Genomic DNA, 57,671 nt, shown 5'->3' with positions numbered 1-57,671 from the left:
TATCAAACCGACCCTATGCACTTCATCGCAAGAGTAGGTAGTACTTATACCTTAAATATACGAACAGCAGGAGGCGAAGAGTATCGTTCAAGCCCCTGCACCCTCTTGCCCAAAACCGATATTGATAAGGTACATTTCAAAGCATCGCGGCAATGGAACGATGATAAAACGGAGGAGTGGCCTGGTTTGGACATTATGGTGGATGGCGATGCCTATCAAGGTGCTTATGTCAGGTGGTTGTATGAAGAAGACTGGAAGTTTGAGGTGCCTTTTCCCACCCGGATAGAGTATAACTATTCAACTCTTAACTGGGAATATGTGACGCCCAAAAATGAGATTTGCTGGAAGAACGAGCGTTCCTCCGGTGTGTTTATTCATTCATTTGCCAATCAGGAGTCTTCCTCCTTGAAAAATAAAAAAGTATGCTTTGTACCCTCGCTGCATACCGATAAGCTAACGGTGCGCTATAGTATATTGGTGAGGCAGTTAAGCATATCGCAAGAGGAGTATGCCTTTTGGAATAAGCTGAAGATTTCCACGGAAAATGTGGGCGATGTATTTGGCACCCAGCCATTCTCTATTCAAGGAAATGTGGAGAATGTAAATGAAAAGAACGAGCCTGTGCTGGGCTATTTTCAAACCGGTAGTGTTACGGCAAAGCGTCTTTATATTAACCGTCGGGAAATGGATGATCTGGGCTTGCCAATTCAACCGTATGACTTTGGTTGTTCGCTCGATTCTTTTATGGTGGATGGATTTTCCTTTACCTCGGCTTTGCAGATTTATGAAGAGATGGTGCTGAATGGAAATTTTCATGCCCACGATGGTATCTATCCTGAAAACGGAGTCAATTTGGTGGGGCTGATGCTTAGCCGCGAGAAATGTGCCGACTGTCGTTATACCGGTGATTTGCAGGCTCCGGATTTTTGGGTGGACTAAAATTTCAAATATCACAACAATGAAGATATTCACACTAAGCCTGTTTGGATTGTTGTTATTTAGTTTTTGCCTGCGGTCGCAAGAGCGGGTAGTGCTTTCCAATGATCGGGATATATACATTGCCGGTGAAGAGCTGTGGTTTAATGTGGTGTTGCTCCATGGCCAAAGTAACCATGTGTCGGACATGAGTAAGGTAGTGTATGTGGAGCTGATGAATGGTGCCGGCGTGCCGGTGGTGCAAAGCAAATTAAGGCTTTTGGAGGGATGTGCAACAAGTAAGTTGAGCCTGCCAGACACACTTACGACCGACAATTACCTGCTGCGGGCTTATACGCGGTGGATGATTAATTATCCGGTAAGTTGCTATGCCCATAACCTTGTTTCAGTGGTGAACCCATTTTTAAAGGGGAGCTTGCCGGCGGTTGATGCCCCAGAACGTCTAAAACCTGATTTGTCACCCGAAACATCGGATTTACGTTTTGCGAGGCGACAGAAAGTAAGCTTGCCTGTGCCTCAGCAAGTAAAAGCTTGGGAGCATGTCAGCGTATCTGTTGTTAAGTCAAGTCTTTATTGTGGCAATAGTGTTCAAGCTTCTGATAAAAAGCTGAATAGTGAACCTGTAGGTGCTTTGTTGCCCCCCGAGCTACGCAGTGAAATATTGAAGGCGATAGTGTTTGATGGCAATACCGGTCTTCCGGTTCAGGGTGAGAAATATATGCTTGGTTTTGTGAGTCAGAATCCCGATTTGATTTTTGCAACCAGCGATAAGGAGGGGGTACTACGTTTCGAGGTAGATCGATACGGCACGGAGGAGATGGTAATACAACCCTATAATACAGATACTACAAAATTGCAATATAATGTAAAGGTTGAAGATCAGTTTTCGCACCAATATGCAGCCTTTGATTTGCCTCCGCTAGCTTTTGACTCTGTTACGATAGAGGGAGTTAATGAGGCAATCATCAATATGCAGATCAACACCCTTTATGCGGCTCATTATCCAAAGCTTGCAGAGGCTGATTCTATTGAGAAGCAAAGTTCTTTTTATGGTACTCCGGAAAATACGGTTTTAATTGATCGATATATCGAACTGCCCAATACCGAGGAGCTTATCCGCGAGATTTTACCCTATGTGTCCCTACGTAAGTCCCAGGGACAGTATGAAATCAAAGTATTTGAGCAAACATCTTTGTATCCCAAAGAAGGGAAGACTATGACCTTTGTTGATGGGGTGGCCATCAATGATGTAGCTCGTATTTTAACCATGGATCCTAGTTATTTCGAGCGTATAGAGGTGATTAATCTCAATTATTATCTGGAGGATGAAAACCTGGGGCGTCTGGTTAATTTCATAACCCGACAGGGTGATATGGGCGATCTTGAATTCGATCAGCGCATCTTTAGGCAGGTTCACCAGGGCTACCTCAATGCCTGGCAATACCTTGGTCCCGATTATACCCTTAAGGAAGTAAAACATTCCAGATTAGCCGATTTTCGTAACCTCTTGTATTTTGGGCAGCTCAAAAGAGAGGGAGGGGATTTGGCTGACGTAACATTTTTTACCGGCGATGAAGCAACGAATTATACTGTTGTATTTCAGGGTGTTAATAGCGAGGGTTTTAAGGAGATTGTTTCCAGGCGATTCTCTGTTGAATAAGGCCTTCACTTCTTTGTGATCTGATGTTCTTTATCTAGTTTCCCGGGTATGCTTTTTTGCCGGGCTTAACGGAGTATTTCAAACAATCCGCTTTCACATTTTAGTGCTGTAAACTTTTCCACCCGGCAGTTAGTTGGCTTTTGAAATATAGAATGCTAAGGTGTTCAGCTATTTTCCTTACTGATTAGATAGAATTATTACCTTAAAGATGTTGATTTCTTTCTACCTTTGCCTTTATACAAAGGTTTTTTCCGCATGAGAAGAGAATTTGATTTTTTAGTGATAGGATCTGGTATTGCCGGATTGAGCTATGCACTAAAAGTGGCACAGCATGGTTCGGTTGCTGTTGTTAGTAAAACTGAACTTAAAGAAACGAATACTGCTTATGCTCAGGGTGGTATATCATCGGTGATGTATAAACCCGATTCGTTTGAAAAGCACATTGAAGATACACTGGTGGCAGGCGATGGCCTCTGTGATTTGGCTGCCGTTAAAAAGGTGGTGGAAGAAGCCCCCCGTCAGATACAGCAATTGTTATCGTGGGGCACCAACTTCGATAAAAAGGCCGACGGGCGTTACGACTTACATCGCGAAGGCGGGCATTCCGAGTTTCGTATTTTGCATCATAAGGATAACACGGGTGCCGAAATTCAACGTGCATTGATTGAGGCCGTACGCAATCATCCTTCCATCAGCATTTATGAGAACCATTTTGCTGTGGATATCATTACGCAGCATCACCTGGGACGCGTTACAGAGCCTTGGATGCGCGACATCAATTGCTACGGTGCTTATATTCTCAATAAAGCCAGCGAGCGAGTGGAAACTTTTCTGGCCAAAAATACGATGCTGGCCACCGGTGGTATTGGTAGTGTTTATCAAACCACTACCAACCCCCTGATAGCAACAGGAGATGGTATTGCCATGGTGTTCAGAGCCAAGGGTATCATCGAAAACATGGAGTTTGTTCAGTTTCATCCAACAGCTCTTTATAATTTGTCGGAGCGACCTTCTTTTCTCATCACAGAAGCCATGCGTGGTTATGGTGGTATATTGCGCCGTCGCAATGGCGAAGAGTTTATGCATAATTATGACGAGAGGGGCTGTCTGGCGCCGCGCGACATTGTGGCACGAGCCATTGATAACGAATTGAAAAATAGGGGAGATGAATATGTGTACCTCGATGTGACGCATAAGCCGGCCGAGGAAACAAAGCGTCATTTTCCAAATATCTACAAGAAGTGTCTGACGCAAGGCATTGATATCACACAAGATATGATACCTGTGGTGCCTGCGGCGCATTATTTGTGTGGGGGCATCAAAGTGGATCTGAAAGGACGTAGCTCAATCGCTAACTTATATGCTGCTGGCGAGTGCGCTTCAACCGGCTTACACGGTGCCAATCGCCTGGCCAGTAACTCTCTGATCGAAGCGCTGGTTTTTTCCAATGCTGCCGCGGTGGATGGTATTACTAAGCTTAAAGATTTGGAAATCAATCAACGGATACCAGATTGGAATGATGAAGGCACCACGCACCCCGAGGAGATGATACTCATAACGCAGTCCAATAAGGAGGTGCAGCAGATTATGAGTAAGTACGTGGGCATTGTTCGTTCCGAGATACGCCTGAACCGTGCCTACGACCGACTGGAGGTGTTGTACCGCGAGACCGAAGCCTTGTATCAGGACTCAAAGGTATCGGAGAAGATTTGTCATCTGCGCAATAAAATTAATGTGGGTTATCTGATCATCAAAATGGCGCGTAAGCGTAAGGAGAGTAGGGGGCTACACTATAATATCGATTACCCCAATAAGCTGGAAGATAGCATTTGAAATGACGATGTAGATTGGAACAGATGAATTTAAGCGTTTGGTAATCAATAAGCCCGGTAAAATATTGAAAATCCTTCAAATAAATAAAACAGATGTGGGCGGCGGAGCCGCTGTAGCGGCAGGTCGCCTTAACAGGGCATTGCGGCAGGCGGGTGTTGAATCCAAGTTGCTGGTGCAGGATCGGAAAGGGCAGGAGTCGGGGGTTTACGCCGCGGGCGGTGGTGTCTTCTATGCCTATAAGGCTTTCGCCCGTTTTGCCTGGGAACGACTTATGTTTCTGCCTCATGAGCGCGATGCCAGTGTTCGCTTTGCCTTTTCACCTGCCAATACGGGCATGGATATTAGCCGTCACCCTTTGGTTCAGGAGGCCGATGTGATTCATATTCACTGGATTAACCAGGGTTTTCTTTCGCTTAATAGCCTGAATAAGCTACTTAACTGTGGCAAGCCTGTTGTGTGGACGCAGCATGATATGTGGACCTTTACGGGTGGTTGTCATTATGCCGGTGAATGCACTGCCTATAAAACAGGATGTGCTTTTTGTCCCTTTCTGAAAAGACCCGGAAAGCATGATTTGTCATCCCGTGTTTTTGCCGGTAAGCAGAAGATTTACAGCGAAAAGCGATTGAGTGTGGTGGCTTGCAGCGCCTGGTTGAGGGATTTAGCAAAGAAGAGTGCTTTGCTGCACGGTAAAGATTACTGCAATATTCCTAACCCCATTGATACTGAATTTTATATGCCGCGTAATGCCAATGAGGCGCGTGATCGTCTGAGCCTGCCAAGAGGGAAGAGGCTTTTGCTGTTTGGAGCTGCCAATGTTAATGATCCTCGCAAAGGAATGCGCTATTTGATGGAGGCGCTGGATCTTTTGGCCAGGCAGTATCCTAACCTGAAGGAAGAGGTGGAGCTTGTAGTGTTTGGTAAAATGCAGGAGGATACCTCGCGTTTGTTGCCCTTTAAGACTCATATGCTTAATTTTATATCTAATCCCGAAACCCTTGTGGATTTGTACAGTGCTGCCGATGTGTATGTGTTGCCCTCCTTGCAGGATAACCTGCCCAATACGGTGATGGAGGCCTTGGCATGCGGAACACCTGTAGTGGCTTTTGGAATTGGAGGAGTGCCGGAGATGGTTAAGCATAAAGAAATGGGTTACCTAGCTGATAAGGGTGATGCCAATAGCCTGGCAGCAGGTATCTACGATACCCTTCTTCAGGCTGACCGGCTAAGTTACAGGGCAAGGGCACGGCAAAAAGTGCTTGATAAGTATGCCGAAGCTCATGTAGCGCAACAATACATTGATCTTTACAAAACCCTATTAAGGTAATACTTTATGAAAAGGCCGCTTATTAGCATTATTACAATTGTTTATAATGGGGTTAATACACTGCAAAAAACCATCGACAGTATCGCCGCGCAGGAATATTCAAATATAGAATATATTATTATCGATGGTGCCTCTAATGATGGAACAATCGATTTAATTAAGGATAATAAAGACGTTGTATCAAAATGGATTAGCGAACCTGATGAAGGGCTGTATGATGCCATGAATAAGGGCTTGAAGCTGGCAAGTGGGCATTATGTGTGGTTCATCAATGCGGGTGATGAAATATATGCGCCCAATACGCTTGCTCAGCTTGTGGAACAATTGGAGGGTTCCTTGCCCGATGTAATTTATGGTGACACCCTGATGATTGATGCTGACGGCAACGAAATTGGCGAGCGACGTTTGCAGCCACCCTCAGCCTTATGCTGGAGAGATTTTCGTCGTGGTATGCTTGTGAGTCATCAGTCTATTCTTGTGGCCCGAGCCATTGCGGCACCTTACAATACCCACTACCGTTTCTCAGCCGATTATGAATGGTGCCTGCAGGCACTTAAAGCTGCCTCCTCGGTATATAACAGTCGGCAAATACTGTCGCGCTTCTTGGATGGAGGTTTAACCAAGCAAAACATCATACCCGGACTACGGGAACGTTTTGATATTATGCGCCGTTATTTTGGCCTTTTATCAACCCTATGGCAACATATACCCATTGGGATGCGTTTTGTGTGCTACGTGGCACGTAATAAGCGTTTCTAGCAGTGTCTTTCGAAAGCTTTAGATTAATTAAGCATTTAAGGAACGGTTCCCTAAATGTTGTTTTTTGAGAACCGTTCCTGTTGCTCAATTAAGTTCTGTTTTTGTGTTTCTGATTCACAAATTGTTTTACCATTTTTCCAAAGGCTTTTTCCTTCTTCCGTTTTTCGTGTACGGTAGCCGAAAAATGAGCTTCCTCTCGTCTGAGCTTCATAAAGTTGGTGTATGTGTCTTTGTTCAGCTCTCCTGTGTCTAATGCTGCAAGTATCGCACAGCCACTTTCATTTTGATGGCTACAATCTTTGAACTTACAATCCTTGGTCAGTTCATAGATCTTTTCAAAGGTGATTTCCAGGCCAGATTGATCATCAGTAAGGCCAACTTCGCGCATTCCGGGGTTATCAATAATTATTCCACCTGTTTGAAGCACGATTAGCTCCCGATGCGAGGTAATATGCTTACCCCTGTCAATGGATTCATTAATGGCTCCGGTTTTCATCCGTTGATTACCTGCTAAAGTGTTAATCAACGTGGATTTACCTACGCCTGAAGAACCGAGCAGGCAATAGGTTTTACCAGCTTTAATCACGGACTTGATTTGCTCAAGTCCTTCGCCTGTTAAATTACTAATGGCAACTACTATTATTCCTTTAACTCGATTATTTACTTCGCTGAGTATATTATTTAATTGTTTTTGTTCAATTAAATCAATCTTATTGAGCACAATGATCGGTTCGATCTTGGCCGTATTACAAAGGGTAATATAGCGCTCCAGTCGGTTGATACTGTAATCTCTGTTTACAGATTGAACAATGAGACCATAGTCAATATTGGTAGCTATTATTTGCTTCTCTCCATTTCGTCCCACTGCCTGTCTTTCTAAGATATTCTCTCTTGGGTAAACGGCATGAATTAATCCTTTACCAGTATCATATTCATTGACTGCCACCCAATCGCCAACTGCCGGTAAGTCGGATCTTTGCTGTGCGGTGAATCGCAGGTTTCCAATGAGTTCGCAGTCTATTTCACCTTGTTCGCATAGAACCGCATAGCGCTCTTTGTGTTCAAGAATGATCCTGCCTATATTGAGCGATTCCAGATCATTGTCTGATCGATATTGTCTTAGGTATTCTCTGAAGCCTAAGTCTTTGATATTATGTGTTTGCTTTGTCATTTTTGTAAGATTTTTAAGAAAAAGTAGGGTAGGCCTGATGTATATAAACTAGTAGTAAGTTTATTAATACCTTTTTAATAAACCACTTATGGTATGGTTCCTTATAAATGTCATGTTCCAAAGAATCGTTCCCAAAAATTTATTGAACGCTCTACCAGTATTTCACGCATCTTTAATTTCACCATAATTCGGTATGATTAATTGCCTCAACGCAATAAGTCTTACCGCTAATAGGGATTATACTTTCTCCTTTTAATGATTGCGCAATCCAGCCTTCAGGATACCTTAGCTTTAAAGGAGATGGGATGATCGCTTCCGTGATGGGTTGATAGCCTACCTTTGAATAGAAGTTAATATCACCATAAGTTATTACTTGCTGCACGCCTTTCTTTTTTAGGAAGTCATGGGCGAAGTTAATCAGGCCTTGCCCAACACCTTTCCCTTGCATCGAGGTAGCCACCGCCGCAGGGGATAGCAGCCAGGTGTTGACCTTACTTTCCTCAAATGTCAACCTGGAAAAAATGACGCTTCCCACCACCTGATTCTTTACGATAGTTAGAAAAACAGATACATCTTTCCTTGGTGTGTTTTGCAAAAATCGTTTTACCAAGTCGGCAATTAGCTTGCCTTCATCCTTTCCTTCTGAGTCGGTAAATGTTTGTTTAAATAGCGCGATGATCTCATTGTCTCGACCACCTTCATATAGCAAGTGTTCCATTACATCAATTTTATGATTTAAAAAATAGAAAATCAGCCCGGGCAGTCACGGCTAAATAACCGTTGCATGGGCAAAGTGAGCAGATTGGACAGTAATGAATTGAAGGCTCAACTCTAATTACTGCCTTTTATACCGACTCCTGAAGGTTGAATATGTGAAGAGAGATTGCGCTCATAAAGGCGTAAAAATAAGGAATATGAATTTTAAAAGCCAATATTGTGACCATAAAAAAGGGTTTTGCGCGATTGCAAAACCCTTCGTGAATTATTTTTTTAAATTGTTGCTATTCAACAACAGTTACCCAGCCATGAGTATCCGGCTCATCGCCATACTGAATGGCGCGCAGTTTATTGTACAGCTTCTCGGATATGGCACCCGGCTTACCATCTTTACTGAATACATAGGAATGATCCGCTTCTACATCATCAATGCGGCCAATGGGGCTGATAACAGCAGCAGTGCCACAAGCACCTGCCTCTTCAAAAGTACCCAGCTCTTCCAGTGGTATGGGGCGGCGTTCTACCGTTAATCCCATGTCCTCGGCCAGCTGGCAAAGGCTCATATTGGTGATAGAGGGTAATATGGATGCTGACTTGGGCGTTACATAGCAGTTGTTTTTGATGCCAAAGAAATTAGCAGGGCCGCACTCGTCAATGTACTTTTTCTCTTTACTGTCAAGGAAAAGCACGGCCGAATAGCCTTTGCTGTGTGCCTCGTGGCCTGCACGAAGACTTGCTGCATAGTTACCGCCTACCTTAATGTTACCGGTACCCAGGGGAGCGGCACGGTCATATTTGCGCGAAATCATCATATTGGTGGGCTTAAAGCCTTCCTTGAAATAAGGACCTACCGGCATTACAAAAACCATAAACAGGTATTCGTCGGTGGGAGCCACACCAATTTTGGCACCTGTGCCAACTAATAATGGGCGAATGTATAAGGAGGCGCCTGATTCATAGGGAGGAACGAAACGTTGGTTTAATTCAACGGCTTTTAGAATGGCATTGACAAAGATGTCTTCCGGTACTTCGGCCATCATAGTGCCAATGGCTGAGTTGCGCATGCGTTTGGCGTTTTCTCTGATACGGAATAGGCGCGTTTTGCCATCTTTACCTTTAAATGCTTTCAGACCTTCAAAAGCCTCCTGGCCATAGTGTAAGCCGGTGGCAGCCATGTGGATGCTGACCTGATCTGATGAGTGTACTTCCAGTTGACCCCATTTGCCATCGCGGTAATAACATCTTACGTTGTAGTCTGTCTTCATATAGCTGAATGACAGGTCGCTCCAATTGATATCGCTCATTACAGTATGATTTAGTTCAGTATTAATTGTTTATCATGAACGTAAAGGTACAATAATCATGTTGATAATTAAATGATAAAATGCATCTCTTGGTGGAGGCTTAACGGGGACTTATCTGATAAACAAAAAGAGGGCAGATATAAGCGTGATGGCATAGATTAAATAGCGATAGGGCTTCTCGGGTATGTGTCCAACAATACGTTTACCTGTGAAGGTGCCTAAGATCACTACGGGAAACATTAACAGATTAAGCTGAAAAGTAGATCCGCTAATGGTTTGCCAGCTAAATACATGGAAGGGCACCTTAAATGTATTGAGTAGGAGATAAAACCAGGCACCCGTGCCAATAAAGGCAGCTTTAGGGAGTCGCATGGACAATAGGTACAGATTAAATATTGGACCGGCGGCGTTGCCTATCATGGTGGCAAAACCGCCCGAAAAGCCCAGTGCATTGCCAAAGGTTTTTGATCCCGACATGTCAATCTTACCCTTAAACTCGTTGTAGAGAAGCAAGCCGACACAAATCAGTATGGTGGCACCCATGGCATATTTAAACTGGGTGTCGTTAATTTTAGTGCCCAAATATACAGCTGCCAGGATGCCTATGATTGCAGGGGGTATTAGCTTCAAGATTAATTTAATGTGGGCATTTTTGTAGAAGAAACGAAGCGCCATAATATCGCCCATCAGGAGGCAGGGGAGCAATATGCCTACCGATGCCTTGCCGCCGTAGAGGTGAGCAAATAAAGGGATAACAAACATGGATAGCCCCTTGAGGCCACCTTTGGATACACCGATAAAAAAGGCCGCCATCATGGTGAGTCCCCACGTGGTCCAGCTACTATTTAATGGATTAATAATTTCAAACATTGACATTGAATACTTGCTTAAAGTTATCTTGAATAATATGCTGTAATTTAACAGATTCAAGATTTAAAATATATGCAGCTTTTTCATAGATGGCCGTAATCTTAAGGGTTGGTTCATCATCCGTCTCCAAAAATAAGCGATGGGTGGGAATATGGTTCAACGATTGGACGGCTTTAGAGGAATGATTTAGGATTGCTTTACCCATCGAAAAATAAAAACCGTGTTTCAGAGCTTGTTCTGTTGTCTGCCTGCCCGCATTATAAGCGTGGAATATCCAGTCTTGTTCAGGCCTAAGATCTTTTCGCATTTTAATGATATCGGAATAGGCTTTTACGCAGTGAATAATAAGCGGAAGCTTGAGTTGTTCGGACAAAGCGATGTGAGCTTCAAATACCTCTTTTTGCGTGTCCAGATCCGCGCCTTTATGTCTGTCCAGGCCACACTCACCAATGGCCAGCAGACCGGGAGCAGGGGCGACCATCTGTATTTTATTTTTCCAGTCGGGTGTAATATGCCAGGGATGTATGCCTTTCGAATGCAAGAGCTTTGCACCTGCTTTATCAGAAGGAAAACTCGCCTCCTTTTGAATGATGGCCATGCTTTCTTCATCGGCTTCAGGGGTGTGGGTATGTAAGTTAATAAACATGGTCTTTCAATTTATGGCGGGAGCAATGAATATACAAAAGGCTGTAAAATAAAGAAAGGGAGATGATTGTTATTGTCACCTCCCTGATTTTATATTCGATGATTTTTAATCACCGTATGGCTATTATTCTCCTTTGGAAGCGCGTTTGCGTTCGTGCTCTAGCAGTAAAATTTTACGCAGGCGGATAGCACTTGGTGTTACTTCCACATATTCATCGCCCTGTATATATTCCAGTGCTTCCTCGAGGCTAAAGACAATTGGGGGTGCCAGTTTTACTTTATCGTCGGCACCGGCCGAACGCATGTTGCTTAGCTTTTTAGTTTTTGTAACATTAACAGTAAGGTCACCCTCGCGGTTGTTCTCACCAATCACCTGTCCCATGTAAACATCTTCCTGGGGCGATACAAAGAATTTACCACGGTCCTGTAGTTTATCCAGTGCATAGGCAATCGCTGTGCCCGATTCAAGTACGATGAGTGATCCGTTGATGCGCTTTTCGATACTTCCTTTCCAGGGCTGGAACTCGATGAAGCGGTGTGCCATGATAGCTTCTCCCTGTGTGGCTGTTAGTAGGTTGCTACGCAGTCCGATAATACCACGCGACGGTATGTTAAACTCCAGATGCACGCGTTCACCTTTTTTCTCCATCGATTTAAGATCGCCCTTGCGCTGCGACACCATTTCAATGGCCTTGCCCGAGTGTTCTTCCGGCAGGTCAATGGTTAAGTCTTCAACCGGCTCCAGTTTCTCGCCCATCTCTTCTTTGATGATAACACGGGGCTGTCCTACCTGCAACTCATAACCCTCGCGGCGCATGGTCTCAATAAGCACCGACAAGTGCAGTACACCTCGTCCGTATACATTCCAGGCATCGGCCGAGTCAGTATCTTCAACGCGCAGTGCAAGGTTTTTTTCCAGCTCTTTAGTTAATCGATCTTTGATATGACGTGAGGTAACATATTTACCCTCTTTACCAAAGAAAGGCGAGTTGTTAATGGTAAATAACATACTCATGGTAGGCTCATCAATGGCAATGGGAGGAAGGGGTTCAGGATTTTCAAAATCAGCGACGGTATCGCCAATATCAAATCCTTCAACACCGATAAGGGCACACAGTTCGCCACAGGCTACTTTATCTACTTTGGTGCGTCCCAGTCCGTCAAAAACGTGTAGCTCTTTAATACGGGTACGGGTAATGCTGCCATCACGTTTTACCAGGCTCACATCCTGGTTCACGCTCAGCTCACCGCGGTGAAGGCGTCCAATGGCAATACGTCCCAGATATTTACTGTGATCCAGCGAGGTAATTTGCAGTTGGGGCGTTCCCTTGTTAATGGCAGGGGCGGGTATGTGTTCAATGATAGCATCAAAAACTGCTTCGATGTTATCGGTTTTCTTTTTCCAATCTGTGCTCATCCAGTTTTCCTTCGCCGATCCATAAACCGATGGAAAGTCAAGCTGGTCTTCGGTGGCATCCAATGAGAACATAAGGTCGAAAACATCCTCGTGTACCTCTTCAGGACGACAGTTGGGTTTATCTACCTTATTAATAACCACGATGGGTTTTAGTCCAAGAGATATTGCCTTTTGCAGCACAAAGCGTGTCTGTGGCATGGGGCCTTCAAAGGCATCTACCAACAGTAACACACCATCGGCCATGTTCAGCACGCGCTCCACTTCACCGCCAAAGTCGGAGTGACCCGGTGTGTCAATGATGTTAATTTTTATCCCTTTCCACATGACCGACACGTTTTTCGACAAAATGGTGATGCCGCGTTCGCGCTCCAGGTCATTGTTATCCATAATGAGTTCACCAACATCCTGGTGATCCTTAAATAGTTTTCCGGCCAGTAACATCTTGTCTACCATGGTGGTTTTACCGTGGTCAACGTGGGCGATGATGGCAACGTTTCTAATCTCTTGCATAGCTAAAATCCAAATGAGGCGCAAAGTTACTGCTTATTTTTGGTTTAGCGTGTTAAGCGGTGTAAAAAAAATAAATGAAGGTTATTATTATTGAGTAAGATACAGGGCTTTTTGGGGTGCTTAGAGGGTGTAAAAAAAACGAAATTCCACATCTTTTTACAGGATCTGTAAAAGGCAGTATGGGCTAGTTTTTTGCTGGGTAGGCTTTTGGTGTCCAAAAGCTGATATTCGTTTTTTTTTGTGTTGAATATTTTGTGCGAACGGCCAATAGTCTTGGTATTCAAATCTTGATATGTTTGTCCTTGTATGGTTTATGGCAAATATTCAAAATCAATTTTCTTCATGGAGTTAAACAGATTAATGCGTGCCTTGGGGTTGATGCTGCTCATCTGCTCCACAATGCTACGTGCCTTCTGACGTATGGTGTGGTCTTCATAGGGACATTCTCTTTTCAACGATTTAAAACCCATAAGTTTTGCATATTTTTTCATTTCATCGTTGGTTAACTGTATTAAAGGACGAATTATTTGAAGTTTTGAATCAAACATATTGAGGCTGGCCGGTATGGAAGAGATATTGGCATGTTGGGCCATGTTCATAACTAGCGTTTCTACAGCATCATCTAGATGATGGCCAAGAGCTAGTTTCTTTATCCCCAGTCTGTGGGCCAGTTGAAATAGTTCTTTTCGGCGGTTGCGCGAACAGGCAAAACAGGGCTTTTTCTTGCCGGCTGTGGACAGATTGGCACGTGTAGTAATCAGATGCAGTTTTACATCAAGGGAATTGCAAAAGTTTTGCAGCCATTGCGTATCTATTTGGTAGGGTACATCCTCGGTGATAATGTGTGCGGCATGCAAGGTATAATTAATGGGGAGGGCCTTTTTTCTTGAAGCCAGTATTTCCAGCAGCGCCAGGCTATCCTTACCACCCGACACGGCAATCAGTATCTCATCGTTTGCACAAATCATCTGATGTTGGTTGATGGCTTTACCGGCTGTTTGTCGTACCTTTTGTATAAATGCCTGTTGCTGCTTACTAAATTTCACTTGCATGCGGCAAAGATAATTATTCAATGCCAGGGGCGATCCAGATGTGCTAATAAGTGCCGCGAATATTTAATTAAGCACGCAACTGCGTAAATTTATTTATCACTTAATCAGGAAGATCGTTGGGTGTGTTCAATATTCTAGCTTGTATTCTGAAACAGTATTGAGCTTGCTGCGTTAAAGGTCAAAAGCATCGTGATTATAATAATGGGGGATGCAATAGGGAAAATAATCGATTTTACATGAGGAATTTGAAGTTTAGGACAAAGCTAGTTCTTATGGTCTTTGTCCCTTTGATTGTGGCAACGGCCATTGCTGTATATGTGTCGTCAGATATGTTAAAAAAACAGGGTATTGAAACCCTGGAGCGGAAAACCAGGGCTATTCTATCGCGCATGGAAGCCGTTCGGTCGTACGTGGCTACACAGTACAATATGGCAGAGGAAGTACGGACTTTGAAAAAGAAAAATCCGGATGGTGTTATTTCATCTTCTGACCGGGAGGATATGCTAAAGAAAGTGCCGATTTTTGCCTCCATGGCCGTGGGTGAAAATAACGCGGATGACGATAGTTATTCTTTCCGTGTGGCATCTACCAGGGCTCGTAATAAGGATTATTTGGCCACCGATCTGGAGGCTGAGTTTATTCGTCGTTTTGAGGCTGATGCTTCACTTGAGGACTTAAGTTATACCAATAAAGAAACCAATGAATTATGGGTGATGCGTCCGGTTCGACTATCCGATGAGCAGGGTTGTCTTCAGTGTCACGGTCAGCCTGATACAAGTCCCTGGGGAAATGGGAAGGATATATTGGGCTATCCTATGGAGAATTATCAGGATGGAGATTTGGTGGGTTTGTTTATCATTAAGTCGAGCCTTGATGCTAATGCCAATGAGGTGCAAGGGCATGTGCAGGCTGCCATCTACAATATCATCTTTATAATGTTGGCCGTTCTGTTGGTGGTTACCTTAATCAGTATGCGCTTTATTCGTAAGACAAACCTGAAGATAAAGGGCATTATCACAGCTAATCAGGCAGTGGCCGGGGGTGACTTGTCTCATAAAGTTGTGGTAAAAGGAAGTGATGAGTTTGCGCAGCTGGGCGATAATCTTAATAGTATGATCGATGCCCTTTCCACTGTGGTTCATTCTGTACGAAAAACCGCTGATTTGCTGACCGATGAGAGCCAGCGAACAAGTGGCTTGTCACGTGAGTTGTCCGATTCGTCCAATACGCAGGCGGCCTCGGTGGAGGAGATATCGGTGTCGATGGAGGAGATGACAGCTACCATAGAGGCCAATGGTAGTAATGCCCATTCAACCGAGGAAGTGGCGCAAAAGGCAGTGGCAGAAATGAAAAGCGGAAATGAAACCTCGCAGCTGGCCATTCAATCGATGAACTCTATCCGCGATGAGCTGATGGCCATTGAGGAAATTGCTCAGCAAACCAATATATTGTCGTTAAATGCTTCGGTGGAGGCTGCTCGTGCGGGCGTTCATGGAGGAGGTTTTGCTGTGGTGGCGGCCGAAGTGCGCAAGTTGGCTGAACGCAGTAAGGTGTTGGCCAATGCTATCGATAAAAGTTTTACCGAGGGTATGCAGGTAGTTTCAAAAACAGCTGATAAGCTTGCTGATGTTGTGCCCGATGTAACCAAAACTGCCGTTTTGCTTGCTGAAATTGTGGCTTCAAGCAAGGAGCAGCAAACGGCAGTGCGTGAAATTAATAACGCCATCATGGGTCTCAATGAGTCCACTCAAACGAATGCGCATATATCGGAGAATATGAATGCTAAAGCCGGCGAGCTGCGTCAATACGCTGAGTCTTTGCAAGAGCGAATCGCTTTTTTCACCCTTGAGGATGATGCGAAGAGGAGTTTTTAGCGTATGCGTGTATTGAGGTGTAGGTTGCTGCCTTTCACTTCATAAGCAGTAATCTGCCCTTTGTCATTATAATACTTTTTCATTTCAAGGGCATCGGGAGAGAGAAAATTCATCACTTTTACCCCGCCTTCCAGCAGGGCAAGGGTGAAGGTTGGTGTTTTATCTTTCTGGTTGATGCGATGGTAAGTGACAGCCAGTTCTTCACGCAGTCGTTGGTTTTGCAGGTATTGTGGCATCATAACGCTTAATGCATGTTCGTATGCATTGACCGTATTGTTGTCAGTTAACTGAAGATTCTTGATGGGAGAGAGGCTTGCTAACTCAGTGGAATTTGAGCGCTTCTTATCAATATAGGGATTGCTTTCCTCTTTGGGCAGATCATCTGCTTTTTTTTGCACCTCGCTAAGATGCAGTTGATTGACCATTGGTTTAGTGTTGATGCCGGCGATAACATTTGCTGCGTTCGAAGATTTTAATGGTTCAAGTGTTTTTACTCCTGCATAGCCAGGTTTATTCCCCGGTGATGTTTGAAGGCTGTTGAGCCACCAATGTGTACCCAATGCCAATATGAGTAGTGCTACAGCGGCAGCTGTCATTTGTTTTATCCGGTAAGTGAATGGAACGAAAATGCCACGCTGCAGCTCTTGTTTTTCCTTGTATGTAATGTTGGTGAAGGCTTTCAGACGAGCCTTATGATATGCCGATTCCTTTTGTTTGCGTTCTTCATTGCGGGGAATCGCCAACATCAGCTCTGCCTCTTCGTCACGAGTGAGGCCTTCTTCACTTTTCTTGATGAGTAGATAATCTTTTGCCGGCAGGCCATAAGCTTCAGCCGCATGTCGCAATAGCAAGTCTTTGTCTTTAAAAGAAACGTGCTCCTGCCTAAGGGTTATGCTGATGTCGGTTTCCAATGCCTTGGCAAGCGCAGGATGCCGGTCAAAAAACGCAAGTAAGGCTTCCTTGTCCTCTTGAGAAAGGGTTCCCTCAAGGTGGTCAAGTGCATAAGCTTCGTAATTGTCTTTGTTTATTTTCATCACACTAGCACTTCAATTTTGCCGATATAGGCCTTTAAAAACACGCGGGCCCGGTAGATGTATACTTTTACCTGGGCTTCTGTTAGGCCTGAAATATCACTAATTTCTTTATAGCTATAGCCTTCATAGTCGCGCAGCATAACTACCATGGCTTGTGCTTCGGGTAGGCGCTTTATAGCTTGGTGTAATACTTCATTAAGGTCGGTATATCCTTCTGTATGGCAGTGTTCTTTATATTCCTTTTCTTCCCACCTAACCTGCTTCTTCTCGCGTCGTGTTAGGTCAATAAGGGTGTGGTAGGCCGTCGTAAAAAGGTAGCTTTTTACCTTGCAGAAGGAAACCTCAGTGTGCTTTTTCCACAGTTTCTCGTAGGTGTCCTGCATAATGTCTTTGGCCTTATCCTCATCTTTAATGTTGCTGAGAACGAAGCGATATACATTATCGGCATGTTCATTAACGGCTTGGTTAAATTCTTTTATAGTCATCTTTTGGTGGCGCAATGTGAATAGGACGGTCAATAAGAGCCGGATGTTACACAAGGAACATAATTTATGTAAAAATGTGAACGAGGCGGCTTTATTCTCAAGTCAATATGGCAGGGGACAAAGTTTCTAAGTTAAGAAATTTAATGTTGAAAATGAAAGTCTATCTTTGTGTAGCTTTTGTTCAGCTTCATGCAATTCCAAGGTAATAATTAAATCAGTTAAGCTTTTTCTGTTTAGCTTAGCGTTATAAAATTTGTACAGATGGAACTTCTTCAAACCAGCTATTTTGCCCTGTTTGTTATTATTTGTTTGGGCTTTATTATTGGTAATATCAAAGTTAAAGGCGTATCACTCGATATATCGGCCATTATTTTTGTGGCCTTGGTTTTTGGTCACTTTGGTGTGGTAATGCCGAGTATACTTGAAAAAATAGGACTTATTTTATTTATCTATACTATTGGCGTGCAGGCTGGTCCCGGATTTTTTGACTCCTTTCGGGAGCAGGGAAGAAGTCTCGCCTTTTTGGCCACGGTGGTCATTCTTTCGGCATCGGTAATGGCCTATGTACTGTATCGTATATTTGGATTGGAGATGCCTATTGTTACGGGTTTACTTACGGGGGCATTAACGTCAACCCCCGGATTGGCAGCCGCCATCGAAACTTCCAATTCACCCTTGGTATCTATTGGCTATGGGGTGGCCTATCCCTTTGGTGTTATTGGTGTTATCCTGTTTGCTAAGTTTTATCCAAAAATTATTCGGGCTGATATTAAAAAAGCAGAAGCTGATTATGAGGCTTCGGCTGAGTCCGGTTTTCCTGAAATAAAGCATATTAATCTGGTGGTTGAAAATGAAAATGTGATCGGAAAAACCATCGGACAACTGCGTGTGCGAAGTATGACCCAGGCTGTTATATCCCGCGTGATGAGTGGCGGCCATGCTACTACGCCCGAGAAGAAAACCGTGCTGCGCAAGGGTGATCTGGTGCGTGCGGTGGGTACACAGGATGCCTTGGAAAAGATTACTATGTTGATGGGTTCTGAGACAGATCAAAAGATTCCCCTGGATGAGGGCTATGAAGTACAGTCTATTTTAGTAACCAATTCTGAGGTGGTAAATAAATCCCTGAGTCTTTTTAACCTGTGGACCAATTATCAGGCAACCGTAACACGTATCCGCCGGAGTGGTATTGATATAACGCCTACACCATCTGTTAAGTTGCAAATGGGCGATAAGGTAATGGTAGCTTGTAGCCGCGAAAATATGAAGCAGGTAATTCGTGTGTTTGGAAATAACGACCGCAAGTTATCCGATACTGATTTCTTTCCTGTGGCAGCGGGTATTGTGTTGGGTATTTTATTTGGTAAGATGTCACTTTCTTTCGGCGGTTCTTTTTCTTTCAGTCTGGGACTTACCGGAGGAGTTCTTGCAGTGTCGATGATATTGGCGCGCATTGGCCGAACAGGGCCTGTTATTTGGAGCATGTCGGGGGCAGCCAATCAGTTGCTCCGTCAGTTGGGATTGATGCTCTTTTTAGCCTCTGTGGGCACCAAAGCGGGTGCCACCATCGTGGATACATACCAAAATTACGGAGCACAGCTTTTTGTGGTGGGCGCTATTTTAACCCTCTTTCCAATGCTCATGGCAGTAGTGGCCGGTTATTTTATGAAATCGCTGAATATATTAACCCTTTTGGGTACTATCACCGGATCGATGACCAGCACGCCCGGTCTGGCTGCTGTGGATAGTATGACCGACAGTAACGCCACTGCAATTGCCTATGCCACGGTATACCCTGTGGCCATGGTGCTACTGGTTATCTGTGTGCAAATACTTGCAGCTATCTAAAGGCACCTTTTTTGTTAGGGTTAAGAAAAGAGTGGGGCATCTTATTGGTTGATTTCAAGGCTAAGCCCGGTATTTTGCTTATTGTGTTTGTTTGATTCGTTTTATATATTTGACTGAAAACAAACATGATAACCTATACAATGAGACAATTTAAACATTTAATGATAGGGTGGCTGTTAGCCCTGTCGTTGACCGCTTGGGCGCAGGGTTCCACCGCTCAATTTGATGCCCATCCACAAAATAAAGCAAAGTCCGGAAGGAGTATTGAGTTGACACCTGTTTATGGCTATGCTTTAAATGGACATGTTAACCTGTACCGTGCAAAATTTAAGATGGAGAATGCGGCGCAATTTGGTGGTATTGTGTCTGTTGAGCTGATGCCTGGCACAATGGCTGAATTTACCTATACCCATTCGGCTACGGATGCCCTGTATGAAGATTTTGTAAACGCTGAAAATCGGATTTATGATTTGAATATTGACTATTTTCAGCTTGGTGTGCTTAAGGAGTTGAGGAAAGCAAAGCTTGTACCCTTTGGCATGGCGGCAATGGGTGTGGCATGGTATAATATGCAAACAGCCGATGTGTCCGATCATGTTTCTTTCGCCGTAAGTTTTGGGGGTGGTATCAAGTATTTTTTTAGCGATCGGGTTGGGATACGTCTGCAAGGCCGCCTTTTGCTGCCCATGTATTTTTCCGGAGGTGGACTGTTCTTAGGCATTGGCTCGGGTGGTCCAAGTTCGGGTGTTAGTGTTAGCACAGGCGTTTTGGCTGTTCAGGGTGATTTCTCAGGTGGACTTATTGTACGTTTTTAAATCTGGAGATTTTGAATATTAATCGGCTATTCCAAAAGATGTTAATGCTTTCTTAGATATTACGAATTGCTATTGTTAACCCAGCACTTCTTCTCTTTGCGCTTGGGAGCAAGGGGGAATCTGCCGCCAAAAGGGGGGTGTGGATTGTCAATAGGATTAATGACAAACGGGTTAACTGAATCTGATTCAGTTAACCCGTTTGAATGATATTTCAATGGTATACGGGCTTTGTACACCTATGGCTTAGCGCTTGTGTAGTCCGCATTCTTTAGTGTCGGGGTTTTCCCACCACCAGCGACCGGCACGCACATCTTCACCTTCCATCACGGCGCGTGTGCAGGGCTGACACCCAATGCTGGGATAGTCTTTGTCATGAAGGGTGTTGTATGGAATGCCCTTTTCGCTGATATAGTCCCACACCGCTTGCTCACTCCAGTCAGCCAGTGGATTTATCTTCAGTAGCTTATTGTTGGCATCCCATTCTACCTTGGCGATGTCAGTTCGTGTTACAGATTGGGCTGCACGTAGTCCACAGATCCATACATCCAATCCCTTAAAGGCGCGCTGCAAGGGTTCTATCTTCCGGTTGAAACAGCATTCTTTACGGTTTTCAACGCTTTCGAAAAACAGATTGATGCCCTTGGCATTCACCATTTTCTGTACTTTTTTACGCTTAGGGAAGTAGACCTCAATATTTTTCTTGTATTTGCGTGATGTTCGGTCGATCAGGTCGTAGGTTTCGGGAAACAGGCGTCCTGTATCCAGTGTAAATATCTTGGTAGCCGGATTGATATTGATGACCATCTCGGTAAGCACCTGGTCTTCGGCTCCCAGGCTGGATGCCAGTCCTATTTTGTCTCCATACCGTTCGATGAAATAGGTCAATATTTCTTGCGCGCTTGAATCAGCAAATTGCTCATTCAGCTGTTTGATTTCTTCTGCTTGCATCGTCAATAATTTTGGACAAATATAATAATATTAAACTACTGTCCTTTAGCTTAAAACTATCAGGGGTGTAAGGGACTAGGAAAAAATGCCGGTAAGGTGTATCTGTCACCCGGCCGGCATTTTCTTCGTTTTTTCTTTCACTTGCTATCCAAAGCAAACCCCCATGTTGCGACCCTGTTGAATCAGGTAATGATCGGGGTTAACAAGGCTTAGCTTACCGCCCACTTCCGATAGGGGTACTGAGGTAATTACATCGTTTTTGATGGATACCATGGTGCCGTATTCGCCCTTATGGATGAGTTCTGCCGCATGGGCCCCGTAACGGGTGGCCAGGATGCGATCCTGTGGACTGGGACTACCGCCACGCTGTATATAACCCAGAATGGTTTCGCGTGTTTCGAGCCCTGTCATCTTCTGTATTTTTTTACTGATGTAACTGGCTGCTGACTTCTTTTTAGGTTTGTCAATGCCTTCAGCCACCACAACAATAGAGCAGGGTTTGCCCACGCGGTTACGCTCCAGCAGACAGTTGCACACATTATCGAGGCTATAATCCAGTTCGGGTAGTAGTATAACATCGCCCCCTCCGGCAATGCCTGAGTGAAGGGCAATCCAACCTGCTGTATGACCCATTAGTTCTATCACCATTACTCGCTTGTGTGAGTTACCGGTGGTATGCAGGCGGTCTATAGCTTCCGTGGCAATAGTAACGGCTGAGTCAAAGCCAAAGGTCACATCAGTGCCCCACACATCGTTGTCAATGGTTTTTGGGATGCCAACAATGTTCAATCCTTCCTTCGACAATAAATTAGCTGTTTTTTGTGTGCCGTTCCCACCAATGCATACCAAGGCATCCAATCCCAGCTTATCGTAGTTTTGCTTGATGATTTGGGGTTTATTTTCAGTTTCTCCATCTTCAACTTTGAAGGGTTTAAAACGGGAGGTACCCAAAATGGTGCCCCCAACAGTAATAATTCCCGACAGGGCTTTTTCTTCCATGGCTGTAGCTTCCATATTCATCAGTCCGCTAAAGCCGTTGGCAATACCAATTACTTCCATTCCATACTCAACAATAGCGGTTTTACCCACGCCTCGTATTGCCGCATTAATGCCCGGGCAGTCGCCGCCGGCAGATAGTATCCCAATTCGTTTTTTACCGGTTCCCATAAATCTAAAATTTTGTTAGCCTGTTGTTTATTTGGGCAGGCTTGTTGTTTCTAATCCTTGTTAGCAAGCTTTTAAATTACTGCTTTCAATCAAAATAATCACTTTTTTATTGGGTCATTTATTTATTCGTGAAAGACCAATAGTGGTATGTCGGTGTGAAACAGTATTTTGCGCGTTATACTGGGGTGTAATAATTTTGATATCATATTGCGCTTATGGCGGGTCATGGCAATCAGGTCAATGCGATTTTCATTGATAAAAGAATCAAGACCCCCAATAAAATCTTCATCGGTGATAAAGCCAAAGTTAATAGTGTAGTTTCGGTAAGTTTGTTGGCAGTATAGGCGCATCTCTTCCAAGCGTTTTTTGTCCCATTTATCCGGGGGCGAGGTTTTGAAGTGAGCGGCAAAAACCTGGGTTTTAAATGGACTTATTAAGCGTATAAGTTTGTGGAGCGAGCGGTAGTCGCAGCTGTCAAAATCGCTTAAGAATAATACATTGCTAATGCTGTTGCTATCGATGGTTGACTGAGCAGGTACGGCCAGTACGGGCACGCGGGCGTTTTTTACCACGTCGCTGGTAACGCTGCCCAAAAGTTCTTTAATGGTATCGCCCTTGCTGCGTGTGCCCATTACGATGGCATCAGGGTCTTCCTTGTGGCTAATGTTTACCAGCGTATCTTCGGGGTAGCCGGCCTCTACGCGCGTTATCAGGGTAATATTTTCTTTTTGTTGCGCATTAAACCCTTCTTCCAGCTCTTTACTGAACTGAATAAGGCGCTCTTCTATGTTTTCTTTTAAGGGCTCGCTGTTATCGTTTATGGGAGGGCGACAGTAGATAAGACTCAATACCGATGGTATTTTCTGCCCCAGGTTAAGGGCATATTGGACGGCATTCAGTGAGTATTCAGTGAAGTTAACCGGGACATAGAGGCGTACCATAGTAAGCGTTTTTTGATGTGCGATAGGTAAGTTACAAAAAATGCAGACTTAAGGAAACAAAAAAAGCCGGTAAAAACCGGCTTTGAATCAATATATGAGTTGATTAGATGATAAGCATAGCATCGCCGTAAGTGCCAAAGCGGTATTTTTCTTTTACGGCAAGCTGATAGGCCTCCATCACAAAGTCGTAGCCCCCAAAGGCTGCTGACATCATCATCAGTGTGGATGAGGGCAGGTGGAAGTTTGAAATCATGGAGTTCGCTACCTGAAATTCGTAAGGAGGGAAGATGAATTTATTCGTCCATCCCTCAAAAGGCTTCACATGACCGTAGGTTGAAACAGAGCTCTCCAGTGTGCGCATTACGGTGGTGCCCACAGCGCAGATGCGTTTCTTGCGGTCTTTGCCCTCATTAATTATTTTAGTGGCTTCTTCGGTGATGAAGATTTGCTCCGAGTCCATCTTGTGCTTGGTTAAATCCTCAACATCTACCTGGCGGAAGTTACCCAAACCAACATGAAGCGTTATTTCCGAGAAGTTTACGCCAATAATTTCAAGACGTTTCATCAGCTCTCGGCTAAAGTGCATGCCGGCCGTTGGGGCAGCCACAGCTCCCTCGTGTTTAGCATAGATGGTTTGATAGCGATCTTTGTCCTCAGGTACTACATCGCGATCGATAATTTTAGGAAGGGGGGTTTCGCCCATTCCATATAAAGTCTTCTTAAATTCCTCGTAAGATCCATCGTAGAGGAATCGCAGTGTTCGACCGCGTGAAGTGGTGTTGTCGATGACTTCAGCCACCAGGTTGTCGTCGTCGCCAAAATACAGCTTGTTACCGATGCGAATTTTACGGGCAGGATCAACCAATACATCCCAAAGGCGTTGCTCGCGATTAAGTTCGCGCAACAGAAATACTTCTATCTCTGCACCCGTTTTTTCTTTGTTACCATACAGCCGGGCCGGAAACACCTTGGTATTGTTAAAAACCATGACATCCTGATCCTCAAAGTAATCAATTATATCCTTAAAGATTTTGTGCTCAATTTCTTTGGTGTTCCTATTCAGAACCATCAGGCGTGACTCATCACGATTTTGTGCAGGATGTAAAGCAATTAGCTCTTCCGGTAGCTTATACTTAAACTTCGATAACTTCATATATTTTTGTTTTACTAATTCGCGATAAGTTACACAAATAACATCACCTTTTTGTTTAAGATGATGTTTATTGAATTGTCCGACAGGCCTACCTTATACGCAGGTATTTTTAATTTGTTGCAAAGATACCTAATTTTTTTTCAAATTCCTCAATGGTAATGGCTTCGCTCAGTTGGTAGGGGCCTATCCGGGTGCGCACCAGTCCGGTAAGGTGTCCGCCCGAACCTAGCTCATAGCCCAAATCGCGCGCCAGGGAACGGATATATGTGCCTTTGCTACAGGAGATGTCCAGCTGCATGTTTTCGTGTTGATCCCAGTGCAACAGGGTCATCTCATGGATTTTTATTTTGCGGGCTTTTAGCTCTACCTCTTTGCCTTTACGTGCCAGTTCATAGGCTTTCTGCCCGTTTATCTTCAGCGCGGAAAACAGTGGAGGTATCTGATCGATTTCTCCCGTATAGCTTGCAATGGCCTTATTTACCATTTCGGGGGTAATATGATCCACTGGAAAGTGCTTGTCGGGTTCTGTTTCCAGATCGAATGAGGGCGTAGTGGCACCCAGACGAACATCGGCAATGTATTGCTTATCCATACCCAGAAACTGGTCGATTTGCTTGGTGGCTTTACCGGTGCATACAATTACCAGGCCTGTGGCCAGGGGGTCGAGAGTGCCGGCGTGGCCCACTTTAATTTTTTTAATTCCCAGGTAGCGCTTCAGGCACAAGCGTATTTTATTTACAACGTCAAACGAAGTCCAGTCCAGTGGTTTGTTAATGAGTAAGACCTGTCCTTCACGAAAGCGTTCTTCACTATACTCTATATTCATTCGTTAAGATGAGTTATTCGATTAAAAAAACAATTGATGCACCATGGCGATGATACCCACAATAGCACAGTAAACGGCGAAATAGCTTAGCTTGCTGTTGCGCACCAGTTTGATCATCCAGGTGCAGGCCAGTAGTCCGGTGATAAAAGCTGCCACAAAGCCTACCGCTAATGGAATAAAGGATACGCCGGCCGTGGTAAAGTCGTCCGATAGTAAATCCTTGGCCATCTTACCCAGTATAAGGGGGACCACCATTAGAAAGGAGAAACGGGTAGCCCGTGTGCGGTCAATGCCTAATAGTACCGAAGTGGAGATGGTGGCGCCCGAGCGTGAAATACCCGGCAGAATTGCAATGGCTTGTGCAATGCCAATGATCAGTGCATGAAAAAAGGAGACGCCTTTTTCTGTTGTTTTCGCTTTATCGGCCAGGAAAAGCAGGCCGGCAGTAATAATCAGCATCATACCCACCAGCAGAATCTGGTTGTTAAACAGTGCCTCAATCTGGTCGCTGAAAGCCACGCCTACAAATGCGGCGGGCAACATAGATAAAATAATTTTCAGCGAGAAGGCGCTTTGCTCATTCCATTTAAACTGAAAGAGGCCGGCTATAATCTCCATAATTTCTTTGCGAAAAACAACGAGCGTACTGATGGCGGTAGCGCCGTGCAGCATCACTGTCATAAACATGCTTTCCTTCGCCATTGCGTTGGCGCCAAATAAGGCCTTTGTAATTTCAAGATGGCCGCTGCTACTCACCGGCAAAAACTCCGTTAGCCCTTGGATAATTCCCAGGACTAAAGCTTCTAATATTCCCATAAAATTGTATCTTCTTTATTTGTCGGTTTTTGGCTTTTTCATAATGGCGTAGATTTCAAAAATAAAGCCAAATAAAACCACGATGGGGGCTAGGGTGATGCGGCGAAAGCTGAATATTTCTTCATTAAAAACAGTGGGGTCATCGCTACGGCCACCAATCATTAGAACAAAGCCTAGGATGATAATGGCAAAGCCAATGGCCAGCAGTATGTAATTTTCTTTTGCCAGGGCAAACTGAAACTTCTTATCCTGATCTTTTTGTGTCATGTTAAAGTGTTTATAAACAAATATTTTTGGTGTATTACCTTTTTTAAAAGTATAAATCGTCGGTACGCAGGTTTAGGTACTTATTAACGGCAAAAAAGGTTGATAGCAAGGTAATGAAAACCCCCAGTAATATCACCATGGCAAACAAAATGAGTATCAAATCCATGTTGTTAAAGCCGATAACGCCGGCCAGCTCTTTGCTGCTCAGGTAAATCATTATGGTTAAAAGGGCAATTGCCAGTACAGCGCCCACAAATCCATGCAGCACGCTGCCCCACAGTATGGGCCGTCGGATAAACGATTTGGTGGCACCTACCAGTTGCATGGTGCGTATAATAAAGCGCTTTGAATAAACCGACATGCGGATGGTGTTATTAATCAGTGTAATGGCGATTAGTAGAAGCATAAGAGAAAACAGACCCAGATAAAAGGCGATGGGCTTTACGTTTTGGTGCACCAGGTGAATCAGGTTTTTCTGATAGATTACTTCTTTTACTTGTGGAAACTCCATGATGACGGCTTCTACTTTTACCAGACTGTCCGGGTTAGCATAGGGGGCAAATAGTTTCACATCGATGGATGACAGCAAAGGATTATATCCCAGGAATTCCACAAAGTCTTCGCCCAGTTCTTCTTTGAGTTCCTCGGCAGCACGATCCTTGTCAACGTATTCAGTTTGCTTGATAAAAGGCGATGTGCTAAGAAGTTTCTCCAGTCGTTTGACCTCGGCCTCGCGCGCATTGTCTTTGATCAGAATGGTAAAGCCAATGTTCTCCTTCACGTAGTTGGACAAGCGCTGAGCATTCAGTAGTAATAGGCCGATGATGCCCAACAGAAAGAGTACCAGGGCGATACTGATCGTTGTGGTGATGTATGAACTTCGCAGTTTGCGTCCGCTTGTTATTTGATTCTTATTTGCCATTCTTCCAAATTACTGCAAAAATATAAAATGCCTTAATATGAGTGAGAAAAGATGGTAATTAATCTTTGAATTAACAAAAATTAACCGAACCATGAGTAATACAGTCATGCTGATTTAGGTTTTAAAAACGCTGTATTTTCGTTAGTTTTGGAGGCGCATTGTTGCCATCAATCTATAACCGTACACAATGATAAAGCTTATTAACGTCGTGGGGGCACGCCCTCAGATCATCAAGGCAGCCGCTATTAGTCGGGCCATAAAAGCAGACTATGCTCATGCAATTACCGATGTGGTGGTGCATACCGGGCAGCATTACGATGCCAATATGTCGGGTGGTTTTTTTGATCAGCTCAGCATACCAGCGCCATCCTATAACCTGGCCTGCGGCTCGCTGAGTCATGCGAAGCAAACAGCTTTAATCATGGAGCGTTTTGAAGAAGTGCTGGAAAAGGAGCAGCCGCATGCAGTCCTTGTGTATGGCGATACCAACTCTACCCTGGCGGCTTCCTTAACGGCGGTAAAGATGGGCATCGACGTGTTGCATGTGGAGGCCGGATTGCGTTCCTTCAATAAAAGTATGCCCGAAGAGGTGAATCGTATTATGTGCGATCATGTATCGAGTATGCTGTTCTGTCCTACTCAAACAGCCATTGATAACCTCAGTTGTGAGGGAATTAAGCATCATAGTGTTCCTGGTGATCCTGACCGGCCTGTGGTTTATCACTGTGGTGACGTGATGTACGATAATTCACTGCATTTTGCTGCCGTGGCTAAGGGTAATAGCAAGGTAATGAGTCGTTTGGGGCTTGCATCCGATCAATTTGTGTTATTCACCATGCATCGTGATCTGAATACGGATAATGCCCAACGTTTGAATGCCATTGTTTCAGCTGTTATCAATTTTGTGAAGAAGAGCGGACAGAAAGTGGTTTTTCCTATGCATCCGCGCACGTCTAAAATGATTAAACAATTACTTGAGGAGCATAGTTATAAAGCTTTGTATGATAATGATAAAATTATTCTGACTGAGCCTCTGGGTTTCTTCGATATTATTGAGCTGGAAAAGCACTGCCATTTAGTGGTGACCGATTCCGGGGGTGTACAAAAGGAGGCTTATTTCTTTGAAAAACCCTGTGTTGTAATGCGTCCTGAAACGGAATGGGTTGAGCTGGTTGAAGGTGGTAATGCTGTGCTTGCAGATGCCGATGCGGCACTTATTGAAGCTTCCATGCTTCAGTTTCCGGGGCATAAGCAACTTCAGTTTCCACCCATCTACGGCGATGGTCAGGCTGCTCATTTTATCTGTCAGAAGGTTGTGGAACAATATCAGCAAGCCTAGGCGATGAAAAAGTTACGTGTAGTACATGTGGAGGATCGCTTTCATCCCGATATGGGTTATCAGCTTAATTTTACGGCCAAGTTTCATTGTGCTGATGTGGACATGCACATTGTATGCTCCAATTCATTAAAGCTTTTCAATCATGAGGGGCTAACATCCGAGCTTATTCGGGCTAAAGATGAAGCTTTTGAGAAGGAATATGGTGTTACCATTCATCGCCTTCCCGTTCGTTACGAAAAGAAAAACGGATATAACTTGTTGATGAAAGGTGTGCGTAAAAAGATCCTTTCGTTGCAGCCCGATGTGCTGTTTGTTCATGCCCTGGAATCCTACACTGCCTTTTCATTACTGATGAATAATGGTTTGTACAAAAAGTGCCTGGTGTGTGCCGATACACATACGCTTGATAATCAATTTAAAGGAGGTGTTGTTGAGCGGCTTTACTTTAAGTTGTTGAAGCGCCTGGTAGTGCGTCCATTAAGACGCTATAAAGCTCCGGTTTTTTATACGGCAGCTGAGAATAAAAATATATTACTATCCCGTTATTGCTTGGCTGACGATCAGGTGTACCCTTATCTTATCGGCACTGACCCCAAGGTGTTTTATCCCGATGAGGATGCGGGCAACAAGCTGCGCGAAACACTGGGTATTGCCGAGCGGCACATCATTTTGTATGCCGGTAAGTTCAATCAGCCCAAGTCGCCCCATCTGGTTATTGAAGCCTTGAATAAGCTGGACATCGATTTGTCCGATGTTTGTCTGTTGATGCTGGGTGGTAAGACAGCGCCTTATTACAGTGAAACTTTCCTTCTGTGTAAAGAAAATTCTAAAGTGAAAGTCATTGTTAAAGATGCTGTTCGTGTGGCTGACTTAAATGCTTACTATAATATGGCGACCCTCGCTGTTTTTCCGCGCGAAAACACCTTAAGTGCCCTGGATGCACAGTTGTGTAAACTGCCACTGGTGATGGAGGCCGACTTAACTAATAACGAGCGACTATCAAAGGGTGGGCTTACCTACGAAAAGGGTAATATAAGCGCCATGGCAGCAGCCATACAGCAGTTGCTTGGCGATGATGAGCGTCGCCGGATAATGGGTGAAAACGGTTATGCCTTTGTGAAGGCAAACTACAGCTATCAATCGATTATTGCATCCATGGAGGCGGTTTTGTTTGATCGCCTAAAGCAGCTCAAGTAACTGTTTTCCCGTAACACTCTTTAAGTCGTAGTCTGCTATCTGTTTTAGTGTTGACGTGTAGAATTGGGTGATGCCCGGAAATTCATATTCATCAAAAAAGGAGTTGTGCCATAGGAGGCTGAAGAGGCCGCCAAATTGCTTTACTTCTTTCAGTAGGGTATCCATGGCGTCCGATGCCTGCTCATAGTTGTACTTGCGGTAGTAAAACAGGGTACCATCCATTACTGTAAGGGGAAACTCCCAGATGTCAATCATACGGTCATTTTCAAAATCGTAGGGTTTAAAGGGGTGGCAGTATCCGTTTCTAAACCCTTCGTGCTCGGCAAAGCCCACCGAAGTATCGTATTGCAGTCCGGCACCTGCTTGTATTTGATAACTTTCCGGCACTTTAAACTTTAAAAAATGTTGCCGTATGCCGTAAATCGTTGCCGGAAAGGCGGCCTTCAGGTCTGTCATGGCTTTGTGCATGGCTATTTCGCTTTCAGCAGTTTTCAAGGAGCCGTGGAGGCCTATCTCGCAGCCATCGTGATGCAGATGCAGCATCATATCGCGGATGGCCTTATCCTTGAAAAAATAGCGGGCATCATGTGCCGAGCCATCGCGGTTAAGGAAGTACCAGGCGGAGACCATACCGCGGGCTTTCTCCATTTTACGCATGGCTTTAAACGACCAGAAAGGATCTGTTTTATAGCCCGGAAACAGGGTGGGCAGCAAACTATCCAGAGCCGCCTTTTTTAGTCGCTTCTTGTCGTAAGTGGCTTTACGCAGTCCTAGTACCTGCATCCAGCGGTAGGCGGTTTCGCGCCAATGATAGTAGTGGGTGCGGTCAATATCGTGCGAAAGGAGAAAATATCCTCTGTGGGGCAGGTTTCGTTCGCTAACCTTTATGTCGTTGGCAATGCCCCAGGACTTTAGCCCCTCAATAATTATCTTAAAATAGTAGTTAACAAGGGGCAGGTGATTAATATTCAGTTTGTTCTGGATGGATTCCTTGTGTGGGAAACGGCCTGCAAAGTCCCTTTCGTCACATTGTGTCTCCTGATAGCCGCTTAAAAGGTAGAAGCATGCCTTGAGTAGGTCGTGATGAAAAATCACTTTCTTGTCTTCAATGCTGAAAAACGATGAATTATCTGAGCAAGGGAATAGCACAGGAAGCCTCTTGTCCGCATAAGGGATGTGTCTTGCAAGATCAATCTTGTTTTCCGATGCCGGCATTTGTATCCAACTTGTATCGGCGGCGTTTCCATACTTAAAGTAAGGCTTTAGCTCGTCGATATTAACATGCCTGTTAAGATGGAATAATACATATTCGAGCTGAGGGGTGTTAAGAGCTGATTGCATAGCAAAGGCGAACTAACGGGTTAAGACAAAGAAATGCTGACTGTATTTTCTGTAATCATCCACAATGCGATAGCCGCACTGTGTCATGTCATTCTTTATTTGTTGCAGGGAGTGCTGACGGTAGCGTATCTCCCAATGGTGATGATTGGTGGTCAGGCGATTTCGTCGTGTGGCTATTTGAAAACATATACGTCCGAACACGTGAACCCTCACATCAATATCAAACCATACTTTTTCGTTATAAGGAAAGCTTAGTAGGATTGTTTTAATATTGCTGTTCAACAATTTTTTAAGGGTGGCTAAAAACTCATTGTAGGGGATGTGTTCAAATACCTCGAAGGCCAGCATTGTATCCACTTGAGGTGGTGGATTTTCCGTAACAATGTTGCCAACGATATCGGGTTCTTTTGCGGCATCAATATCCATGGTGGTCACCATAAAGCCTTTGCTTTTCAGGTAGTTGCTGGTAAAGGATGAGCCGATGCCCAGCTCCAGAATATTGGCTTTGAGCGTAAGGTGTTTATTGATCAGCTTCTGTTGGCTATGGTAGTATTGCCAATGTCGCTCATCTTCGAGTTGATGAATCCAGTCACTGGAGTAGTGATATTTACTTGATGTGTGCGGCATTCTTTTTATTGTATGTACGATTTTATTTTTAATAGTAAGGAAAGCGGGAAGCGGGTTTTGCTTGCTTCGTAATAGGCCTGAAGATTGAAGCTGTAGCCCGCCTTAAAGCGACTGATGCTTGCCGTGTTGGCGCCCACGAAATCAAAAGATTCTATACCTCGCATCTTTAAATCGTTAAGCACTTCCAGTATAAGTGCTGAGGTGCCGCCGTATCTGGAGTAGCTTGTGTCCGAGGCCGAAAGCCAATAATGTGCCTGTTTATTCATCGTGCTGATGGCCATGGCGGCCACCGGCTCATCTTTGATATACATCACATAAAGCCGGGCTTTGTGCTGTTCAACAAGGCGCGTAAGTAAATGCTGATAGTCTTTCTGGCTGAAGATCAGCGGCAGGCCTTGTCGTTTGTAGGTTTTTCGTATCAGTGCATAAAAGGCTGCTATGTTATCATCGCTCATATCCTTGTTTACGGTAAAGCCCTCTTTGTGTGCTTTTTTAATCTGACGCTTCGTGGCCGGATCGATGGGATGATGGCTTGCGTCAAATTCATTGAGGTTTTGTATGTATGTGTATTTGAGGTCGATGGAAAACTTATCCTCAGAGAAACTTCGTAGGTCGTTGCAGCGCCAGTCAAAGCGAAAGCTAATCGCATGGTAATGACTTTGCAGAAAGTTGTTTAAGCACTTTGTTATTTCCTGTCTGTGGCTTTCCTTTTTGGTGCTAAATTTTGTGTCACGTTCATTAAATAATGGCTGAAAAACCGGGCAGTCGTAGGGGAGGGGAATCATCTTAAACCCCAGCTTGCTTACTTCGCCAAAGGCAAATCCACCCACTATTTCGTCGCCTTTCTTTAGGGCAATCACCCGAAAGGTGCGGCCTGTATTTTCCGATACCTGTTTCAGGAAAGTGCTCAGTTGAAAGGGTGTGCCCAAAGGATGGGACGCAACATATTGATCCCATTCGCCATAGGCGGCTTCTTCCAGGTAGTTTACTGTATATTTATCGGACATTGTGTACTATATTTTTGTGGAATAACTCTTCCAGTCCAGCTGTTCAATTTCTTGTTTCAGCGCATCAAACTGTGCATCGTCTATTTGTTGGCGATTACTCACTTTAAGTTGAATCACCTCTTGGTTGGGTCGTAGCTTACAGCCGGTGAAGGCTTGTACCTCATGAATTAAAGCATCGACGTTCAAGTGTTCATAATTAATTATCATACACTGTTCTTTATCAAACAGTTTAAGGTCTTGTTCAATCTGTTTTTCGATGTAATAGACCTGCCGAACGGCTTGTTGTATATTGTTGCTACATTTCTTTAGTTGTTCTACTTCCCGGGGTTTAACACTCCACACCTCCTGTAGAGCAAGGCCATCTTTCTCCTTACTGCGGATAATGGATTGCGCTACATACAGAGGTTCGCGCTTGATATAAATGATGCGTGCCTTGGGATACAGCTCCTTGATTAAACGCAGCCTTACCGAAAAGGTTAGGTTCTTGAAAACTATCGGCGTCTTGTAGCGGTTCATCAGGGCATTAATGAGCTGTCGTAGCTGATTTATCGCCGTAGGCTTTATTTCCCCAAAATCGATAAAGTCATGGCCTTTAGGCAGCCATTTATACCAAAATAAACCCTCGTTGGGAGCGTGCAGCCCCTGGGTACGTCCGTGCTCCGATGATGAAGAATTGTGCCCCTTGTTACAAAATAACCGGCGACTGAGCCAAAAGCCAAACCAGGTTGCACCGCGCGACATATTCACCAGGTTATCTACATACAGTACATCCAGTTTCTGTGTGAGGGTTTGATACAGTATGGTGGAGCCGGTGCGTGGCGGACCAATGATAAAAACCGGCTGATGAGCACATGCTTGTGATCCATACTTCTTGATAGATGGCTGCTCTAGCTGATGAAGTAATGGAGCAGAATACTTCAGTAAACGCCTTATTAACCAGTATTTTATTTCCTTAATTATCATTTCTTTGAGAGTAGTTTTTTGCCCATGCGGATTACTTCGTTCAGCTCATCGGCCTGTATGATTCTAAAGGCGATAATGCTTATCACAAACACCGCCATGAGCAGTGCCTTAAGGCAGATGGCCAGCCAGAAATTGTCGGGCACATAAAAACCGGCGGTCATAATAATTAGCCAGATGCTCAATAGCTTGATGGTTTGCTTAAAATTAAAGTGAATGGCCTCTTTTTTATTGGCCTCATAGTAAAACCACATCATAGAAATAAACTGAACGGCCAGTGTTGACCAGGCGGCACCGGCTTTTCCGATGGTGGGTACCAGCACCAGGTTTAGGGTGAGGTTAATAAGGCCGGCCGCTATTAGTATGCGCGATATTATTTTTGTGGACTTATGCTTATGAAGGGGCAGGGTAAAAAACTGTCGCAATCCACCAAAGATAAGTCCCATTATGAGTATGGGAATCAGAAATATGCCCTCCTGATAATACGCATCGCCGGCCGATACCAACCAGATGATTTCGCCGGAAAACAGCACAATGCCCATGCCTGCCGTCGCGATAATCAGTACAAAATACCGTTGCAGACGCAGGAAGTCTTTGTTGCTATCAGGGTTCTTGAACGACTGATAGTAAAAATAGGTGAAGGAGGTGATAAATGACGACACAAACACCATCTCCAGTAGGTTGGCCACCTTAAAGGCCAGGCCGTAGTTACCCGATTCGGCCGGGTTGAAAAACTGATTGATGATGTGGCGGTCGCTCAGGTTTAATACGATGGTAAGAAGGTTCGACAGCGCCAGGGGCAAGCCGTAGTGGATGATGTCTTTGAGTTCACCAGCTTTAAAATCCGGGGAAGTATTACGTTTGATTATGGGCAGTAAGCCTATGAAAGTGAGTAGATTGGCTGCTAGTTGTGCCATAAAAACACCTTCGAACCCCAGCCTCCTGATCTCCAGAAAATAAATGGTGAAGAGAATGAGCAGTATAACGTTTACACTGCTGTGCACGGTTTGCTTGGCCACCTTTTGCTGAAGCCTTAGAATGTAAAAGGGCATGTCGTGAAACAGGCGAAAGAGGCCTGCCGCCATAAACAGTAAAATAAGCTTAGCCGATACCTCGTATTTCAGTATGGCAGCAGAGTAACGGTAGAGTAGAACCCCTATAATGGCCGAGATGAGGACTGACACCAGGTAGTTAAATGCCGTGGCCGAGGTGAATAGAGAGCGTTTGTCGGCCGGGCTTTTCATATCGTTGTACCAGCGTACAAAACCACTTTTGACCCCCCAGCCCGACAGTACCAGGGTAAACATAAAGATGGTTTCCAGTAGCATCCACACACCAAACTCATCCTCGCTGGTATAAACCTTCACGAGGGGCAGTATAATAACACCGCTAAACTTACGGATGATATTACCAAGGCCGTAAATACTGGATTGCTTGAATACCGTTGTTGTGGAGTCTTTCATCTTATTTATAACACGTACCGTTTACAAAAGTAGCAAAGTAACTTACAATACACCGTCGCTTTGCAGCCAGGCTTGTACATATTTAATTTCGGCAAAGGAATATTGATTATCCAAATAGTTGCGTACTTCACTCAGTGAGTTATTCTCGCAGTTTTCAAACCCCTTGCGGATGGCGTTACGCGTATCGCAATCAACAAAATCATTTAAGGAGAGAAGATCCTCTTTTATGCACTTGGCAATGTGCGACTCAATGGTAGTCCTGGCTAACCCACGTTCCTTGCTAATGCCGGCAATGTCCTTGCCTTGTTTGTAATAGGCGCAGGAAATTAGGTGAGTGGCTACCTTGGGTTTTTTAGTGCTTTCTTTCTTACTGTCTTTGTTCTGTTTGCCGGAGACCGTGCTTCCCTTTTCCAGCATGGGCTTGTCAATGTCTTCTTTGTTAACGTCACGACCGTTGAGTGAGGCCGTTAGCAGTGTTTTGGCTTTTAGCATCCTTTGCAACACAGCGTAGTATTGTGCCGCCAGCTCTGTTAACTCCGTATGGTATTTTTTTACTCCCTTTAGCTTGGCTACTATATTCAATTGTTTAATCACGGTGCCATGACATTCCTTCACCGGGGGCTCAAAATAAGCAATGGCTTTTGTAACGCGTTCATCAAGCATGGCAATGTAGTTGGCATCGCCCGAGTGAGCAATGCGTTGCACCTGGGTACGAAAGCTGTTGGCCACTGACTGCAGGGGCTCTGTCTGTTTGATTAGATCTGCTGCCCAGTCTTTGTACTGCTGTTTCTTAGATCGTTTTTCGTCTTTCGAATAGGATTGATGATGCAAGTGCAATGCTACCACCAGGTCGTTAAGGTCGAAAGCCTTCAGCAGGTAGCTCTTGATATATTGATGTGCTTCCTGCTCCAATAGGGGGGTAAGCTCGTTGGTATCCATTCGTTGACTCACAAAGGAGCGGAGTGAGGCGTCGGCATCGATGCCCTGCTGGGGAATCGGACTAAGCAGTATCAAACCTTCCAGGGAGCGTAAACGCGATAGGGCTACATAAATCTGTCCGGCGGCAAAGGCTTTACCCACATCTATAACGGCTTTATCGAAGGTAAGTCCCTGACTTTTATGTACGGTAATGGCCCAGGCCAGCTTGATGGGATATTGCTTAAACTCACCGGCTACCTTTTCTTCCACCTCATTGGTTTCTTTGTTAAGGGTGTATTTCTTATTTTCCCAGGTGTAGGGCTCCACATCCACACTGTCGCTGCCATCGTTAAAACTCACCTCTATCTCGTCGTGGTTAATGCGTGTAATAGTGCCTATCTTACCGTTGAAGAAGCGCTGCTGACCCGAGAAATCGTTCTTGATAAACATTACCTGGGCACCATGTTTAAAGTGCATGGTTTCCTGCAAAGGATATTGATGCTCTTTGAAATCACCCTGCACCCGGCTCTTAAACGAAAAAGTTTTACCCGGCAGGGCGTTGAGGCACTCCCGGTTTTTGGCATCGGCCATGGCGTTATGAGTGGTCAGCTGTATGTAGCCGTCGTTGTTCTGCTGGTTAAAATTGGGTTGATAGTAGCGGTTGAGCAAATCAATATCGGCCTGTGTTACTTTATTATCGCGAAGATGATTGAGCAGATCCACAAAATCCTGATCGGTCTGTCGATATACCTTTTGCAGTTCTATGTGTACCGGATGGTACTGTTGCAGCACCTGAGCATCAAAAAAATAGGGGCTTTTGTAATAGCGTTGTAAGTGCTGCCACTCATCATTTTTTACCACGGGAGGTAGTTGCAGCATATCGCCGATAAATAGCACCTGCAAGCCCCCAAAAGGACTGTTTTGCATGCGGCGCACGTGTCGGCATATCAGGTCAATGGCATCCAGCAGGTCAGCGCGCAGCATACTCACCTCGTCAATCACCAGTAGCTCCATCTCGCGTATGAGCTTACGCTTGGTCTGGTGCATCTTAATGTTTTTGATGAGGGTGCGGGGTGTGTTAAAATGCGCCAGGGTGTGCATGCGTTCCGGATCGATGCCGCTGTTGTTGTCAGGAATAAAAGCGCCAAAAGGCAGCTGAAACAAGGAGTGAAGGGTAACGCCCCCGGCGTTGATAGCTGCAATGCCCGTAGGCGCGGCAACCACCATGCTTTTGTGTGTATGCTCCCGGATGCGGTGCAGCAAAGTGGTTTTGCCGGTACCGGCCTTACCGGTTAAGAAAACACTTCGGTTGGTGGTGTTAACATATTTAGAGACAATGGACTGAAGCGATTCTGACTGTGTGCTCATCATTCAAAGGTTATTAACTGTGCAAGATACAGCAAAAGTGCTGCGATAAGAAATACAGCCCCAAGATTATTGTTGCTTTTCGTATTTTTGCAAAAAAGGATAGTAAGCATGGTAACATTGAATGATTATAAGGTACTGAGAGATGAGATTGACGCGGCGGCAGACAGGCTGTGGAAAGAGCATAGTGCGAATATGAGCTGCAAGAAGGGTTGTGATAAATGCTGCCTTAACTTCGATGTGTTTCCCATCGAGTTTGATGCCATTAAAGAAGAGGTGGCAGCCAAGTATCCCAATGTGCTGCAACAGGCTAAGCCCGATGAGTTGGGGGAGAAGTGCTTCTTTTTGAAAGATCACCAGTGTGCCTTGTACGAGGCACGACCCATTATTTGTCGCACCCATGGTTATCCTTTGCTCTACATGAATGAAGGGGGTGATCAGTGGGAACTATCGCATTGTGAGCTTAACTTTACGTCTGTGGATGAGGATTATTTTCACGAAGAAAATTGCTACCCCCAGGATACTTATAACAGCCGCCTGTTTATGATGAACAAGGAGTATGTTAAAACAGCACACCCCGATAAGGGTGAGTTTGATTTGGTGCCGCTGGTGGAGCTTTTGCGCTAATGGCCGCAAGGAAAGTAACTTAGTGGTCAAGCTGTTCCTTCTGATACGTTCCTGGTTTTGTACTGTGCTGTTTCTTCACGGTTTGTGGGCTCGCATCTTCATGTGCAAAGCGCTTATTAAGCTGCGATCCCATTTTTTCTGTTTGAACTCAACCCACTCTGTTCTCGTTGCACCACTTCCAATGGTGTTCATTAACCGGATAGTTACGGCAGATGTCGGCGCGTGCTTCGTACACACCGCAGCTGAAGAAGCCTTTATCAACGCGCAGGAATATGCAGTCGCCATTGGCTTGTGTCTTAAGAAAATGACCGTGCGAGTAATCCGGCCCCATGGGGTCGGTAAACTCCGTGCGTGTTAGTTTTGTGTATTTTTCAAGAGCCAGCATTTCCCGCTCGTTTAGCTCTACAAAGGGGAAGTTACGGCAGCAGATACCACAGTTCTGACAGGTGAGCGATGAGATTTTGTTTTCCATAAGGCAAGTGATTTTGAGTGATGCATTAAAGTTATTGCGAATGGAAAAGGCATTCTGATATTTATTAATATCCCATCCATGCCAAAGGTACGGTGGATTCACCTAGCTACCTAGTGAAAACATCTTTATTTGTGTCAGCCCATTCAACTTCAGTAAACTTTTAGCGGTGCGTGTAGCTATTCAGTTTCCCTCGCAATCATTTTTCTACCATTAATCTCCGTTGTTAGCATGTTTATCCTTTCGAGGCCAATATTCTGTAGAGTATAACGGATAATTCTTATTTTTAGCTTGAGTTTTTTAGAAGTAGAAGAAGTTCCGGATCTTCTTTGGTTAATAACCATTGTGTTAACGACTAAGCTCTAATTGGCAGTAAAAAAATAAAATTACCATAATAACAAACAATGAGAAACATTTTAGTTTTAATTCTATTAATGGCTATTATTAGTTGTAATAATCATAAGTCACGGAACATAGAAAATAAAACGACTAGCAATTCTACAATATCAAAACCGGACACTATCAACATAATAAATAAAACCAAGGCAACGAAGGCACCAATAGGATACTCTGTGTCTGCCAATAATTGCTGTGGAAAATATTCTGACTCAATCATATATTGGTTTGAATATTTAGATAGTTTACATGCCACCAATCAGGAAGGTAGATATAGTACTCATAATTTTCTTAGTAAAATTAATAGACGAACAGCACCGCTGTTTAAGACATATATCTCTGTTGCACAAAACGCGCTTCTAAAAGATACTCCAAAATTAGATGGAAAATTTCACCAGGATACATTGCAAATACTTGACAGCCTAATAGTGCCTTTTTTTAATAAAAGGCCATTTAAGGTCTATATCCAACATGAAATGGAAGTGGAAACCCAAACATTATGTTGTTATAAAGGTAAGCTTAGGTATTTTAAGGATAAACAATTTATCGATAACTCTAAAATCAAAACGATTAGAGGTGGTGAGTATACCCTTTATAAGGGCGAAAACTTGATAATCAGAAAAAATGCAAGTGATTCAATTCATATTTTACCGGCAGATTACTATCCCCTTAACTCTTTTCTAAGTTGGTCAAACGATAGTTCCTTTATTATCTATACCGATGGTTACACCATATCTATGTTTGATATTGAGAAATGGAATAATTCTTTTTTAGCAAAAGGGAAAAATCCCAAACTTTCGAGTACAAATGACTCGTTTATTTATTATTATACTGATTCTATTTACTCAAATAAAACCCTTAAAATAATGTCTTATGACCTGGCATCAAAAACACAATTTACGGTTTTAAATTTGCCAGATTCTTTAGATGCAGGTTGCTGGGGTCCAGATAAGTATCATGCATCTAACATTGAAGATGATACATTTAATAGAGAATCGTGTTGGAGTGTTAAACTGTACACTGGAGATGGTGATGCTCCCGATACAAAAATTTATAAATACTATTTCAATCATCAAGGTGACTCTTTAGCGTTCCTTAATGTTAATAATTAATGTTTGCTAATATCCTACATATACCGTTAAAACTTATACCAAACCCATATTAACCCAATTAAAATGTTAAAAAAGAAGTTTCTTGAACTATCCCATGATTCTGACGATGCTAAAGTGCGCATGAAGAGGCTTGCCCGGCTGGCCAAGCTTCAAGATATTGCCTTGTTTATTCTCGTAGCCATGGTGTTGACTTGGCTGGTAATTGTTATTTTGTAAAGGCGGTCCAAGATTTAGGCAATGCTTTTTGATCGCATAGGTTGCGAAAAGCTTGCCGAGACTTAGGGTTCAATGCAATAAATATGCTAGTTTTGTAGGCTTGCAGAAAAGGTATATGTATGTTGCAGAAAATCATTATTGCCATTCTCGATTGGTTTTATCGCCCTTTTAAAGGTTATTTGCCGCGTCAAACATTTAACTACGCAGCCTGTGGTGGGGGCAACACTGTTTTCGATATACTTTTGTATTTCATCACCTATAATTTCGTGCTTAACAAGCATATTGTGCACACCGGCATCATCGCCATCAGTCCGCACATTGCAGCGTTTATCTTTGTGTTTCCCATTACTTTTCTAACGGGTTTCCTATTATCGAAATACATTACTTTTACTGAGTCGAACCTGCGGGGAAGGGTGCAGCTTTTTCGCTATGGCTTAACAGTTCTTGGCAGTATTGTACTTAATTATATTCTCCTAAAAGTATTTGTTGAACTATTGGCTGTTAAGCCCATATTGGCCAAAGTTTTAACTACAGTTATAGTTGTGGGATACAGTTATGTGTGTCAGAAGTACTTCACTTTTAAGATTAAGATTCAGGATAAGGCTTCATAATCAGGCTTTGAAGTAAGTTTTTAACTCAGTGCATAATAAGGTCATTATAGTGGGTTGGCACTGTTGTTAAGTTTGATTCACTCTATTTTTTCGTTTTTGGGTGCCGTAATACAGGCGCTGATTTCTTAACTGCTCGTTAGAATAGGAACAGGGAAGCGCCAATGTATTTTTGGGATGTTACTAGCCGAGTTTAGCGCTGCAATAACCTGCTTTTAGCTCCGAATTATCCGACAACGTAATATAAACTATATACTTATCCATTGGATACTTATCAGGAGTTGTAAGAGCTTCAAAACGTAATTTCTGTATGTTCGTTCTGAAGTAGCTTTCGATGGTGGTAAGCAGGTGGTGCTGCGAAGTTATTTTAACAGCGCTCAGCTCGGTACCATGAGGAAAGCGAAACAGAGCAGTAGGTGCGGGTTCAGCACTTTGCCGTCTGCCTTGTTGCAAGTTGTTAATGGTGTTGCGCAGTTCGCTCAGTTGTGAAAAGCGGTCGTTAAGACTGTCTTCTTTAGCTTCGGCAGGCTCATCCGCTTTCTTCGGTGGGTTTTTCTCCACCTTGGTGGGCTCATCAATTTCGTATTGTACAAAATTAAGTTGCTTAAACAGTTCAATGATGAAATCTGCTTTCTCGTCCGGAATTTGCACTATTAGTTTGGCCATATCAATGCGTAATTAGGATCCGATAATATAAACAAAAATAAATAAAAAATGTAATTGTGCTAGCATTGATTTTGTTATAGCCGAAGGGTTTGTGTCTGATTTATCCAGTAAATCAAATAGTTGAATCAGTGGATTTTTGCTGGAGCTAAGAGATCCTTGGGATCCGCAGCCGTGAGTTATTAGCGCCTAAAGTCCGAGAAATTAGTGGAAATGCTGAAATGGTTAGAGGCGCCCCCCAGATGATAACGGGCCGAGCCATAAGCGAAATGAAACTTATAAACGCGAAAACCAAAGCCCCAGGAGAAGCCGCTGGTTGACATTTTTTCACTTACGCCCAGTTCTTTGCGACGCCTGTGGTTGTAGCCCACACCCACATAAAAATTATCGGAGGGGAGCAATTCCACACCCACGTTAATGTGGCGCATTAATTGATCGAAGGAGTTGCCATTATTACCTTTTCCTTCAATCGTTTCGTTGTTACCATCGCTCACTTTGTATTTCATATCCCAGTCAAATAAATCCTGAGCTGTTATTGACAGGCGAAAGGGAGCGTGGGCCAGCTTTTTGCTGAACCCAATCTGCAAATCGGTGGGCAGTGGCTCGTGGGTATCGTTGTAGCTGCTTATTTGTGCCCCCGCATTTTTAAGGGTGATACCGGCCGAGAACAGTTTGTTATCTGAGTTGTACAAAAGACCAATATCGGTGGCCAGGCCAAAAGAATTGTATTGCTCCAAGTTGGATATGATGGGTTTTATGGCAATGCCGGCCCGCCATTTGGGCGAAAGTGTTTTTGTGTAGTTAATGCTAATGGCATATTCGGTTGCCGAAAAGGTGCCATTCAGGTTTCCATTTTCATCGGCTCGATCAAACGAGCCATAATTAACGGCATGCACACTAATGCCAAAAGTGCCTACCGATTGGATATGATGGCCATAGGCGGCGTAGGTCATTTTAATATCGCTGATGTAAGGTACGTAGTTAAAACAAAGGCTATTGTGCAATTCTTGCGATAGGTTAGCGGGGTTGTGAAACATCAGGCTGAGATCGCCGTGATTCATGCCCACCTGATTGCCACCCAGGGCTGCCACGCGTGCCGAATTAGTCAGGTTCAGAAAATCATAGGTGTGCTCACCGGCCTGCTGTGCCCTGGTAATAACGTTTGTAAATATTGCAAAAGCAATTAAAAGTATGCTTATCCGTCCCTTCATCGTAAGTACATAAACGGTAAAAATATTAAAATAGTGTTTGAAACAAAATCATTTGTCAAATATCGGTTTTAGCCCTTCCACCACATCAAAAGCGGCAGGGCAGATGAAGGTATTTTTGTAGGTTAGGGTGGTGATCTGATAGAGGCGCTTGCGGTCAGTATGCGGATATTCGCGGCAGGCCCGCGGACGAGCGCTATATACCATGCAGTAATTATCGGGCATTAGAAAAGGGCAGGGGGTCTCTCTGAATATGTAGTCGTTGTCGTCATCCAGCACCAGGTATTGCTCAATAACTTCACGCGGGCGCAGGCGCAAGTGGTTGGCAAGGCGGTCAACATCGCGATTGGTAACGATTGGGCTTATGGATTTACAGCAGTTGGCACACCCTAGGCAGTCGGTGTAGCTAAATACTTCGTGGTGCAGTTGCTGAGCTTCTTCATCCAGCGACTTGGGGCGTTTCTTTTTCAGCTTCGCTAAAAAGGCCTTATTTTCTTTTGCTTTATTTTGCGCCTTCTGCTTCAGTTCTTCTCTGTCGAATGCCACGTTGATTAATTTTTATTTGTGAAATAAACAGGCCGCCAATTACAAAGGCAATGCCAATCATGATTTGTAAGGTTAACGCATCGCCCAATACATACCAGGCAATAATAGCGGTAAATACCGGAATTAGATTTACAAAAACATTGGCTTTCGTTATGCCGATCTTCCGTATGCCGTAGGTGAAAAATATAAAGGCCAGTGACGAGCCAAAAATAGCCAACAGTAACACAGCCACCAGTGCTTCGTCGTGAATTTGCAGGGTGCTCAGATCCGGTGCATCAAAATATAAAAATAAGGGCAGGAAGTAAAAAATGCCAATGGTATTTTGGTAGGTTATAATACTTACCGCATTATAACCGGCGGGTATTTTTTTAAGCACTATGGAGTAGCCCATGGTTGAAAAAACAGCCACAAACATCAGTAAAACACCTTTGAGAGGGGCCGCAAGGCTAAGGTCTTCTTTAATAATGATGAGGAGTACACCCGTAAAGGAAACCAGGATGCCCAGTAGGTTGGGCCAGCCAATGCGACTTTTAAAGAAAAGCCGGTCTGTGATGGGGGCAAACAGTGGAATGGTTGACACGATTACGGCTCCCACAGTGGATGGTACTAATTCCAGACCAAAGCTTTCGCCCAGAAAATAGAGAAAGGGTTCAAAAAATGCCAGTAGAACAAACCATTTAAAGTCTTGCTTTTGTATGGGCTTGAGTTGCTTTAAAAATTTTAGGATACTGGCCAGCAGTGCTGCGCTGATAATCAGGCGTAGCACCAGAATCGTAAGCGGCGTAAAAGAAAGGAATGCCTGCTTAATCCAAACGAAAGAAAAAGCCCAGCATATCATCGCCAACAGTAAACTTATCAATACCCTAAAGCGTTCCGACATAGTGCTCGATTAAAGTGAGCGCAAAGGTAGGAAAAAGTCGTTTGGTATTAAGCGACCAAAATTAGCTTTTTACCTGTTGATGATGATCTGATACTTTTGTAGTAAGCCAGCTAGCTGATCGGCCGAAAACCGTGCTTTTTTTAGCTTGTTACGCTCCGGATCGATGCTGAAATGATAGGCTGATGATAAATCGGCGCCCTCCAGGTTGGTGCCATCAAACAGCGCCTGGGTCAAATCGCAGTTGTCCAGTCGGGCTTTGCGCAGGTCGGCTTCTGCAAAATCCACTTCTTCAAGCTGACAATTAATAAAGGAGGTTTTTTTTAATGCACATCTGTAAAATGAAGCCAGCCTCAGTTGGCAGCTTTCAAAGCGAGGTGAGAAGAAGAGGGTGTTGCAATCGCTAAACTGTATGCCCAGCAGTTTGCAGCCTTTAAAATACACATCGCGCAATAGGGCATGTGTCAATATGGCATTGCTTAAATCGCAATTTTCAAAGCGGCACTCTGTAAATTGATTGTGGCTTAGATCGGTGCTCATGAACGAACAATTCTTAAAAAGGCAATTATCGTATTCGCCTTTTGGCAATCGCTCTTGAGTAAAGTCGCGTCCAATAAATTCTAAATCTTCAAATAAGGGTGTCAGCATGGGTAGGATACTAAAAAAGGCAGAACCTGCTAACAGGTACTGCCTTCTGTTATTCGTTAATAGCTTTTACTTTAAAAACATATCGGAGAACTCTTGCTCAAAGAAGAATTCATCGTTGCCAAAGGCCGGCTTCAGATCGTCCATCCACAAGGCATTTTCATCGTATTGTGCAAAGAAGGGACGTGCTACCCAGTTGGTGTCGCGACCCTGAATAAATTCAAGGGCAAAGGCCTTTTCGCCTTTAATTTCGGTAACACCTACTATGCGCACTTTACCGGGTGTACACGACATGCTTGGGCCACGTACCGTACGGCAGATACCACTTACCTTGCGGTAGGCCTTGCGGAAAATTTCCCACGCATCTACCAGCGATACGCCAAAATATTTTTGGGCTCCTGTATCGCGGGCAATAAACATATAGTAAGGAATAAGTCCCAGACTCACCTGTTTTTGCCACATGGTGGACCAAATTTCGGGCTTCGCATTTATATTATTCAATAACGGTGACTGAGTACGTATCTGTGCTCCCGTTGCTTTAATTTTTTTGATAGCCTGCTGCACCGCTTCCGTCTCTAGCTCACGGTAGTGGTTAAAGTGAGCCATAAAGGCCAGTGTGATACCGGCATCAGTTACCTTCTTAAAGGCTCCCAGTACTTCTTCGGCATCGGCATCGGTCAGATAACGATAGGGCCAGAAGCCTAAGGTTTTTGAGCCAATACGAATATTTTTCAAATGGGGTATATCGGCTGCTATCAACGCACTCAGATAGGTGTCGAGCATTTTCCCCTTCATAATCATGGGGTCGCCACCGGTGATAAGCAGGTCGGTAATTTCAGGATGGGCACGCAGGTATTCAATGACATAATCAATCTCCTTCATGGCAAACTTCATTTCGTCCATGTTGGTAAATTGTGGCCAGCGAAAACAGAAAGTGCAATAGGCATGGCAGGTTTGTCCCTGGGCGGGGAAGAACAGCATGGTTTCGTCGTACTTATGCTGCACGCCCGTTAGCTTAACGCCATTGAGCTCAGGCACATTGTATTCCATCTGTCCGGCGGGGTGAGGGTTTAGTTTCTCCCGTATCTTATTAGCTTCTTTCTTTATGACTGCTTTATCGGCACCGCTTCTGATGATTTTGGCCATCTGGTTGAAATCTTCTTCTTCCAGCATGCCTTTCTGAGGAAAGTTGAGGATAAAGATGGGGTCTTCTTTGTAGTTTTCCCAGTCTATTAACTCATCAACAACGTAGCTGTTTGTTTTAAAAGGTAAAACGTTTCCTACTACTTCGATGTTAAAGATGTCCTCGTCAGTAAGTGATTGAATTTGTGGAATTTCCCGATAGTTGTGCAGTGCATAAATTTTATACTTCATAAGCAATCTCCATTTTTATTTCCGATTAGGCATTGGGCTTGCAAAACCGAGTGATTAATAGTCCAAAATAGGTCATTGTAGAGTGTTGCTAACTCCCATTCCCACAGCAACATGACCGAGAATTTTGGGTGAATCAACTTTCATAAATTGATGGGCGGCAAAAGTATTGAAAAAAAATGACAAATCAAAACTTCTCAGCGTCCAGGTTGTAGCCCTTGAAGGACAAGATAATCAAGGAGGTAAGGCCTGTTGGGCATTGTGGCATGCAAAAATGCTGCCAGTATTAATGATTTTTTTATCGTATTAGTTCTGCCCGGTTCATATCCAGCTTTAAAAAGATAAACAAGAGCAGTGTAAAACCCCAGAGTGATGAGCCACCATAGCTGAAGAAGGGAAGTGGGATACCAATTACGGGTGCCAGCCCTATGGTCATGCCAATGTTAATGGCAAAGTGAAAGAAGAAAATGGCGGCCACTCCATAGCCATACACGCGGCTGAAGGTAGAGTGTTGCTTCTCGGCGAGGTATAGCAAGCGAAGCAGCAGGAAGACAAACAGGAGTACTACGGACGTAGATCCTATAAAGCCCCATTCTTCACCCACTGTACAGTAGATAAAGTCGGTGCTTTGCTCGGGAACAAAGTTAAATTTTGTTTGTGTACCCTGCAGGTAACCCTTACCATACAAGCCGCCCGACCCAATGGCAATTTTTGACTGATTAACGTTGTATCCGGCACCCAGTGGATCTTGCTCAATGCCCAGCAGTACATTGATACGCGTGCGCTGGTAATCCGATAAAACATCTTCGAAGAAGTAGTCAGCTGATACGGTGAGGAGAATGGCGCTCCACAGGATGAGTAGGTAAGTGGGTACAAACTTATTAAAACGCTTGGAAAGGGTTGTATATAAAAGGTGAATACTAAGGCCTGCTATGGCAGGGATAAGCACATATTCGGCTTTGATATTGAGCGGCACAAAGCGATACAGGGCATAGCTAGGGGCGAGCACAAGGCCTCCAATGATTACGGCTTTTAGCAGAGCAGCGCGGGCACCCTTAAAATAGAGGATGAGTAATATGGCCAATACGATGATGCCAATGATGGTGGCGTTGGGTACTATCAGGGTTAAAACAGCCACAACAGCCGCAATAAAACCAAAGGTGAGGACATATCCGGTAAGCCCTTCGCGGTAAAAAACAATTATAAAAACGCTGTATACAAGGGCGGAACCTGTATCGTTTTGCAAAAGGATAAGCAGCATCGGCAGGAGTACAATAAAAGCCGCTTTCAATAGGTTTGATGTCTTGCTAAAGGTGAATCCATAGCGACTCAGTGCGCGTGCAATGGCCAGGTTGGTGGCCATTTTGGACAGCTCGGCCGGCTGAAAACGTATGGGGCCAATTTCGAACCACGATTTAGCTCCATTGATTTCCTTGCCAAAGAGAAGTACAATAACCAGCAGTAATATGGTAATGCCATAAAATATGTAGGAGAACTCAACGTAGAATTTACTGTCTGTAATCACAATCATACCTACAAAAAGCAGGGAGAATCCGATCCATACAAGCTGTTTAAAATATTCGTGGCTCGTATCGAAAAAAATCGGATTTTCGGGGTTGAAATTAGCCGCGTAGATATTTAGCCAGCCAAATAAAACCAGTAAGCTGTACAGTCCAACAGTTAACCAGTCAATGCTTCTATTGTATTTTCTGTTTGGCATTTATTAAGTCTCCTTCTAACATGCGTTTCTCAATCCATTTGCGACCCGGATGAATGGTGTCGTTTAAATATTTCTCCACCATCAAACTGGCGATGGGAGCGCCCCAGGTAGCACCAAAGCCTCCGTTTTCAACATACACCGCAATGGCAATTTGTGGATCATCCTTGGGTGCAAAAGCGATAAAAATGGAGTGGTCATCACCGTGCGGGTTTTGTGCCGTTCCGGTTTTACCACAGATGCTGATGCCGGGTATCTGTGCAATGCGTGCGGTACTACCGGCACCTCCCCACACAGCCAGTTCCATACCATTAACGATGGGAGCAAAGTGTTGCACATCAATTCCTGTATCGTGTATTTTCCGGAATGTATCGTCAAGCGATTTGTCCTCAATATTTTTGATGATGTGTGGCGTGAAATACTGCCCCCGGTTGGCTAGCATGGCCGCCATATTGGCCATTTGGAGGGGAGTTGTTAATATCTCGCCCTGACCTATGGAGAGTGAGATAACAGTTAGTGAGTTCCAGCTTTTTCTATAGACACGGTCAAACCAGTCGGCATTGGGTATAAACCCCCTACTTTCATTATGAAAATCGGCTCCCAGCTTATAGCCAAAACCAAATTTAACTGCGTAATCCTTCCAGGCATTGAAGCTTTCCTGAATGCTACCATATTTGGGGTTGTCCAGTATGTTTCTGAATTCGTAGCAGTAGTAGGCATTGCACGAGTGCTGGATCGACTGGGTGAGGTTGAGGGGGGAGTCATGCGGGTGACAACCCACCGAAAGGCCACGGGCAAAATAGCCCATAAAGCACTCGTGGGTAGTGTAGGGTTTTAAAACGCCCTCCTGCAGCCCAATTAATGCATTGATGGTTTTAAAGGTAGAGCCAGGCGGGTAGGAAGACTGTACGGCCCGGTTAAGTAGTGGCTTCAGTGAATCGGTAAGCAGTACCGGGAAGTTTTTGGAACGATCGCGGCCTATGAGCAGGGAGGGATCGTAGTTAGGTGCCGATATGAGTGAGAGAATTTCGCCACTGGCAGGTTCTATTGCTACAATACTGCCAACTTTATTTTGCATCAGCTGTTCACCATATTGCTGTAGTTCAATATCGAGCGAAAGGGTTATGTTTTTACCCGCAATGGCAGCTGTGTCATGCCGCCCCTCTTTAAAAGCTCCTTTTTCGCGGCCATGCACATCAACTAACATGTATTTCACGCCTTTCTTGCCGCGCAGCTCGTGTTCATAGGTTTGCTCAATACCGCTTATGCCCAGGTAGTCACCTGGTGTGTAATACGCATCGTCCTTTAGTTGTTGTTCGTTGATTTCTCCCACATAGCCCAGTACATGAGCAGCTGTGGGGTATTCGTATTTGCGCAGTGTACGTCCCTGAACAAAGAAACCCTTGAATTTGTAGAGTTTTTCCTGAAAGTTACCGTATTGCTCGGCCGATAGCTGTTTGAAGAATACAGAGGGCTTATAGGTCGATATTTTGCGTGAGCGAATGTCTTTGCGCATCTGAACAAAACGCTCACGCAGCTGCTCAATGCTAATGTTTAGTGATTGACAGAAGTCAATGGAGTCGAAAGGCACAATATCGCGGGGTACTACCATCACATCGTACACCGCCTGATTCGAAACCAGTAACTTACCGTTGCGGTCGTATACCAGGCCACGCGATGGGTACTGGGTTACCTCACGGCGTGTGTTACTAACGGCCGAAAACTTATACGAGGTGTCATAAACCTGCAGAATAAATAGCTTGGCTATAAATATTAAGGCCAGGCTCATGATGATGCCGGCAATAAGTATCGTACGGTTGTTGATGCCTCCCACGTGTTACCTCCCTTGTTTTTTACCTTGACTAAATAATTGCGCAATCACAATCAGTAATATGGTAAGCAGCATGCTGGTAAATACTCGCACCAGCGTGGAAAAGAAGTGTGTTACTGAGAATACTTCTATGAAGAAGAGGAACAGGTGATGGGCAAACACAAGAATGGCAGAGTAACGCAGAAACCAGCCAATGCCATAGTAGCCCATGGTAGGAAGCGTGCCCGGTTGATATTCATCGCGCGGCGCAAAAAGGCGGAGTACATAAGGCCGTACGAAGCTCATAAATACGGTGGCTGAAGCATGCATGCCCGGTGTATTACTGAAAATATCAATGATCATGCCCGAGGAGAATCCAAAGAGCAGAAGTAGCCAACCCGGTATTTCAAAGGGCAGTGTGATAATGAAAATGATATAGAGATAGGGGTTAACAAAGCCGCTTAACTGAATATTGTTAAGTACCAGTACCTGAACCAGTGTAAAAAACACAAAGTTAAAGAGATATCTTGGCAGGTAATTAATCATCTTCGGTCTCCTTTTCTAGTTTAATTTGTTCATCGCGCGAAGTGTGGCCAATGACTTCCACAAAGGCCAGATTTTTAAAATCTACCGATAGCTTTACTTTGATGCGATAGAAGCTGGCGCCTTTATCCAGTTTTACGCTTTCAACACTACCCAGCTGTATGTCTTCGGGAAAGATGGAGGAGTAGCCACTGGTAACCACCAGATCGCCAACATTGACTTTGGCATGGCGCGGTATGTCCAGTAAGCTAACATGCTGATAAGAGGTGCCGTCCCACTCCAATGAGCCAAAAAAGTCAGACTCCTTTAGTTTAGCCGATATTTTTAGGCGCGTGTTGATGATAGAAATAACAGTGGCGTAATGATTCGATACGTTTTTAACAATGCCCACAGCTCCCTTGTTGGAGATAACTCCCATTTCGGGTTCAATACCGTTGAGACGCCCTTTGTTGAGGGTTACATAATTAAAGCGTCGATTGGTAGAGTTGTTAATTACACGAGCCGAACGGTATACATACTCCTGCATATTTAAACTGTCGTGCACCATGTTAAAATAATCTTTTGAGGCACGGTATGATTCGGGCAGTCGACTGCGCAGATAGGCGTTTTCACGGGCCAGGTCTTCGTTAATTTCACGAAGCATTAAATATTCCGATCCTGTATTGTAGCGTTTTAGTATGCCGCCTGTGACGGCGTTTGCCGATGACAGGAAGGTGGAGCGCTGATAAGCATTGTAGTTAACAACTAACAAAAGAGACACAACTTCGATAATGAGGAAAAGAATCGCAAAGTGGTATTTAATAATAAAGCGTATAAAGTCTCTCATGCAACTATCGTTATTAGTAAAAAAGTCAGTAGTCAGTGGTATTGTAACCACTGACTACTGTCTAGTTTCTACTGACTATTTTATCTGATCAAATAAGGCAGTATGCGATGACGATTTTTCAGCGCAATGCCAGTACCGCGTGCCACGGCATGAAGAGGATCTTCTGCGATATGGAACGGGATATTGATTTTATCCGACAGGCGTTTATCCAATCCGCGCAGCAGGGCACCACCACCGGCCAGGAAGATGCCATTTTTCACAATGTCGCTATACAGCTCCGGAGGTGTCTGCTCCAGGGCTGATAGAACGGCGGTTTCAATCTTAGAGATTGATTTTTCCAGACAATGTGATATTTCCTGGTATGAAACTGGCACCTCGATGGGCAATGCCGTCATCTGGTTGGGTCCCTGTACAATGTAATCGCTGGGTGCCTCCTCCAGCTCTGGAAGGGCTGACCCCACATGAATCTTAATTTGTTCTGCCGTGCGTTCGCCCACCTTGATGTTGTGCTGTCGGCGCATATATTCAGTTATGTCAGCCGTAAGGTCGTCACCGGCAATGCGAATGGACTTATTAGTTACGATACCGCCGAGCGAAATAACCGCTATCTCAGTTGTACCTCCCCCTATGTCTACAATCATATTACCTTCGGGGGCTTCTACGTCGAGGCCTATACCCAGTGCGGCTGCCATGGGTTCGTAAATCATGTGAACTTCGCGTCCTCCTGCGTGCTCGGCCGAGTCGCGCACCGCTCTTACTTCCACCTCGGTGCTGCCCGAAGGGATACATACCACCATTGATAGCGAAGGAGCAAATAGTCGTGGCTTCTGATTAATCATCTTAATCATGCCTCTTATCATTTGTTCGGCAGCGTTAAAGTCGGCAATTACGCCATCGCGTAAAGGGCGTATGGTATAGATGTTATCGTGTGTTTTACCATGCATCTGGCGTGCCTTTTCTCCAATGGCCTCCAGCTTATCGGTTTTGCGATTCAGCGCTACGATAGATGGCTCATCAACAACAATTTTATCCCCGTGAATAATAATGGTGTTGGCTGTACCAAGGTCGATGGCTATTTCTTGCGATAAGAACGAAAATAGTCCCATTCAACTGTGTATTTTTAATGTTTAAAATGACGTTTTCCTGTGAATAACATAGCCATGCCAAACTCGTTGCAGGCCTCAATAACTTCTTCATCTCGAATACTGCCACCCGGTTCTACAATGTATTTAACACCGTATTCATTGGCGGCTTCTATGCTGTCGCGGAAGGGGAAGAAGGCATCTGAAATAACCACCGACTGTGCCATGTCAACACCCTCTTTCATATCGAAGCGAGGCATTGTTAGCTGGCGCATGCTGTCCAGGCGGTTGGGCTGTCCCATTCCGGCACCCGTCAGCCAAAAGCTACCATCGTTTTGTTCCGTAACTACGGCAATGGCATTGCTCTTAAGGTGCTTACAGGCAGTAATACCAAACTTAGCCAACTCCATCTTGGTGGCATCAAACTGTTTTTCAGTAACATTTTTAAAATCAGAATCAACTCCCTCGTCTTCATCCTGAACCAAGATGGCACCACTTACCGAGCGGATTAGTTTTTCACCCGTCAACTCATTCTTGATGGGTGTCTCCAGCAGTCTAAGGTTCTTTTTCTTGCCGAAGATTTCCAATGCTTCCGGTGTGTAGGCCGGTGCAATAATTATTTCGACAAAACGCTTGGCAAACCACTCGGCAATATCGCCGGTAACAGTATCGGTAAAGCAGATGATACCACCGAAGGCAGATATGGGATCACCGGCCCACGCCAACTCCAGAGATTTCATAATATTGTTGGTAACCGCCAGTCCGCATGGGTTGAGGTGTTTTACCACCGATACGGCCTGCTTGCCATCGATATGATTAACTGAATGGTAGGCATCGCTCGCAGCTTTCCATGCGGCATCTGCATCTAGCATATTATTGTAAGACAATGCTTTGCCTTGCAGTACTTTAGCATCAGCCAGGGCGGCACCTTCTTTCACATTATTGTACTTGAAAATGGTGGCTTTCTGGTGGGGGTTTTCACCGTAGCGCAGCACATCTCCGTTGTTAAGGCTGATGCGCTCCATGTCTTCTTTGTCTTTGTTGAAGAAGTTGGAAATGGCCGAGTCGTAGTGCGATGATACGCCAAAGGCTGCAGCCGCAAATTGCATCCGATCTTCAAGGCTTGACTGGCCATTCTTTTCTTTTAGAATGTTCAGTAGGTCGGCATATTGCTCTTTCGATGGAACAATAATAACGTCATTGTAGTTTTTAGCGGCACCACGGATTAGGGAGATCCCACCGATATCAATTTTTTCTATGATGTCTTGCAGTGGAGCGCCCGAGGCCACGGTGGCTTCAAACGGATATAAATCCACAATAATCAGGTCTATTTCAGGTATATCGTACTGTGCCAATTGTTCTAAATCCCCTTCGTTATCGCGACGGGCAAGAATGCCACCAAAAATTTTCGGGTGCAAGGTTTTCACACGACCACCTAAAATGGAGGGGTAGCTTGTTAGATCTTCAACACGCTCACATGGTACATTCAGGCTTTCGATAAATGCCTGGGTGCCGCCGGTGGAATAAATTGTAACGCCCTGTTCGTGCAGTGTTTTTATGATTTCATCCAAACCGTCCTTGTGGAAGACGGAAATCAAAGCCGATTTTACCTTTTTTAACCTATTCATTTATATCCTTTTAGTTCTTTCCGCAAAAATAAGAAAATAAGCATTGCCAACAAGGTGCTTAAGATAATAAATGTGTTGCAGCAACTATCTTTCTTGTGCTGATGCCTGCTGGTATTACTAGAAAATTGCTTCAGCGCGGATTAGTAGCCGGAATTTCATAACTATTTTGCATTGTCATGCATCCTTAAAATCTCAGGTGTTTGATTGCCAGAAAACGGGGAAAGGGAGTCCTAAGGTAATGGAAGTATTATGATAATAATATACAATCTATTAATCAAGCAGTCTTAAATCATTAAATTATCCTGACACTAGCATTCATAGCGTTACCTCAATTCGTCTTGATCCTGAATTTTTCTCAATTTTTTTAAAATGTTTACTAATTGGATAGTAAAAAGGATTTTTACAAGCCTGCTAGTGTGCGATGCGTTATTTATTGGCATGTTTTGGTATTGTTTTCTGCCTACTCTTTTCCGAATAGTTAACAGCGGTCAAAAGTTTTTATTGCCTTTGTGCATTACGTTAGTTGAAGGGAGTTATTTCGATATTCCTTTTTATCTAGTTTGCAAATTGTGTTCATAGGAACCTGCGGATGCGATTTTTATTTACAATCTATTCATCAAGATTGCATCCGTAAGAGCACTATGTACTTCAGACTTTTTATCCTATCTTGCTTACTCAAATTGGAGTACTTATGATTCTCATCTATAAGTTTTTTAAGGAAAGTTTTTTGTTTGCGCTCAATGCGCTGCGAACAAATCTAATGCGGACCATACTGACGCTCTCGGGCGTGACTATTGGTATTTTTTCTATTATCACCGTTTTTACCCTGATTGACTTTTTGGAGAAACAGGTGCGCGATAGCATTGCTTCATTGGGGAATAATGTGGTATATATACAAAAGTGGCCGTGGACTCCTCCTGAAGGGGAGTCGGAATATCCCTGGTGGCGATATATGAATCGTCAGGTGCCATCTCTAAATGATTACCAGGAGGTAAAGCGACTTTCAAATATTGCAGAAGATGTGTCGTTTGTAATGACGACCCAAAAAATGCTTCAATATGAAGATAATGCCTATGACAATGTGGCTGTAATGGGTGTGTCGGATGGTTTTGATAATATTTGGACCTTTGAGATTGCCGAAGGACGTTATTTTTCACCTTATGAAAATAATAGCGGAATGAGTGTGGCTATAATTGGTGCTGATATAGCTGATGAGCTTTTTCAAGATGCCGACCCCATTGGGAAACGTGTCAAGATGATGGGGCGTAAGTTCACGGTGATTGGTGTTATGCTGCGCACCGGATCTGATATTTTTGGGAATAGTCTTGATAAAAACATGATCATTCCGGTTAATTATGCCCGAACGCTTTTTAATTTGCGCAGTGAGTCGGTTAATCCAATGATTCTGGTGAAGGGAAAGGCGGGTTATAGTACCGATGATATGTTGGATGAGTTAACCGGTGTGATGCGGTCTATTCGTCGGATTAAACCCAGGGCTGATAATGATTTTGCTCTGAATCAAATAAGTCTGATCCAAAAAAACTTTGACAGCCTCTTTGACTTTATTGATTTGGCCGGATGGTTTATTGGTGGTTTTTCTATTTTGGTGGGAGGCTTTGGTATTGCCAATATCATGTTCGTATCTGTTAAGGAGCGTACCCGTATTATCGGTATTCAAAAAGCATTAGGGGCCAAGCGCAGATTTGTGTTGCTTCAATTTTTGATCGAAAGCACGGCTCTTTCTCTCCTGGGCGGTATTGGCGGGTTGTTGTTGGTCTTTGGTATTGCTGTATCGGTCAGTGTTATTAGTGGTGGACCAATGGCCTTGTCTTTTGTCAATGTGCTCAAAGGACTTGGAATATCAACTGTAATAGGAGTTTTATCAGGTTATATACCAGCCTGGAAAGCCTCGCGCATGGATCCGGTTGAAGCCATTAATGCCTTATAATATAAAGTTAAAACATCCATTTTTTTAAATCTAAAAGTCTAAATTCTAATAGTCTTAAATTATGAATCTATTATTAATCTCTAATTCAACCATGGCCGGTGAGGCCTATCTTGATTATCCCAAACATGATATTGTTCGTTTTTTGGGGAAAGAAAAAGTAAAGTGTTTATTTATACCCTATGCAGGTGTAACGGTGTCGTTTGATGATTACGAGACAAAAGTAAAAACCCGTTTTCAAGAGGTGGGGCATGATGTGGTGTCCATTCACCATTTTAGCGACCCGGTTAAAGCGGTTGAAGATGCAGAGGCAATCGTTGTAGGAGGAGGGAGTACCTGGCAGCTTTTACGTATGATTCATGATAACAAACTTACAGAACCTATTCGGAAGAAAGTATTGGGTGGAACAAAGTATATAGGATGGAGTGCCGGATCAAACCTTGCCTGTCCAAGCATTAAAACAACTAATGATATGCCCATTATTGATCCAATGGGTTTTGATGCGCTTAATCTGGTACCTTTTCAGATTAACCCTCACTACCTCGATGCCAATCCTGAGGGGCATGGCGGTGAAACGCGGGAGCAGCGGATTCTTGAGTTTCTGGAGATTAACAAGAAAACTACGGTCGTTGGATTGCGTGAAGGTTGCATGTTTACTATTTATGAAGGAAAGATTGGCTTTAAGGGACAGCTTCCCTTACGTGTTTTTCAATATGGGAAGGAGCCATATGAGATACAGCCCGATGGAGATTTTGATTTTCTGATGGAGTTGTAACTTCTTCGGGATATCATAAAGTATAGTACCAATGTGCTTCCATAAGCCTTTTTCTGTGGGGGTGGGTTGGTGCTGTTTTTATTATATGTATATAATGAGCAAAAGTAGCGAACACATAGGTTTGATATTTCGTCAGCTTAAATCGGTTGATGAGGATGATTTTGAAGTTTCATGGATGCTTTATTGCAATGCTTTCCCTGTGGATGAGCGGCGGCAGCTCGATGTGCAGAGTGTTATTATGCAGCAATCACGCTATCGCTATGAGGTGGTTTATTCAGGAAGTATCTTCGTTGGCATACTGTTGTGGTGGCAGTTCGATAATAGCGTGTACCTCGAGCACCTGGCTACAACTGAGGGCATGAGGGGAAAGGGTGTTGGGAGGGCTATGATTAAACAGTTTTTGCAAGGTCTTGCTCAAAAAGTTATATTGGAAGTTGAGTTACCTAATTCACCTCTTAATCGGCGGCGTATTGCTTTTTATGAGCGCCTGGGCTTTGTGCTTAATGAATACGAATATCAGCAGATGCCGATGCGTAGGGGTGGGGCGGAGGTTGATCTTATGCTTATGACTTATCCAGGGACAATCAAAGAAGTGGATGTTGTGGATTTTAAAAAGGAATACGAACGGAATTGTTTTAGTCCTGTCGCTAATTATATATAGTATGTATTGGTAGTTTCGACTGGATTTTATTCCATTGGGCTAATTTTTCTTTCTACGATAATTTTTTTTCAGCCACTAACATTCACAGCCACAATTCCTAAGCTTTACTTTGGTAAATATCTTCAAAAATAAAGCTCATTTAAATTTGGATATGCGAAATAAACGTCGTTATTTTGCACCCGCTTTTGAGGACAATGGTTCTGCTGAAAGGCACGGTTGATAAGGGTTTAGGCGCTTATCGATACATTTTGAAAGATGAAATTGCAAAGGGCTATTGACAAGGAAAAAGAGAGTTTATAACTTGTTTGTTCTGTCAAAAATAAGCGCCAAAATAATTGAAAAATAATTTTGGAATTTTGGAATAAAAAACCTTACCTTTGCAGCCGCTTCACAAACGAGGGGAGTAGCAAAAACGGGCTTCGGACAACGAAC

At 44.0% G+C, this 57,671-nt stretch carries 53 protein-coding genes (1 of these 53 running past the window's edge); 17 read left to right on the top strand and 36 right to left on the bottom strand.

The genetic code is table 11. The features are described from left to right. From ACRD7A_RS12400 to ACRD7A_RS12380, 5 genes are all read left to right on the top strand, one after another. Positions 1–939, top strand: partial view of a DUF4249 domain-containing protein gene (locus ACRD7A_RS12400; protein ID WP_430811398.1) — the 3' portion only. 264 nt of this gene lie to the left of the window's left edge; 939 of the gene's 1,203 nt are visible here — the last part of the coding sequence; the start codon falls outside the window, past its left edge; its stop codon occupies positions 937–939. Positions 940–958: 19 nt separating this feature from the next. After that, positions 959–2,596: a hypothetical protein gene (locus tag ACRD7A_RS12395; protein WP_430811397.1), complete on the top strand. Its 1,638-nt coding sequence runs from the start codon at positions 959–961 to the stop codon at positions 2,594–2,596. A gap of 255 nt (positions 2,597–2,851) precedes the next feature. Then, on the top strand, positions 2,852–4,429 hold the full coding sequence (gene nadB, locus ACRD7A_RS12390) for an L-aspartate oxidase (RefSeq protein WP_430811396.1): 1,578 nt from the start codon (positions 2,852–2,854) through the stop codon (positions 4,427–4,429). Between the two features lie 64 nt (positions 4,430–4,493). Further along, the gene (locus ACRD7A_RS12385; RefSeq protein ID WP_430811395.1) at positions 4,494–5,756 is read left to right on the top strand and encodes a glycosyltransferase family 4 protein; all 1,263 of its coding nucleotides are present in this window, start codon (positions 4,494–4,496) and stop codon (positions 5,754–5,756) included. A 6-nt stretch (positions 5,757–5,762) separates the two neighbouring features. Further along, the gene (locus tag ACRD7A_RS12380; RefSeq protein ID WP_430811394.1) at positions 5,763–6,515 is read left to right on the top strand and encodes a glycosyltransferase family 2 protein; all 753 of its coding nucleotides are present in this window, start codon (positions 5,763–5,765) and stop codon (positions 6,513–6,515) included. A gap of 88 nt (positions 6,516–6,603) precedes the next feature. Here the strand turns inward: ACRD7A_RS12380 and rsgA are convergent, their stop codons facing one another. From rsgA to tilS, 7 genes are all read right to left on the bottom strand, one after another. Continuing rightward, positions 6,604–7,686, bottom strand: coding sequence for a ribosome small subunit-dependent GTPase A (rsgA, locus tag ACRD7A_RS12375; protein WP_430811393.1), 1,083 nt, complete (start codon positions 7,684–7,686; stop codon positions 6,604–6,606). 178 nt (positions 7,687–7,864) lie between these two features. Continuing rightward, positions 7,865–8,404, bottom strand: a complete 540-nt coding sequence (locus tag ACRD7A_RS12370) for a GNAT family N-acetyltransferase (RefSeq protein WP_430811392.1) — start codon at positions 8,402–8,404, stop codon at positions 7,865–7,867. Between the two features lie 283 nt (positions 8,405–8,687). Then, the gene (locus ACRD7A_RS12365; RefSeq protein ID WP_430811456.1) at positions 8,688–9,734 is read right to left on the bottom strand and encodes a branched-chain amino acid aminotransferase; all 1,047 of its coding nucleotides are present in this window, start codon (positions 9,732–9,734) and stop codon (positions 8,688–8,690) included. An 84-nt stretch (positions 9,735–9,818) separates the two neighbouring features. Next, positions 9,819–10,583 (bottom strand): sulfite exporter TauE/SafE family protein, encoded by a 765-nt coding sequence (locus ACRD7A_RS12360; RefSeq protein WP_430811391.1) that lies wholly within the window; start codon positions 10,581–10,583, stop codon positions 9,819–9,821. After that, positions 10,570–11,223 carry a TatD family hydrolase gene (locus ACRD7A_RS12355; RefSeq protein WP_430811390.1) on the bottom strand — a complete coding sequence of 218 codons (654 nt, stop codon included), beginning with the start codon at positions 11,221–11,223 and terminating at the stop codon, positions 10,570–10,572. The genes ACRD7A_RS12360 and ACRD7A_RS12355 overlap by 14 nt, the downstream gene beginning before the upstream one ends. A gap of 123 nt (positions 11,224–11,346) precedes the next feature. Beyond that, positions 11,347–13,149: a translational GTPase TypA gene (typA, locus tag ACRD7A_RS12350; protein WP_430811389.1), complete on the bottom strand. Its 1,803-nt coding sequence runs from the start codon at positions 13,147–13,149 to the stop codon at positions 11,347–11,349. A 311-nt stretch (positions 13,150–13,460) separates the two neighbouring features. After that, complete coding sequence (gene tilS / locus ACRD7A_RS12345) at positions 13,461–14,201, bottom strand: tRNA lysidine(34) synthetase TilS (protein WP_430811388.1); 741 nt, start codon at positions 14,199–14,201, stop codon at positions 13,461–13,463. Between the two features lie 272 nt (positions 14,202–14,473). Between tilS and ACRD7A_RS12340 the strand changes: the two genes are divergently transcribed. Then, a complete protein-coding gene (locus tag ACRD7A_RS12340; RefSeq protein WP_430811387.1) occupies positions 14,474–16,075 on the top strand; it encodes a methyl-accepting chemotaxis protein in 1,602 nt (533 codons plus the stop codon). Here ACRD7A_RS12340 and ACRD7A_RS12335 read toward each other — a convergent pair. Continuing rightward, on the bottom strand, positions 16,072–17,109 hold the full coding sequence (locus tag ACRD7A_RS12335; protein WP_430811386.1) for a hypothetical protein: 1,038 nt from the start codon (positions 17,107–17,109) through the stop codon (positions 16,072–16,074). The genes ACRD7A_RS12340 and ACRD7A_RS12335 overlap by 4 nt on opposite strands. Continuing rightward, positions 17,109–17,594 (bottom strand): RNA polymerase sigma factor, encoded by a 486-nt coding sequence (locus ACRD7A_RS12330; protein ID WP_430811385.1) that lies wholly within the window; start codon positions 17,592–17,594, stop codon positions 17,109–17,111. The genes ACRD7A_RS12335 and ACRD7A_RS12330 overlap by 1 nt, the downstream gene beginning before the upstream one ends. A 261-nt stretch (positions 17,595–17,855) precedes the next feature. On the opposite strand from ACRD7A_RS12330, the gene ACRD7A_RS12325 reads away from it, so the two are divergent. After that, a complete protein-coding gene (locus ACRD7A_RS12325; RefSeq protein WP_430811384.1) occupies positions 17,856–19,442 on the top strand; it encodes an aspartate:alanine exchanger family transporter in 1,587 nt (528 codons plus the stop codon). A gap of 140 nt (positions 19,443–19,582) precedes the next feature. Further along, positions 19,583–20,257, top strand: coding sequence for a hypothetical protein (locus ACRD7A_RS12320; protein ID WP_430811383.1), 675 nt, complete (start codon positions 19,583–19,585; stop codon positions 20,255–20,257). 243 nt (positions 20,258–20,500) lie between these two features. Here ACRD7A_RS12320 and ACRD7A_RS12315 read toward each other — a convergent pair whose 3' ends face one another. From ACRD7A_RS12315 to ACRD7A_RS12280, 8 genes are all read right to left on the bottom strand, one after another. Further along, positions 20,501–21,205, bottom strand: a complete 705-nt coding sequence (locus ACRD7A_RS12315; protein ID WP_430811382.1) for a phosphoadenylyl-sulfate reductase — start codon at positions 21,203–21,205, stop codon at positions 20,501–20,503. Between the two features lie 144 nt (positions 21,206–21,349). Further along, positions 21,350–22,372: an ATP-dependent 6-phosphofructokinase gene (locus tag ACRD7A_RS12310; protein WP_430811381.1), complete on the bottom strand. Its 1,023-nt coding sequence runs from the start codon at positions 22,370–22,372 to the stop codon at positions 21,350–21,352. 122 nt (positions 22,373–22,494) lie between these two features. Continuing rightward, a complete protein-coding gene (locus ACRD7A_RS12305; protein WP_430811380.1) occupies positions 22,495–23,313 on the bottom strand; it encodes a universal stress protein in 819 nt (272 codons plus the stop codon). 103 nt (positions 23,314–23,416) lie between these two features. After that, positions 23,417–24,466 (bottom strand): tRNA preQ1(34) S-adenosylmethionine ribosyltransferase-isomerase QueA, encoded by a 1,050-nt coding sequence (gene queA / locus ACRD7A_RS12300; protein WP_430811379.1) that lies wholly within the window; start codon positions 24,464–24,466, stop codon positions 23,417–23,419. 109 nt (positions 24,467–24,575) lie between these two features. Next, positions 24,576–25,292 carry a tRNA pseudouridine(55) synthase TruB gene (gene truB, locus ACRD7A_RS12295; RefSeq protein WP_430811378.1) on the bottom strand — a complete coding sequence of 239 codons (717 nt, stop codon included), beginning with the start codon at positions 25,290–25,292 and terminating at the stop codon, positions 24,576–24,578. A 21-nt stretch (positions 25,293–25,313) separates the two neighbouring features. Beyond that, a complete protein-coding gene (locus ACRD7A_RS12290; protein ID WP_430811377.1) occupies positions 25,314–26,108 on the bottom strand; it encodes an undecaprenyl-diphosphate phosphatase in 795 nt (264 codons plus the stop codon). A 15-nt stretch (positions 26,109–26,123) separates the two neighbouring features. Continuing rightward, positions 26,124–26,375 carry a DUF3098 domain-containing protein gene (locus ACRD7A_RS12285; protein WP_430811376.1) on the bottom strand — a complete coding sequence of 84 codons (252 nt, stop codon included), beginning with the start codon at positions 26,373–26,375 and terminating at the stop codon, positions 26,124–26,126. A gap of 43 nt (positions 26,376–26,418) precedes the next feature. After that, positions 26,419–27,297 (bottom strand): cell division protein FtsX, encoded by an 879-nt coding sequence (locus ACRD7A_RS12280; RefSeq protein WP_430811375.1) that lies wholly within the window; start codon positions 27,295–27,297, stop codon positions 26,419–26,421. Positions 27,298–27,484: 187 nt separating this feature from the next. Here ACRD7A_RS12280 and wecB point away from each other — a divergent pair, with 187 nt between their 5' ends. Beyond that, positions 27,485–28,636 carry a non-hydrolyzing UDP-N-acetylglucosamine 2-epimerase gene (gene wecB, locus ACRD7A_RS12275; protein ID WP_430811374.1) on the top strand — a complete coding sequence of 384 codons (1,152 nt, stop codon included), beginning with the start codon at positions 27,485–27,487 and terminating at the stop codon, positions 28,634–28,636. Between the two features lie 3 nt (positions 28,637–28,639). Beyond that, complete coding sequence (locus tag ACRD7A_RS12270) at positions 28,640–29,833, top strand: glycosyltransferase family 4 protein (RefSeq protein WP_430811373.1); 1,194 nt, start codon at positions 28,640–28,642, stop codon at positions 29,831–29,833. On the opposite strand, the gene ACRD7A_RS12265 is transcribed toward ACRD7A_RS12270, so the two are convergent. From ACRD7A_RS12265 to ACRD7A_RS12240, 6 genes are read right to left on the bottom strand one after another with little or no spacing between them, the layout of a single operon-like run. Next, a complete protein-coding gene (locus ACRD7A_RS12265) occupies positions 29,816–31,174 on the bottom strand; it encodes a polysaccharide deacetylase family protein (protein WP_430811372.1) in 1,359 nt (452 codons plus the stop codon). The genes ACRD7A_RS12270 and ACRD7A_RS12265 overlap by 18 nt on opposite strands. Positions 31,175–31,186: 12 nt before the next feature. Then, positions 31,187–31,801 (bottom strand): class I SAM-dependent methyltransferase, encoded by a 615-nt coding sequence (locus ACRD7A_RS12260; protein WP_430811371.1) that lies wholly within the window; start codon positions 31,799–31,801, stop codon positions 31,187–31,189. 5 nt (positions 31,802–31,806) lie between these two features. Further along, positions 31,807–32,808, bottom strand: coding sequence for a lipid II:glycine glycyltransferase FemX (locus ACRD7A_RS12255; RefSeq protein WP_430811370.1), 1,002 nt, complete (start codon positions 32,806–32,808; stop codon positions 31,807–31,809). A 6-nt stretch (positions 32,809–32,814) separates the two neighbouring features. Beyond that, positions 32,815–33,771, bottom strand: coding sequence for a sulfotransferase (locus tag ACRD7A_RS12250; protein WP_430811369.1), 957 nt, complete (start codon positions 33,769–33,771; stop codon positions 32,815–32,817). Further along, positions 33,768–35,231 carry an oligosaccharide flippase family protein gene (locus ACRD7A_RS12245; RefSeq protein WP_430811368.1) on the bottom strand — a complete coding sequence of 488 codons (1,464 nt, stop codon included), beginning with the start codon at positions 35,229–35,231 and terminating at the stop codon, positions 33,768–33,770. Before ACRD7A_RS12245 ends, ACRD7A_RS12250 begins: the two co-directional genes overlap by 4 nt. Before the next feature lie 42 nt (positions 35,232–35,273). Then, complete coding sequence (locus ACRD7A_RS12240; RefSeq protein WP_430811367.1) at positions 35,274–37,520, bottom strand: helix-turn-helix domain-containing protein; 2,247 nt, start codon at positions 37,518–37,520, stop codon at positions 35,274–35,276. 105 nt (positions 37,521–37,625) lie between these two features. On the opposite strand from ACRD7A_RS12240, the gene ACRD7A_RS12235 reads away from it, so the two are divergent. Next, entirely contained in the window at positions 37,626–38,141 is a 516-nt protein-coding gene (locus ACRD7A_RS12235) for a YkgJ family cysteine cluster protein (RefSeq protein ID WP_430811366.1), read from the top strand. 148 nt (positions 38,142–38,289) lie between these two features. Here the strand turns inward: ACRD7A_RS12235 and ACRD7A_RS12230 are convergent, their stop codons facing one another. Further along, complete coding sequence (locus ACRD7A_RS12230; RefSeq protein ID WP_430811365.1) at positions 38,290–38,613, bottom strand: YkgJ family cysteine cluster protein; 324 nt, start codon at positions 38,611–38,613, stop codon at positions 38,290–38,292. 401 nt (positions 38,614–39,014) lie between these two features. On the opposite strand from ACRD7A_RS12230, the gene ACRD7A_RS12225 reads away from it, so the two are divergent. From ACRD7A_RS12225 to ACRD7A_RS12215, 3 genes are all read left to right on the top strand, one after another. Next, complete coding sequence (locus ACRD7A_RS12225; protein WP_430811364.1) at positions 39,015–40,118, top strand: hypothetical protein; 1,104 nt, start codon at positions 39,015–39,017, stop codon at positions 40,116–40,118. Between the two features lie 63 nt (positions 40,119–40,181). Beyond that, complete coding sequence (locus ACRD7A_RS12220; RefSeq protein WP_430811363.1) at positions 40,182–40,334, top strand: hypothetical protein; 153 nt, start codon at positions 40,182–40,184, stop codon at positions 40,332–40,334. A 119-nt stretch (positions 40,335–40,453) separates the two neighbouring features. Further along, positions 40,454–40,945, top strand: coding sequence for a GtrA family protein (locus ACRD7A_RS12215; protein ID WP_430811362.1), 492 nt, complete (start codon positions 40,454–40,456; stop codon positions 40,943–40,945). A 180-nt stretch (positions 40,946–41,125) separates the two neighbouring features. On the opposite strand, the gene ACRD7A_RS12210 is transcribed toward ACRD7A_RS12215, so the two are convergent. The 12 genes from ACRD7A_RS12210 to purH all read right to left on the bottom strand — a co-directional run bounded on the left by ACRD7A_RS12210 (position 41,126) and on the right by purH (position 53,858). Beyond that, positions 41,126–41,608 carry a hypothetical protein gene (locus ACRD7A_RS12210; protein ID WP_430811361.1) on the bottom strand — a complete coding sequence of 161 codons (483 nt, stop codon included), beginning with the start codon at positions 41,606–41,608 and terminating at the stop codon, positions 41,126–41,128. 179 nt (positions 41,609–41,787) lie between these two features. Next, positions 41,788–42,816, bottom strand: coding sequence for a type IX secretion system protein PorQ (gene porQ, locus ACRD7A_RS12205; protein ID WP_430811360.1), 1,029 nt, complete (start codon positions 42,814–42,816; stop codon positions 41,788–41,790). 48 nt (positions 42,817–42,864) lie between these two features. After that, positions 42,865–43,359 (bottom strand): YkgJ family cysteine cluster protein, encoded by a 495-nt coding sequence (locus ACRD7A_RS12200; protein ID WP_430811359.1) that lies wholly within the window; start codon positions 43,357–43,359, stop codon positions 42,865–42,867. Beyond that, positions 43,316–44,239, bottom strand: a complete 924-nt coding sequence (locus tag ACRD7A_RS12195) for a DMT family transporter (protein WP_430811358.1) — start codon at positions 44,237–44,239, stop codon at positions 43,316–43,318. Before ACRD7A_RS12195 ends, ACRD7A_RS12200 begins: the two co-directional genes overlap by 44 nt. Positions 44,240–44,308: 69 nt before the next feature. After that, positions 44,309–44,884, bottom strand: a complete 576-nt coding sequence (locus ACRD7A_RS12190) for a pentapeptide repeat-containing protein (protein ID WP_430811357.1) — start codon at positions 44,882–44,884, stop codon at positions 44,309–44,311. A 66-nt stretch (positions 44,885–44,950) separates the two neighbouring features. Beyond that, positions 44,951–46,255, bottom strand: coding sequence for a KamA family radical SAM protein (locus ACRD7A_RS12185; protein WP_430811356.1), 1,305 nt, complete (start codon positions 46,253–46,255; stop codon positions 44,951–44,953). A 295-nt stretch (positions 46,256–46,550) separates the two neighbouring features. Next, a complete protein-coding gene (gene rodA, locus ACRD7A_RS12180; RefSeq protein WP_430811355.1) occupies positions 46,551–47,972 on the bottom strand; it encodes a rod shape-determining protein RodA in 1,422 nt (473 codons plus the stop codon). Further along, complete coding sequence (gene mrdA, locus ACRD7A_RS12175) at positions 47,950–49,803, bottom strand: penicillin-binding protein 2 (RefSeq protein WP_430811354.1); 1,854 nt, start codon at positions 49,801–49,803, stop codon at positions 47,950–47,952. The genes rodA and mrdA overlap by 23 nt, the downstream gene beginning before the upstream one ends. A 3-nt stretch (positions 49,804–49,806) precedes the next feature. Continuing rightward, entirely contained in the window at positions 49,807–50,325 is a 519-nt protein-coding gene (mreD, locus tag ACRD7A_RS12170; protein ID WP_430811353.1) for a rod shape-determining protein MreD, read from the bottom strand. Then, a complete protein-coding gene (mreC, locus tag ACRD7A_RS12165; protein WP_430811352.1) occupies positions 50,318–51,148 on the bottom strand; it encodes a rod shape-determining protein MreC in 831 nt (276 codons plus the stop codon). Before mreC ends, mreD begins: the two co-directional genes overlap by 8 nt. Before the next feature lie 80 nt (positions 51,149–51,228). After that, positions 51,229–52,254 (bottom strand): rod shape-determining protein, encoded by a 1,026-nt coding sequence (locus ACRD7A_RS12160; protein WP_430811351.1) that lies wholly within the window; start codon positions 52,252–52,254, stop codon positions 51,229–51,231. A 14-nt stretch (positions 52,255–52,268) separates the two neighbouring features. Continuing rightward, entirely contained in the window at positions 52,269–53,858 is a 1,590-nt protein-coding gene (gene purH, locus ACRD7A_RS12155) for a bifunctional phosphoribosylaminoimidazolecarboxamide formyltransferase/IMP cyclohydrolase (RefSeq protein ID WP_430811350.1), read from the bottom strand. Between the two features lie 691 nt (positions 53,859–54,549). Here purH and ACRD7A_RS12150 point away from each other — a divergent pair. From ACRD7A_RS12150 to ACRD7A_RS12140, 3 genes are all read left to right on the top strand, one after another. Beyond that, on the top strand, positions 54,550–55,806 hold the full coding sequence (locus ACRD7A_RS12150) for an ABC transporter permease (protein ID WP_430811349.1): 1,257 nt from the start codon (positions 54,550–54,552) through the stop codon (positions 55,804–55,806). Positions 55,807–55,867: 61 nt separating this feature from the next. After that, on the top strand, positions 55,868–56,578 hold the full coding sequence (pepE, locus tag ACRD7A_RS12145) for a dipeptidase PepE (protein WP_430811348.1): 711 nt from the start codon (positions 55,868–55,870) through the stop codon (positions 56,576–56,578). A 94-nt stretch (positions 56,579–56,672) separates the two neighbouring features. Further along, entirely contained in the window at positions 56,673–57,239 is a 567-nt protein-coding gene (locus tag ACRD7A_RS12140; protein ID WP_430811347.1) for a GNAT family N-acetyltransferase, read from the top strand. The last annotated feature ends 432 nt before the right edge of the window (positions 57,240–57,671 follow it).

The sequence above is a fragment of the Carboxylicivirga longa genome (assembly GCF_050589825.1).
Classification (GTDB): domain Bacteria; phylum Bacteroidota; class Bacteroidia; order Bacteroidales; family Marinilabiliaceae; genus Carboxylicivirga; species Carboxylicivirga longa.
Note: the sequence above shows the minus strand (reverse complement) of the source record. Positions and strands in the feature narration are given on the sequence as shown.

Excerpts from the sequence above, each read along its gene's own strand:
- ACRD7A_RS12395 (WP_430811397.1), top strand. The coding sequence starts at position 959 with ATGAAGATATTCACACTAAGCCTGTTTGGATTGTTGTTATTTAGTTTT.
- nadB (WP_430811396.1), top strand. The coding sequence starts at position 2,852 with ATGAGAAGAGAATTTGATTTTTTAGTGATAGGATCTGGTATTGCCGGA.
- ACRD7A_RS12380 (WP_430811394.1), top strand. The coding sequence starts at position 5,763 with ATGAAAAGGCCGCTTATTAGCATTATTACAATTGTTTATAATGGGGTT.
- rsgA (WP_430811393.1), bottom strand. The coding sequence starts at position 7,686 with ATGACAAAGCAAACACATAATATCAAAGACTTAGGCTTCAGAGAATAC.
- ACRD7A_RS12370 (WP_430811392.1), bottom strand. The coding sequence starts at position 8,404 with ATGGAACACTTGCTATATGAAGGTGGTCGAGACAATGAGATCATCGCG.
- ACRD7A_RS12360 (WP_430811391.1), bottom strand. The coding sequence starts at position 10,583 with ATGTCAATGTTTGAAATTATTAATCCATTAAATAGTAGCTGGACCACG.
- ACRD7A_RS12355 (WP_430811390.1), bottom strand. The coding sequence starts at position 11,223 with ATGTTTATTAACTTACATACCCACACCCCTGAAGCCGATGAAGAAAGC.
- typA (WP_430811389.1), bottom strand. The coding sequence starts at position 13,149 with ATGCAAGAGATTAGAAACGTTGCCATCATCGCCCACGTTGACCACGGT.
- tilS (WP_430811388.1), bottom strand. The coding sequence starts at position 14,201 with ATGCAAGTGAAATTTAGTAAGCAGCAACAGGCATTTATACAAAAGGTA.
- ACRD7A_RS12340 (WP_430811387.1), top strand. The coding sequence starts at position 14,474 with ATGGTCTTTGTCCCTTTGATTGTGGCAACGGCCATTGCTGTATATGTG.
- ACRD7A_RS12335 (WP_430811386.1), bottom strand. The coding sequence starts at position 17,109 with ATGAAAATAAACAAAGACAATTACGAAGCTTATGCACTTGACCACCTT.
- ACRD7A_RS12330 (WP_430811385.1), bottom strand. The coding sequence starts at position 17,594 with ATGACTATAAAAGAATTTAACCAAGCCGTTAATGAACATGCCGATAAT.
- ACRD7A_RS12325 (WP_430811384.1), top strand. The coding sequence starts at position 17,856 with ATGGAACTTCTTCAAACCAGCTATTTTGCCCTGTTTGTTATTATTTGT.
- ACRD7A_RS12320 (WP_430811383.1), top strand. The coding sequence starts at position 19,583 with ATGAGACAATTTAAACATTTAATGATAGGGTGGCTGTTAGCCCTGTCG.
- ACRD7A_RS12315 (WP_430811382.1), bottom strand. The coding sequence starts at position 21,205 with ATGCAAGCAGAAGAAATCAAACAGCTGAATGAGCAATTTGCTGATTCA.
- ACRD7A_RS12310 (WP_430811381.1), bottom strand. The coding sequence starts at position 22,372 with ATGGGAACCGGTAAAAAACGAATTGGGATACTATCTGCCGGCGGCGAC.
- ACRD7A_RS12305 (WP_430811380.1), bottom strand. The coding sequence starts at position 23,313 with ATGGTACGCCTCTATGTCCCGGTTAACTTCACTGAATACTCACTGAAT.
- queA (WP_430811379.1), bottom strand. The coding sequence starts at position 24,466 with ATGAAGTTATCGAAGTTTAAGTATAAGCTACCGGAAGAGCTAATTGCT.
- truB (WP_430811378.1), bottom strand. The coding sequence starts at position 25,292 with ATGAATATAGAGTATAGTGAAGAACGCTTTCGTGAAGGACAGGTCTTA.
- ACRD7A_RS12290 (WP_430811377.1), bottom strand. The coding sequence starts at position 26,108 with ATGGGAATATTAGAAGCTTTAGTCCTGGGAATTATCCAAGGGCTAACG.
- ACRD7A_RS12285 (WP_430811376.1), bottom strand. The coding sequence starts at position 26,375 with ATGACACAAAAAGATCAGGATAAGAAGTTTCAGTTTGCCCTGGCAAAA.
- ACRD7A_RS12280 (WP_430811375.1), bottom strand. The coding sequence starts at position 27,297 with ATGGCAAATAAGAATCAAATAACAAGCGGACGCAAACTGCGAAGTTCA.
- wecB (WP_430811374.1), top strand. The coding sequence starts at position 27,485 with ATGATAAAGCTTATTAACGTCGTGGGGGCACGCCCTCAGATCATCAAG.
- ACRD7A_RS12270 (WP_430811373.1), top strand. The coding sequence starts at position 28,640 with ATGAAAAAGTTACGTGTAGTACATGTGGAGGATCGCTTTCATCCCGAT.
- ACRD7A_RS12265 (WP_430811372.1), bottom strand. The coding sequence starts at position 31,174 with ATGCAATCAGCTCTTAACACCCCTCAGCTCGAATATGTATTATTCCAT.
- ACRD7A_RS12260 (WP_430811371.1), bottom strand. The coding sequence starts at position 31,801 with ATGCCGCACACATCAAGTAAATATCACTACTCCAGTGACTGGATTCAT.
- ACRD7A_RS12255 (WP_430811370.1), bottom strand. The coding sequence starts at position 32,808 with ATGTCCGATAAATATACAGTAAACTACCTGGAAGAAGCCGCCTATGGC.
- ACRD7A_RS12250 (WP_430811369.1), bottom strand. The coding sequence starts at position 33,771 with ATGATAATTAAGGAAATAAAATACTGGTTAATAAGGCGTTTACTGAAG.
- ACRD7A_RS12245 (WP_430811368.1), bottom strand. The coding sequence starts at position 35,231 with ATGAAAGACTCCACAACAACGGTATTCAAGCAATCCAGTATTTACGGC.
- ACRD7A_RS12240 (WP_430811367.1), bottom strand. The coding sequence starts at position 37,520 with ATGATGAGCACACAGTCAGAATCGCTTCAGTCCATTGTCTCTAAATAT.
- ACRD7A_RS12235 (WP_430811366.1), top strand. The coding sequence starts at position 37,626 with ATGGTAACATTGAATGATTATAAGGTACTGAGAGATGAGATTGACGCG.
- ACRD7A_RS12230 (WP_430811365.1), bottom strand. The coding sequence starts at position 38,613 with ATGGAAAACAAAATCTCATCGCTCACCTGTCAGAACTGTGGTATCTGC.
- ACRD7A_RS12225 (WP_430811364.1), top strand. The coding sequence starts at position 39,015 with ATGAGAAACATTTTAGTTTTAATTCTATTAATGGCTATTATTAGTTGT.
- ACRD7A_RS12220 (WP_430811363.1), top strand. The coding sequence starts at position 40,182 with ATGTTAAAAAAGAAGTTTCTTGAACTATCCCATGATTCTGACGATGCT.
- ACRD7A_RS12215 (WP_430811362.1), top strand. The coding sequence starts at position 40,454 with ATGTTGCAGAAAATCATTATTGCCATTCTCGATTGGTTTTATCGCCCT.
- ACRD7A_RS12210 (WP_430811361.1), bottom strand. The coding sequence starts at position 41,608 with ATGGCCAAACTAATAGTGCAAATTCCGGACGAGAAAGCAGATTTCATC.
- porQ (WP_430811360.1), bottom strand. The coding sequence starts at position 42,816 with ATGAAGGGACGGATAAGCATACTTTTAATTGCTTTTGCAATATTTACA.
- ACRD7A_RS12195 (WP_430811358.1), bottom strand. The coding sequence starts at position 44,239 with ATGTCGGAACGCTTTAGGGTATTGATAAGTTTACTGTTGGCGATGATA.
- ACRD7A_RS12190 (WP_430811357.1), bottom strand. The coding sequence starts at position 44,884 with ATGCTGACACCCTTATTTGAAGATTTAGAATTTATTGGACGCGACTTT.
- ACRD7A_RS12185 (WP_430811356.1), bottom strand. The coding sequence starts at position 46,255 with ATGAAGTATAAAATTTATGCACTGCACAACTATCGGGAAATTCCACAA.
- rodA (WP_430811355.1), bottom strand. The coding sequence starts at position 47,972 with ATGCCAAACAGAAAATACAATAGAAGCATTGACTGGTTAACTGTTGGA.
- mreD (WP_430811353.1), bottom strand. The coding sequence starts at position 50,325 with ATGATTAATTACCTGCCAAGATATCTCTTTAACTTTGTGTTTTTTACA.
- mreC (WP_430811352.1), bottom strand. The coding sequence starts at position 51,148 with ATGAGAGACTTTATACGCTTTATTATTAAATACCACTTTGCGATTCTT.
- ACRD7A_RS12160 (WP_430811351.1), bottom strand. The coding sequence starts at position 52,254 with ATGGGACTATTTTCGTTCTTATCGCAAGAAATAGCCATCGACCTTGGT.
- purH (WP_430811350.1), bottom strand. The coding sequence starts at position 53,858 with ATGAATAGGTTAAAAAAGGTAAAATCGGCTTTGATTTCCGTCTTCCAC.
- ACRD7A_RS12150 (WP_430811349.1), top strand. The coding sequence starts at position 54,550 with ATGATTCTCATCTATAAGTTTTTTAAGGAAAGTTTTTTGTTTGCGCTC.
- pepE (WP_430811348.1), top strand. The coding sequence starts at position 55,868 with ATGAATCTATTATTAATCTCTAATTCAACCATGGCCGGTGAGGCCTAT.
- ACRD7A_RS12140 (WP_430811347.1), top strand. The coding sequence starts at position 56,673 with ATGAGCAAAAGTAGCGAACACATAGGTTTGATATTTCGTCAGCTTAAA.